Source organism: Fibrobacter sp. UWH9, assembly GCF_900129715.1.
GTDB lineage: Bacteria > Fibrobacterota > Fibrobacteria > Fibrobacterales > Fibrobacteraceae > Fibrobacter.
Genome location: NZ_FQWP01000002.1, coordinates 115,343 through 173,013 on the forward strand (window position 1 = coordinate 115,343; position 57,671 = coordinate 173,013).

A 57,671-nucleotide genomic window follows, 5' to 3' on the forward strand; every position below is an offset into this window, starting at 1 on the left:
CATAGCATCGCCGTAAAAAAAATTGCGAAAAGGCCATTTCTCTTTTTCATATTGTTCTCCCTAAATTTTTTCCGTCAACGGGAAAAATTGCAAATTCAAACGATAGACCTGATCGATATTCTCGCATTCACTGGCGATCGCCATAATCCGTCTGCGAAATTCATCAACCTCCTTATTGATGCGTTCGAATGTTTTGGCATCTACCCCCATAGTTATACCAGAAATATTCCTTTCTCGAGGATCCACATTTTCAATAGCTTCCCTCGCAAAATCAATCATCTCGCGATTCAGGGAACGTAACGCCAAGGGAATCGCTTCCGTAGAACCCGAAATGACACGATCCGTCTGACGGTATTCATTGACACCCGTTTCCTGAAGTAAATTCGCCTTCGTCAACAGACCGAGCGAATCCCTGACCTGCTGAGCCGTAAAAGTGTGCTTTATCTTTCGCGCCATTTCCAGAGGCAAGGCACCGGGCATCAGAGGAGCCAATTCGCGAACGATGGTGTTGACCGCAGATTCATAATAGGCAAAGGTGTCAGAGTCTATGACACGCGCCTTCTGTTCCTTGGCAATCTTAGTCATCTCTTCGAAACAAGCCTTTTTCTTGGCGTCTATTTTTGCATTTCCAAACTCAACCATCTTTTCAAAGTAGGTCAACTCAAAACCAGCCAGTCCCATAGCGGCAGCCACCTTGGGCACACCCACCCGACTCAGAGAAGTTTTACCATCACACACCAACTTCAAATAAGAAGGTGACGAAAAATCAGCCATCCTGGAAAACTCGCGCCAAGTAAAAGCGGACTTTCGCTTCCGTTCCTCGTAAAAATCCTGCATGTAGCAGCGATAATCTTGATACTCAGTAATCGGTTTCATATTTCCTCTCTTGCATGTTCAATATAACTAGGTTTTTTCAAAAAGTCAACAGAAAATGATACAAAATATTAGTTTTTCTTTAATTTTACCCAATTTTATCAATCATTTAAAAATTTTATTCCGTATATGAAACAAATCTTACCTTATATGATACAGAAGAAAAAGAAACCCCGTACCATTCGGTACGAGGTCCTTGTTTTTATTATGGCTTTAACTTATTGCGACGTTTGCCGCGAAAGTCCAGGCGGTTTTCCTGATCTTACATGTTGCTGAAGATCTGGAAGCCACCATAAGATTCCTGTCCGTGTTCTGCAAGATCGAGACCGCGGAGTTCTTCCTTTTCGCTAACGCGGAGGCCCATAGTCTTCTTGATCACGATGAAGATCAGGCAAGCAGAGAGGAAGCAGGGGATTGCGTAGGCAACGACACCGAGAAGCTGGGTGGAGAAGTTGAAGCGGCCGGTGTAATCGAAGATACCAACTGCGAGGGTACCCCAGATACCGTTGACCAGGTGAACGGAGAGAGCACCAACCGGGTCGTCCAAGCGGAGCTTTTCGAAGAAGTACACAGCCAGGACTACGATCACACCACCGATTGCACCAATGATCCAGGCACTGAGCGGGGAAACGGTATCAGCAGGAGCGGTGATTGCAACCAGACCAGCCAAGCATCCGTTGAGAGCCATGGTGGCATCGGGCTTCTTTGCGATAATCCAGGAAGTTGCAGTTGCGGTAATGATGCCAGCCACAGCAGCCAAGTTAGTAGTCACAAGAATCAGAGAGGTATCGAAGGGGTTGCCGGAGAGAGCGGAACCGCCGTTGAATCCCCACCAGCCGAACCACAGGATAAACACACCGATAGTTGCCAGCGGAACGTTGTGAGCGGGAATTGCATGAGCCTTGCCGTTCACATACTTGCCGATACGGGGTCCGAGAATGATTACGCCAGCGAGAGCGCCCCAGCCACCAACGGAGTGAACCAGTTCAGAACCAGCCAGGTCGTGGAAGCCTTCTGCACCGAATGCAGCGAAGTTGGAGAGCCAGCCACCACCCCAAACCCAGGAACCAACTACCGGGTAGACGAATGCTACGTAGAAGAAGGTGAACACCAGGAAGGAGGAAAGCTTGATACGTTCAGCAACGGCACCGGAAACGATGGTTGCAGCGGTAGCGGCAAACATAGCCTGGAACAGCCAGTCAGTGAACAGGGAGAAGTGACCGTTATAAGCGGCAGTGAAGTTGGCGGGATTCATCCAGTCACCAATGCCGAAGCCTGCAAAGCCAAGCCAACCGTTAAATTCACCCGGATACATCAAGCCAAAGCCCAGCAATGCGTACACGGAAATACCGATAGCGGGAACAGCCACGTTCTTAAAGCAGATGTTGGAAGCGCTCTTTGCACGGCAAAGACCGGATTCAACGCAAGCAAAGCCAAGGCCCATGATGAACACCAGCATTGCGGAAATCATGATCCAGATATTTTCGGTCATGAAAATTGCTTCACCTACAGAGGGAGCAGCCTCTGCAGCGGGAGCGGCAGCGGCTTCCACGGCGGCAGCCACAGGAGCAGCAGCTTCGGCAACAGATTCAACAACAGCAGCGGCGGCGCTAGAAACGGTATCAGCTACAGCAGCGGCGGTATCGACGATAGTAGAAAGTGTATCAGCCATTTTTATACCTCCTTATTAGCCAATAGCTTCCGGGCCAGTTTCACCGGTACGGATACGGATACATTGTTCAAGGTTCGTCACAAAAATTTTGCCATCGCCGATGTTACCAGAACGGGCGCCAGCAATGATTGCATCGATGCAGGGCTGAACGAATTCATCGTTTACGGCGATACGAATACAAATCTTCTTAAGCAGGTTCACTTCGGTTTCAACGCCACGATACACCTGAGTGTGTCCCTTCTGCTGACCGCAGCCCAGAACATTGGTGACTGACATCTTGAAAATTTCAGCCTCGTATAGAGACTGCTTTACGCTATTTAGCCTTTCGGGTTGAATGTAAGCTGTAACGAGCTTCATGATTTCATCCTTGTGTTGAGTTTATTTTTGTTTCCGCCACCCATACGCAAAGACCATGCCAACTCAGATTTTCAGTTGGCAAAAAATAGACGAAACCGTCTCAATCCCTTATTCTATAAGGGTTTGAACGCATCTTCCTTTTTTTATCTGTTAGATTTTACCGCCCCGACGTTCCCCCCAAAAGGCTTACACTTTATGAATTACCCAAATAAAATTATTTACACAATTTGTAATTCAAACAAAAATTTCCTATTAAAGAGCCTCCTAAGGCAACCTTCAACCCCCTCAATCCTATTTATCATATTTTTGTAATTTTCATTTTCTGTAAACCAACAGAGACAACCACCGCAAATAAAAAACTCCCCCATGCGGAGGAGTTTCGCAAAACAAAGATGTTCGAATCGACTATTTCTTCTTCGAGTTTTTCTTGCCGGCAGCCTTCTTCTTGTCCTTCATTTCTACGCGGCGGCTTCCGGAGCGGAGGCGTTCCCAAGGGGCAAAGGACATAATGGGGAACTGCAGAACGAAGAACCACAAATTGAAAACGAAGAAGTAAAGGGCTGCGCCCCAGTAATTCAAATTAGAAGTCTTGGCGGCATCGGCGGCATTTGCAGCAGCATCGGACGCCTGGGCGGCATCCACAGCGTTAGCGGCAGGCATGTCAAAAGCCACGGCGCACACAGCTAGCAAGGAAGCCGCAAGCACCGGGACAAACATCTGCTTCGCAGCCTTTACCAAAGCACCCGCAGCAGGCACACCGGCAGACAGATGCTTGCCCGCCACAGCAGACAAGGACATCGCACCGGCAAATCCAAGAGCAGAAAGCACAGCCCACACAAGCCAGGTGGGTTCCAGGCTAGCTGGCAGAACGGCACAAAGTCCGCTCCAGAAAATCCAGGCCAAGACAAAGGGGAAAAGTCCACAGGCAAAGGGGACCTTCACCACAACAAGAGCCACCAGCGAAACAATCGCCAAAGCGCCAAACATCATGACAGGCATGTTTTCGTTACCGCCCAAGATGTAGAGAGCGCCAAATGCCAAGCCAAAAGAAACGGCAGACGCAACCGCACCGCGAACGCTCCCAAAAATAGCGAACAGTACAACGGCGGCAATGGCAGCCACGCTCAGATACTGAGCATTAGCCCAGACCCCTGCAACACCTTCCACCTCGGCCATCCACATTCCCAGCGCTTCAGACGCTCCCAAGGGCAAGGAGGCAATGCCCTGCCAGCTGGAGGCCATAAAGCTGATGGAAGCAACAACGATAGCCACAATGGAAATCAGGCGTATACGCAGCATGATCTCCAAAAAAGACTGAATCTTACCCGGTTTTTCTCTCAAATCCATAATTACCTCGAAATCAATAGTTTCTGTTTTTTAGTCCAAGTTTTCTTTTTCACACCTTCCGACGCAGGAACTTCGCAACGTACCACATAGTGATACAGCCCATTAGCAAGAAGGCGGTTACGATCATCGCGGCCATCCCAGCGGGTCACACCCGATACGGCATCCTTCAAGACCTTCACCAGACGGCCATTCTGATTGTAGATGAAAATGTTTACTCTGGAATCAGCGAAATTCTTAAAGTAGAAAGTCGTTCCCTTTTTACCCATGGGGTTCGGAGCATTGAAAACATCGGCCAGGCCCGTCTCCATCTCGTCAGTAATTTCGACCACCAACGTTTTCGTAGCAGCATTTCCAACAACATCCAGGGCCCTCACTTTAAACAAGTAGGATCCCGCAGGATATTGTTCCGTACTAAAGTTCATACGGACCTTAGCATATTTGGAATTCTGTTCAAGATAAGGGCTTGGATGGAACGGATCCTGAACACCTTCGACTTCAAAGGAAATTCCCTCATCAGCCTGTTCCCTAAAATCGAGGGCCGTAGAATCTTCCACTTCAACTTGCAAGCATGCAGGAGCCTGAAGCTTTACGTTTTGTCCGTCAACAAAGTAGGTTGCCATTGCCCCCGATATACAAGACTGAATCTTGATTGTGGGGGGAACAGTATCCTTCAAGGAATCTGCATAGTTGGATATTCCTGCGATTCTCAAATGTCCAATTAGGGAGCGGCCAACAGCAGCGGATTTCTTTGAATACGCCCACGTTGTAAATTCCGCCAGGGAATCACCAAAGGACATTTTACGCGGGGTGACAAATTCTGTAGAGAACCGTCCATTCTTCACAGCCACTTCTTCAGAATAAATCAGAGGACCATTCAAGAACACTTCCAATTCTTCGTTCATCGAATTTTGCAAATCAACCGTTTTGTACGAACGGCCTTCTTTCAAGTTCAACACGATATATCCATCATCAAGACCATCTACAGTTCCAGACAAAGTCAATTTATCAAGCGCCTTAATCTGTTCCAGAGGTTTATCTAGTTTCACTTTATATTCAGAAATCGGCAGACCAATGACCGGTTCGCCTAACAATACATAGCGTCCTTCATTATAACGCTGGTTTCCAGATAAAGTGGAATAACGTTTGGAACCTACGTAAGCATCACCAATGCGACGGACGGAATCAGAGGTCAAGGCAAAGCTCATGAAATTCAATCCGAAGGTTTTATTCTCCGAGGCAAAAGTTTCTCTAGTCGCACCAATGGAAACAATAGAACCTGCGCCATTAGCCATTAACATTTCTTCTGAAAGTGACGGAACAGTTCCTTCATCAAAACGGCCAACCGTACAGGAGAACGAAGCCAATATGGTATATCGTCCCTTATTAGAAAGTTTCTTAACATAGCTGGGCTTCATCAAACCTTCTACAGCCCAGTCCGTCTTCGAACCATGTCCATAGTACGTGGTAATCAGGGCTCCCTGGTTCAAAATACTGATAAAGTTTTCGGCAGCGAGTTTTTTCTGTCCAGAAGCATCCCGTTCATAATCCACCAGGTAAATTTTCTTCATATCCCAGCGAATATTCTTTTCTTCAGAACGATCACTGATTGTTTTAGCCGTATTTTCCTGAAAAGTGGTATGAGGGATATTATCGACACCGCCATTATTCCAGGCATCATCTGCAGCCAACAAAATGACAGAACGCCAACTAGAATTGTCAAACGTTTTCAGCATTTCATGATCTTTCGCCTTGCGAACATAGTTGGCAAACGCAGACGGAGACTGGGCAGGAATTCGCCCAACGGCAACATCCAGCTCATAAGGTCCAAAGCGAATCACTTCACCCGAATCCAGTACGCCATAAAAATCCTCGGACACATAGTCTTCATCCTGGTAGGTCGGGAAATGATTTGGCGTCAGTCGGCTGTTCATGCCGCGGTAATCGAAAGTTCCCGAGCCGACCAAAAGGACATAACGGAAATCGGGGCATACAGAGTAAACGTAAGACAGGTAGTTTCTAATTGCAACCGGAGAAAGGCGCCCTGCCGTGTACGTTCTGTAAATGTCTTCAAGATTTACTACAGAGGTGGCAATAGAACTTACAGCAGAACCGCCGGCCCTAAACTCAGCCAAGGCAACAGCTTCATTAATAAAGTCAGGAGGAGCAATGATCAAATACTCCAACTTTGAATTAGGGCGAGTCAAATCCTTAAGGACACCGCTATTGGGTCTAGAAAAACCAGCAACCCTCAAGTCCTCTCTAAACGCATCCGAACGAACGGCAAGATAGCGAACATCATCCTCGCTGGCCACGCTATCCTTGGCAACACCGTTGGATGAACGCAAATAGCCGACAGGCTGAAGATTCTTAAACTTCATGACCTGCGTACCAGACGGAACCGGAACGTTGATCACACCCGAAACATTTCCCGGCAAAAGCCATTCCGCAGAATCGACAACAGGCTTCCACTGGTAGGCAAAACTGTATCCGTTAAAACGATCATACTGTGTGCCGCCCGGGAGCATATCCAGGGCAATGGAATTGCCAGTCTTCTTAAGTTCGACGCCATCGATCCTAAAGTTACCCCCCGGCATCAAAGTCGTCGCCTCACGGCGGACTCTAGTTCCGTTCACCTCTACGGCAAAAAAGATGGAATCCATTCTTTCTGCATAACTACGGCTAGACATATAGATGTCTTTTTTCTGGTCATTTGCTTTTTCTGCAGAAGAATGACTTACAGAACGGCGGGGCATGTACGTTACGGCAACATACTGCCTGCCGCCTTCCACAAGGCCAGGCAACGTATACGTTTCATCCGTTTTTAACTCCGCAGCAGAAATCCGCGTGGAATCAAACCTCGAGTGCCAATGCCAGAACCATTCCTTACCTGAAGCGGATTCCCAGTTCAGGTCCTTTCCGTAATAAGTATCCCTAAGCAAGGCATCTTCTTCGGCATGTACATAGCGCATCCACTCCACATCTCGGCCCTTTCCCGCAGGGGATTCAACCAAGTCCGAGAGTCGCTTGCCCTTACCCGTATATTTCTTTCCAAGAAGGAATCCCTGGTCAAAGGAATAGGGAGAATAGGAATGGAAGTAGTCCATCTCGCCGTTTTTAAACGACGGATTTTCGCGGTCACAACGTTTCCAGAAGCCGTTTCCGTATCCAACAAATACAATGGAGTCTCCCTCGCCAAAAGTTCCGTCAGCCTTGGAACTAGAAGGAGAATGGTCTCTAACCTCAATGGGGATTTCAAAAATTTGATTGGGATTGCGTTCCGCCGCACCAGGACCAATTGCCGCAAGGGTATCCTGAGACGAACCATATAGGCAAATCTTATCTACAGGTATGCCCACGAGATCGTCTTCTCGTTGAGCGGAAACCATTGCCGCACGAACACTTCTATACTCTACAGCATACAGGCCATCTTCAGAGAACGAGCCAAGCTTTTTATCGCCTACAAAGAACTGTGCCAGAAATTCAACGTCGGAGTAATCGCTAGAGGCGGACTTGCGAAGGCTTTTCTGCAAAGCCTTCTGGTTCGCGCCAAAGCGCGAAGCCCCGTTCACGTTCAGTGCACGGGCAAGTCCTCTCAGACCAGGCTTCACACCTGCAGCCCGTCCGTTAAACTTGACGTTCAGTCTAAAGTTCTTGCGAAGTGCAACAGAGTTTCCTCTTTTCACGTAAAGAGGCACCCGGATATCCGTAAGCCAGAGGCCATCTCGCTGAACCGCTTCAGACATCTGAATCGGACCAAAGCCAAACGACACCGGCTCCATTCTTTCCGGATCAGCACAGACAGGCTTGCCCAATTCAAGCAGACGCTCATCAGATATGAAAACCTGAGGCAATTCCTTCGTCGGCAAGGCAATGCTATACGTTCTAAACGGAACACCGTTTCCATCGAAATAAGTGGCATTTTCCGGTCGGAAAAAACCACCCTTGGAACCATCGCAATCCAGCACAGCCGTATTTGCGACTTCATCATCCATCACAAAGCGATTTTGGGAATCCTCCACCACTTTCGAGGCAAATGCAGGCACCGCCAACAGCGCCGCAAGAACAAAATTTGATATTGAAAACTTCACGTTTTCAAAATAGAAAAATGCACCTAGGGATTAGTCACCAGCAATTCGGAATAGCCGTTTCCATTGGTCCTAAATTCAACCACTTCGCCTCGAGCCGTCTTGGCCTTAAAAAGCGTAAAGAAAGGAGGCATCACACCGCTACTGAGAATGGCATCCAGTTCCTCTGACGGCATTTTATAGTTAGCATTCCATTCCTGCATATACCAATGCCAGGGCTGCCAATTGAACACGCCTCGAACAGACTGGACAAAAGCACGAAGCATCAGGGAATATTCATACTTGAAGTAATCCTCATAATCCCTAAGCATCGCCTTTTTCTCCACAAAAGTCTTGGTCGAATAAGTCGGATCCAAGGTTAGCGGAGAATCTACGCGGTTTTCATAAGTAAAGCGGAATCCATTGCTCATGGTCTTGATTTTCAAGTTAGGCTTATCTATATGAATAAATTCATTTTCAGAAACTTGTTTATAATCTCTAAACACCACGGAGTTAGAAAGTACAGGATTGATTGTCAATTTTTCGGGCTTTGCATCCAGCTTTTTCAGTTCATAAAACATCAGCACTTCACCAGCACCTTTCTGCAGGAGTACAGCCAGCAAGGGAAGTTGACGTTCCGTAAGTACCCAAACCATTTCCGGCTTATTTTCAGCCTTGAGCATAGGATTCAGCACTTCCATCAGGGACGGATCCTTTACGCCGTTCACATCCCATTCCATCCACGTGCCCGTACCGCCAACAGAATCCAGCGTCGCAAACAGACGGTCGCCACTAAAGGGTCGGCGGGAATCTACGGCACCAAGAATTTTTGCGGAACCCGAAGTATAGCCGGTCTTAGTTGATTTTTGGGAGGCCGGGGCGGATACGCACAAGGATACCGCTAACAGACAGAGGCCAAGCACACGAACAAAGCTTTTACACATTATAAAACCAACGAAAAAGCGTTAGAATCCAATAGGATTGAACAGGGATTCATCCAGTCGGCTATACTGCAGATGGTATTCCCTATCCAGCCAGTACAGGGCCAATTTCTTGTCAGTCCAGTTCTTCTTCACGGCGGTAGCTTCAACGCCCTTGGTAATCAGGGGAACCGTTTCCACCAGGTCTAACTTCCAGTCGTTATCATCCCATTCAAACAGCATAATGGGAACCTCGGGGCTATTGGCAAGACCAATGCTGCCGCGGTCATTTTTCACCTTCATGGGTCCAAGTTTCAGGCTGGTAAAGCGCTGGAACATCCCCGCCTTAGAAAGGTAGAGCCACAGCATGCGATCTTCGGAAACTTCCCACAGGTGTTCACGTTCGTATAGACGGTAAAGGAGAATGGAATAAATTTCGTAAAACTGGCAGGTATCCAGTTCCGCCTCGGTGTAGGACATGGCATGACGTTCCAGTTCATCCAACCAGTTTTCCGAAGGGTCGGTCAGCATTTCCAGCAAGGTGTCTGCAGGAGTATCGACGCGAATGGCGGCAAGGAACTTCTGGAACATGGCTTCCAGGGCGGCCTGCTTATCAATTTCGCGATTCTGAGCCTTTGCATCCTTAACGGCAGCAGATTCGTTTAACGAGCTAGAGGAACCAGCACAGCCAGCAAAAAACATGAGAATTCCGGCAACAGCGGCCAAAACTATTTTATTTTTCAGTACATGCATCGCGACACCTACCTAAAAATGACCTTGGATGAACTCCTTCGAGCCTGCACCCTCAAGGGGTATCAAGGCAGCGGTCCCGGCGGCCAGCACCGCAACAAGACCAACACAGGAGTCCTTTTAACTCTTCGTGAATTCAATTTAGAAATCAAATCCTGCGAAGGTAGGAGCGCTCACGAAAATAAGATCCATGCATTGCACCGTATGCAGATGGCCCTAGCCCTGCAAGTTCGAGAAACACCAGCAAACCCGGAAATTCCTTTTCCCGGCAGCAACGGTCACATCCAGACCTCCAATGCGTTATTTCCCCTTTTCGTAGCTCATGTATTTGATATTATGGCCGCCAAGGGGGGTGATACCAAGACCGCAGCAGCCGCATTCAACCTCAGTCCCAGCGCCCTGGTTAAAATTCTTCGGCAAGATAAAGCCTGCGCCACAAAACTCCAAGGGAACAGGCAACAAAACGGCCAAAAGCCCCTTAAGCTTTAAGATTTCGCAGACTTCCGAAAGTAAAAATCTTTTTACAGTGTCAAAGGCGATTTTCTGGATCAAAAACTCGTGTTAAGAAGTGGACCACTTCAAAACAGGAGGTTTTATGAGTCCGATTCTTAACCGCATCTCGACCAAGTGTTTCTTGGCCGCCATCTTGTTCTGCGCCGCATTTTTCTGGAACTGCGGGACAGACTCCACCAACAACCAGCTTTCGTCTGTTGACGTCGAAAAGACCAGCGTTTCCCTGAGGTTTTCCTATACCGAAACCCCTCTGGTAGACAGTCTTGTTCTTGACTGCCTCGGCCCGGACACGCTCCATTTGATTCATGCCCCAGGAAATCCCGACTTCAGCCTGGACCTGTTTCCCAGCGACCACTGGAGTTTCAAGGCAAAGATTTATGCCAACGGAGACCTGCAGCAGATGGGAGAACTGGAAGCCAAGCTTTCTGCAGGCGCTGCCGTAAACCTGAGCATCCAGATGCACGCCATCGTAGGCTTTGTCTACATCGAGGTTCCGTTGGGTCTGAACAACAGTGCGGGAGTTACCCGGGGAACCATGACCCTTACATCCGACAAGGACAGTTATACCATCCCCATGACCCAGACGGCAACCGCCGGTATTTTCAAGAGCGGAATGTTGAAACTGGGGGCCAACTACGATGTGGAAATCACACTGTTCGGCGAAGATGGAAAGGGCATCTACAAGCTGAAAGACAAGTTCCTTTTGACGGAAGACAGCCCCGTTCCAAATCTGACATTAAATTCGCTCAGGAGCCAGGTTTCGCTGATGGTGAACTTCGCACCAGAAAAGAACGTGGAATTGACACTCCCCCTGCCAGCAGGATACCGCAAGCCCAGGGCCAACGAACTCCTGATTACCGAAGTGATGGCCGCCCCCGACAATAAGGACACTACCCAATACGAATTTGTAGAAATCTACAACGGCAGCCTGGACACCCTGATTCTTGACGACTGCGCCATCGGGCTCACCAGCTCCAGTTCCACCAAGTTCATCCCCCTCACCGTCAGCGAGATTCCGCCTAACGAGATCCTCGTTCTGGGAACCCCCAACAGCCAAAATACACCCGCCCTCCACATCGGGACCGACGGCTGGAACGACATGGGAAATTCCAAAGGGTTCGTCATCCTCAAGTGCGACGACATTACGCTGGATTCGCTTTACTACGCCTCGGAACCAGACTCGCTACACCCTAATGTAGTACCCGCAGTTCCCTCGGGCAAAAATGGCGCCTCCTCCCAACTGAACCTGGAGCAGTGGAAAAACCGTCAGGATTCAACCGCCTGGAAGCTGGCCACACCCACACCGGGAATCCTCTAACGAAAAAAACGGCCGCTCCAGAAAGCGGTCGTTTTAAAATTTGCAGCCGATTAGACGAATTAAGCTCTAATCTGAGTGTTAGCGCGTTCCACGTCAAACAGTCTGCGGAGCAGTTCTGTACGGGCAGGTTCACGTTCTTCAGCAAGAGTCAGGGGAGCCATGTTGATAGCTACCAGGATAGAGCCCGGATAGTTATTTGCATTCTTGATGAATTCGCTGCTAGAAACGCCATCGGTATAGAAGTCAACCACAAAGGTATCCCAGTCGTCGTTTTCAAGCTGTTCCTGGGCTTCGGCCTCAGTCTTGACAGCCTTAATCGTAGCGCCAACCAGAAGATCGGTCAGCACTTCGAGGCAGGCCTCACGGCGAGCATCGTCTTCTTCCCACACCAAAATGCAACGGTCGCTGTAGTCACGGACAACCGGGGCAGAGGATTCTTCTTCGGACTCGAACTTTTCGAGGGCGGCCTCGTCCATTTCGTCGTCATCAAAATTATCAAGATCTTTATTCTTTGCCATAGTAGCCCAAATATAGTAAAAAAGCCATGAGTTACGAGCTATGAGGCCTGTAAGGGTGTTTTTTGCGCAATGCTCACAGTTCCACACTCAAAGCTAACTTGCCATGATTGTGCTATTTTTCTAAATTTGCGCCCAAAAATAAACCTTTCTATATATAAGAAGGCCCTATGGATCAATCTAAAATCAGAAACGTCGCCATCATCGCCCACGTTGACCATGGTAAAACTACCCTGGTGGACCAGCTCCTCAAGCAGTGCGGAACCTTCCACGAAGGTGAAGAAGTCAACGAACGCGTGATGGACTCCGACAACCTGGAACGCGAACGCGGCATTACCATCCTTTCCAAGAACACCAACGTGATGTACAAGGGCTACCGCGTGAACATCGTGGATACCCCGGGGCATGCCGACTTCGGTGGCCAGGTGGAACGCGTTCTTGGTACCGTTGACGGTGTGATTTTGGTGGTGGACGCTTTCGAAGGTCCTATGGCCCAGACCCGTTTCGTAACCCAGAAGGCTCTCCAGATGGGCCTTATTCCTATCGTCGTCGTGAACAAGATCGACCGTGACGGTTGCAATCCCCATGGCGCTCTGGACAAGGTTTTCGACCTGTTCTGCGAACTTGACGCAACTGAAGAACAGCTGGACTTCGACAAGGTGTTCGGTTCCGGCCGTCGCGGTATCTGCAAGGCAGAAATGGAAGATCCGGATGGCGATTTCTCCATCCTCATGGACAAGATTATCGAACGCATTCCGGCTCCCAAGGGCGATCCGAATGCCGAACCCCTCATGCAGATTACCTCTCTGGAATACTCCGGCTTCCTCGGTCGCTTGGCAGTGGGCCGCGTCCAGAACGGTCTGTTCAAGCCGGGTCTGACTGTTGCACAGTCCACTGTCGACGGCAAGTTCAAGAACGTCCGTCTCCAGAAGGTTCTCCGCTACGACGGTCTTTCTCCCCAGCCGGTTGAAGAAGCCGGTCCGGGCGACATTGTTCTTCTGGCAGGTTTCGACAACTTCGACATCGGCGATACCCTGTCCGATCCGAAGAATCCTGTGGAACTGCCCCGTATCCACATTGACCCGCCCACCATCTCCATGATGTTCACCGTGAACACCTCCCCCTTGGCAGGTAAGTACGGTGGTAAGTTCATGACTGGTAACCAGCTCCAGGAACGTCTGGAACGCGCACACATGGCTGACCCCGCCCTCCTGGTGGAAAAGGCTGACGGTGCTTCCAACTTCAAGGTTTCTGGCCGCGGCATTCTCCATCTGACCATTCTGGTGGAAAATATGCGTCGTGAACTCTATGAATTCACCATCGGTTCTCCCCAGGTGATTTTCAAGAACGACGAAAACGGCAAGCTCCTGGAACCGGTCGAAGAATTCAAGGTCGAAGTACCTAACGAATTTAGCGGCGCCTGCATTCAGGAAATCCAGCAGCGTAAGGGCGAAATGACCAACATGACCACCGATGAAAACGATCGCGTCACCTTGGAATTCAACGTTCCTTCTCGCGGCCTTATCGGTATCCGTCCCAGACTCCTGTCCCTCTCCAAGGGTTACGCCATCAGCCAGTCCATCTTCAAGGGCTACGAACCGTACAAGGGAGAAATCCCGGCTCGTATCAACGGCGTGCTCATTGCTAAGGAACCGGGTGAAGCCGCTAGCTACGCTCTTTCTAACCTGGAAGACCGCGGCTACCTCATCATCGGACCGGGCGCTGAAGTTTATCCGGGTATGATCGTTGGCGAACACAACCGTGATGTGGATATCACCGTGAACGTCACCAAGGGTAAGCACCTGACCAATATGCGTTCCAAGTCTGCTGATGATATGATCCAGCTGACTCCGTATCGCCGTCTGACTCTGGAAGAATGCGTTACCTTCATTAACGAAGACGAATGCATCGAAGTCACTCCGGAAGTTCTGCGCCTCCGCAAGACCGAGCTGGATCCCATCAAGAGAAAGCAGCTCTCCAAGAAGCCCGCAGAAGAAGAATAATCGTTGTTTGCGGTACCAATGGCGCCGCGACACTTCTCGGATTAGAAAAGACCAGCTTTTAAAGTTGGTCTTTTCTTATTTCTACAAAAAGCCTGCGGAAAAATTTCCACAGGCTTTCTTCATAATTCAGAACTAAAATGGACTTGTAGATTTTTTAATAGAGGGCTTTTCGCAAGCCATATTCATTAATTTGATGGTTTAAATATACTCTCTTTTCGTATCGATTGTTGAAGTTTATGCAATAAGTTTCTGCAATCGGTAAGCTACTGGAGTCAAATAGCCCAGACTGCTGTGCAGGCGTTTGCGATTGTAGAACAGTTCGATGTACTTGAACAGGTCCTCCCTGACCTCATCAATATCGGCATAGGATCTATGGTGGACTTGTTCCTTCTTCAAGCTCGCAAAAAAACTTTCCATCGCCGCGTTATCGTACGGACAGCCCGGAGCACTCATGGACGGCACTATGCCAAGACTATCAAGCATGTTGCGATATCCTCGGCTACTGTACTGCGAGCCTCGATCCGAATGGAAAACTAGGTTCTCATGCGTGCCGCGGTTAACCACGGCCAGATATACCCACCCGAGATTCGTGCGGATATACGTGATATCGCCACACCAAAACTGGTTAAGACCGAAAGGCGCAAAATTACGTTGCAAACGATTTTCCGCAAACATCCCGTCGCTCTTGCCCGGTTTGTAAGGCTTAAACTTCTTGATGGCAACAGAGTATAGGCCGTTTTCTCGCATTATGCGCCGGAGTTTGTACTCATTGATTTGAACGACTCTTTCATTCAAGACCTTTAGAAGTTTCGTACAACCATAGACTCGATGGTGTTCCTTGAACACATCGCGTACAGTTTGTACAAGGTCGGCTTCCCGTTGCCTCCGTTGATTTCTCTTGGTTTCCTGCTTTGACCACTCATGGCTACGCCAAAGTTGACTTATCGGCTCGGAAATGACAAAACAAGTTTTGTCGCTTCTCTCGCCTCATTGTCAATGGTAATAGGAACACTGGGGTATTCCTAGCGCTTTGCACATCTTCTTCACCGAATGCTCCTGACGTAACTTGTAGACAGCCTCGCATTTCAGTCGTGTGGTCGCATAAGAGCGAGCCAAGCGAGTGTCGCAAAATTATGCTTGCATAATGTTCCCCAAAGAGGATAACTCAGCTACGAAACTAAAGTTTCAAGTTTCGTATATATGACCGAGTGCAGCCGCTGACGCCGTAGGCGTCAAAGATGTGCAGGGATTTCCAGAAATCCAATCGCCTCAATCATGTCGATTTGCAAGCTAGCTTGCAATCGCCGCGATATTCGGCTCATAGATTTTTTTAGGATTTCTACGGTTTCCCGTTCCTCGGCAAGTTCCTTTTCTCTTTGTTTTAGTTTCCGTTCCAGTTCACGGTTCTTTGTCGCAAGTTCTTCAATGGAGACTTTCTTGAGTCGGTATTCTTCTTCGTATGAAGGCAAATTATTCTTCTTTCTGTAATCCTGGACCCATCTGCATACGGTATTGGCCGTGACGCCGATTTCCTTCGCAAGTTTCGTCGCAGACTTTTCACCTTTCAGGACGAGTTTTATGGTCTGCAACTTCATTTCTTCATTGTAATGGACTCTAGACATTGTTTTTTCCTCTGGTTGAGAATGAAATGACTATGTCATTTTGATTCTGCACCTCGGTCATAAAAACATGTAAACATGTTTTTGCGACGCTCGGTTTGGCAATCATTTAACAATGAATATGACAGCATGATTTACCCTCTTATTAAATCACGCCATAGTCCAATGAGGAGCGGGCGATCCGGGGTAACGCCAACAGCCTTGGCAACGTATTCGCGGAGCATGTTTTCGTCGTAGATGACTTCCATGCCGCGGCCGCCAAGCACGAAGCTGAGGCGGATCATCACCGGGTAGCCACCGATCTGCTTGACGCAAGCGAGGGCTTCGTCGATGTTGGTAGCCATGCCGCTTTCCGGCATCGGGATTTCCAGTTGGTCCATCATCTTGCGGAACAGGTCGCGGTCTTCAGCGATGTCGATGGAATCGATGCTGGTACCGAGAATCTTCACGCCTTCGTCGCTGAGAGCGCGGGCGATGTTCAGCGGAGTCTGGCCACCGAACTGCACGATAACGCCAGCGGGCTGTTCCTTCTTGTAAATCTGGAGAACGTCGCCTACCATTTGGGCGTTCCCCGCGCTCCGCACGGGTCGGGCTATATTTTATGGGTCGCACGGTTCACTCCGTTCCCGCCCAACCTCATAAAAACGAGCCCACAGTCTCGGCCCCAAGGGGTCACTATCCCTAACGCGAATGCTTTCAATGCAAAAAAGGCTCCATATGGAGCCCCACTTTTATTCTATATCGAACATTTTGGGTGGCAACACCTTTCGTCGTTCGGCTTCAAGAATATCCAACACAACTTTAGTTGTATTTCCATCTGCAAGAGAGGTATTTGTCTCAACCTTCTTGAGCGTTCCAGGGAGCTTGCATGTATTATCGCAATATTCAAAAGAGGTTTCAGCATTAGCACCATTAACTTGAAGCACCATCTTCATCACCCGCTTTTTTGTGGCGGAGTAATAAAGAGTTGGTTTTGAGGCATCCTTAGGGACAATCTTCCAAAGCGAACCGGCCTTAACAGGATTCTTGTAATCTTCTGGAGACCCCATCTTTTTATTTATGTCAGCAGGATTCTGTTGCTTAATATTTTGGGCAGGCAGAGTCTTTCCTGATTTTAAATCAACAACTTTCATTCGCGTTCCATTTTGAATCGTCTTCATCTGAATATGACTTGAATTAATTGTCGTTACAGATTTATCGCTACCCGCATTAATCACAGACATGTCAACAGACAGCGACTTTTGATTTGGCAATATGACCGTAGTTCTAATCTGCATTTCACACGTGTCCGGGAAAGCGGATTTCGCCTGATTTTCAAATACGGTACTCAAGTCCAAGGCGAAAGATTGAGTAACCACCATCACAATTCCAAGCCCAATAATTTTAATTGTTTTTTTCATAAAATTCCTTTTTTAGTCCTTTACACAACGAACAGATACTCTGGCTTCTTTCCCAACACTTTCAAAATCATGGTATTCATAGCAAAAATAATTGGCGATAATGGCAAAATAGTTATCAGCCACACCACCTAAAATTTCTCGTTCATCACTTGTCCAAAAAGCGGCACAACGGCCTTCCTTGACGTATTTTTGATAGTCATTACGCCAGCCCGAAGGCAACAAGGAAAAACCTAATGTATCAGAGCCATTTTTCGTTATTTCAGACATCCGGTAATTTGCATAGTCCCGCGAATACCCCCCATTGTAATCATTCTCTGGGCTAGTATTAATCCACCCATCTTTTGATTTCAGATAATACCATTTTATATAACCAATTTCTTCCAAAAAAGCCAAATCATCGGCACGCATCCACGCAAGTGCAAATAGTATTAAAGAATTCCATTCATCTTTTGTCGGCAAGTGCCACCCCTGCGGACATACACCCTGATATTTTTTCCCTTCCGTCCATTGACGAACATTAACTGCGGTCGTATCCAAAGCCATGGCCGATTCCCATCTGTAGAGACGCCCATATTTTTCGCAATAAGCGGGTTCATCATTGTAGCAAAAACTGCTATCGACAGCATAGTTCAAATTTTCCGCCATCCATTCAAGGCCATTTATAACCGTGGTCCTATATGTCTTGCCATCGCGTTCATCGAAAACAGTACCGAATTTAGGCGTATAATCTGGGAACTTCGATCCCGTTGCAGATGGTTCGTCATCGCCACAGGAACAAACCAATGTCACAGCAGCAACTGGGATGAGTAATTTAACCTTATCCATACATTCCTCACAGAAGGGTCAACAATTTTGTCGATTTTAAGGCTCCATTAATACGAAGCGCAAGATAGGTATTTCTCATGTTGATTCCAGACCAATCCACACGAATGTACTGTTGTCCCGGGGCAAGAGTTCCCGTATAGACATGACGAACAGGAATGCCGCCGGCATTGATCAAATCCAGAGATACATAGGTATATGCATTCATCGTTACCACGAGTCCATCCTCTGTACGAGTGATCGGAATAGAATCATCCGGAGCGGTATAGCCAAAATCTATGGCATACGATGAATCAGGACTTCCAGACCCATTGGGTGTTTCAACTAGGACCAATTGTCCCGTAGGCCAGCTAGGTTCTTTTCCATAAATCACATTGCCGAGCGAATCAACCACATTGAAGCCTACCGCTTCTGCAACAGAGGTGGTCATTCCGACATGCCCCGGGTCATCATTCGCGTTCCAACCCATTTGCCAATCTGGAAGATGCAATGTAAAAGCACCCTCTCGATTCCAGGACATTCCCGAGCCAAGAATATTTTCACAATGGAGATTTACCATCCACCGTCCATTACCGAGATTGGACTTTTCTGCGGTCACACCTTGCGGAAGACCGTCTCCATAGATTTCCATGACTGGAGTAAATCCAGCTTCGACATAGAAATAGTAACGGACATCATATCCGGCAATAGGCATGTTACCTGTATTTTCAACCTTCAGATAAATTTCGCTCGCTTGCGGATCTCCCGTCGTCCTAGCACGGACATCCCTTGCAAGTACACGGGCCGATGTGACATCCTCAATTTCATCTTCCATTTCAGCGCAGGAGCCGCCAATCAGGTTATTGTCTTTGTCAAGGACGATTATACCCTTGTTTTCAACAAAGTCTCTAGCCGCATTAAGCACGAAAGATGGGTCATCCGCAGAATACCAGCCATTCCATTCAATATTGTTCAGTCCAAAAAGGGGACCTTCGCCAAAGAACGGTGAGCCATTTGCCTGAATTACGGAATCAGCAAAACGCCACTCCACATACCCTGTCCGATTGCTTTCGGCATGGACCGAGAGTGTCGAACTATCCTGAGGGAAGAAGGCCGATGCATGAACCAGAGCAGGAACTTCGCCACGGAAGTAATAGCGAACAGAATAACCATTGATAGCCTCGCCTGATGTATTCACGATACGGACTCGCGGACGCAACATGGAAGAATCGGCAAAGCCTTCGTAGCGAACAAACGTCTTTACCTTGCTAGATTGTACAGGTTGCAGGCCATTATCACCAGCCATATTCCACGCAATATCCGATGCGGAAATATCATCCGTAGCCAAGGCCAAGCCAGCAATATCGACTCCAGCAGGCACAATCAATTCGAAGTTTTGTCTTCCAGAGGCAAGTTCAAGAGCCATATTTGATACCGTATAAGCTCTCCATACCTGAGCAAGCGGCATCACACCCTTCTGCTTTGAACCGGCACCGAATTGAACTTCGGCATTTTCCAAACTTGCAGAACGCGCATAGAGCACCAGATTGTACTTTCCGGCCTGTTCGACATTAATCGTCATATTCAATTTCGCATCCTTAGCCGTCGAACGATAGAAATTATTGCCGACGACCGAGCAAGTAAATTGACGGTCAAAGCCATTCACAACATCCATGTCATTTACATTAACAATAATCAGTTGCGATTCCTCGCCCTCATCCGTAACAGGTTTCGATAATTCCAGCACCTGTTCAGTACTCAAGGCCGAAAGATACATGCGAATGTCCGCAATATGGCCAACAAAGCCCTCCATCGTCGAACTTTCGCCTACCGAGAACTTTCCGTTGAACACTCGATTCATAGAAATTCCAGCCGGTTTTGTCATAACCATGTTCCCGTTCACGTAGAAATTGACATTGGAAGAATCAACCGTGACAACCACATGGCTCCAAGCCTTTTCTTGAGGCAACACATTTTCAGCAAGCCAAATATGGTTCTGTTCGACAAGGCGCATATCTTTACCCCTAATCTGAATTTCCATATTACGGCTAACACTGGAGAAGCCCATTACACGGAGCCAGTCATCTTCCTGCGGATAGCCAAGATTTATGCGGGCCTCAAACGTGTAAGAATCAGATACACCCAGATTCACATTGCTGTTGGCAACAGCCTTATCTCCGTCTCGATAGAAATAAAGGCCGACATCGTTAAGCCAAGGCATAAACATGGACAGGTTCAAATCATGGGCCGTCCCAATCATCTCGCGAACAATTTTTCCCATACCTTCCCTTGCAGGATACCACAAGGCGAGAGATTGCGGATACGGATAAAGTTTAGACGATTCATAGGTTATTTCTTCATAGTTATGACCATAATCTTCCACATGCATTGTAATGGCAAGATTACATCCGATGCAACTTGCCAACTCCTTACGGCTAAGACGAACCTTGGCAGAGACATTACCATTGGAATCAGGCATCATCGAAACATCCTTCAATGGTATCGAACTAAATACAGAACGAATATCCACCTTGGCAATTCCCGATTCGGAATCTTCAAGTTTCGCCGAAACCACAAAGATTCGATCAAGTACATCGGAGGAATCAACAACATTCCATGAAGAGACCTTGGGACGGGCAGAATCCGTATAGACCTTCGGACCCATCACCTGCATTTCATTACCAAGGACAGACATGCCCAAGTAGGTCGACTCGTACACACCATTCTTTATCTTGCCAACAGAAGAACCTCCTATTTTCCTAGAACCATCGTAAACAATCGTGTCCGGGATTTCGGCACGAATTTCCGTAATAAGCCTATCGTTTAAATACAACGAGACGATTCCGTCACCCGGCTGATTGCAACTAGCACCATAAGCCATGAAACCATTGTCAAGACCAAGCCATACAGAATCAGACGGGGTAGAACATGCAAAGTTCGCCGGAACAGTCAATGCACGGGCAGCGGCAGGTGCCAAAGGCAACTCCGAAGTATCGTTCTTGGCAATGACAAACACGTAGTTCGTATCCGTCATCGTTCCACGCCTAGGCAACTGCACATGGGCAATTTCATTGGCATCTAGGCTATAAGGCAACAGTTTTGCCGGAGTCACATCATTACTATCGTTCCACAGGGAATCGTTATCAACATACAGATTAAAATTTTTCAAGCCGATTACTCGAACATCACGATCCGATGTGCCTGCTATTGCCGGCAAGATTTCTAGACTGAAATCGGGGATTTCCGCCAATCTAGAATCCATGGCTGCAAAAACCGAGAACGTCTTTGTTACGCCGGAAATCAAAATATATTCCCATAGGTCGTCATTACCCGGATAGCACTTTGAATCATTCCATATTTCACATTCCGCGGTATCAAAGCCATTGGCAACCGCTGCATGCCCGTCTGCACCAAGATATCCATACAGTACCTTGTCAAGCGGGATAAACTTTTTATTCGTAAAATCGACCTTGTAGAGTTTCAAGGTACTCGGCGTAACATTCATATCCCGCATCTCCGCCTTGGAAATCTTGATTTCAATGCGAGGCAACGTATCGCCAAACACCTTCGGAGGCAAAACTTCCACAATCGACCCTGTTATTGGCACGTTGTTAAACACCTCGAAATGGTAGTCTTCGGCAGCAACCGTACGAACCGTAAAATCGTCACTCGAATCAAGCGTACCTTGCGGGAACGTAACAGAAACTTCGTCAAACAGCGATGTGACCGTACCCTGCTCAGTATCCTTTACTTGCTTTCCGATTACCAGATTGTAGTGACTGCAACTATAGTCGCCACCCTCATTATCGCCACCCCAGGTCAAAAGGAACTGTGTATTCCCTTGAAGCCTATTCACATTGAACCAGGCAAGTCTGCGTTCGCCGGACGTCTTGACTTCTATGGCAGAATCTACAACCGGATAATACACGGAATCCTTCAAATATAGAAGATGATATTTCGTCCCCGGTATCAAATTCGCACGTATTTCCACAAGTTCCTTGGGGCGTTTCACATCAATTTCATTTTTGTATTGGATATTGACACTAGATGGAGTTGTTGCATTCCCGACAGCATCAAGATGTGAATGGACAGAATCATCCAAATGAACCAGTCTTGAAGATACGACTTCAACATCCTTAATCCACGGATTACGAGTCCATTCTTTTTCCGCAGCCGTGCCATAATACAAATTATTATCGGATTCTCTTCTATAGTTCACTCCGCTTTGATACCGATAAAGATGATTTATCGTGAGTTCCTTGGCACTTGTCCGTTCCGGCAACTGGGAAGTAAAATCCAAAGAACGTCGATACCTGACATCCTGTTTCCAGTCGGATGCGGCAATATAAAGCGTATCGTTGGAAATTTTGTACTTCTCATTCGGGACACCTTTGAGCAATGTCGTATAAGTCGGAACAACATCACCGCTTATCGAAATCGGCAAAGCAATATAAGCACTAAACTTTTTCGAACTTGCATCATAAGAGTCTGGGCTAATAGACAGCGATCTAACAAGCGAATCACCATTTACAACCTTTGCGGAATCAAGATGCAATGAAGAAAGCGAACCTGGATCAAAATCAACGTCAGAATTAGAATACAAAATCAAATTATCAGGATTAGTCTTAAAATTGGAGAGATTTTTGAAATAACTGGTAGTATCACCGTTCAAAGTGAACTGTTTCAACCAATCAACATCGCTGTAGTCATTATAATAATGATGAATCCTGGAACCCAGCAGATAATATGTTTTCCCATTACCCGGGTTATTTACGCCTTTACCACCTGCAGGATAATCTAAACGTACGGATTTATCCGCATTTTCGGCAAATACGGCCCCAAAAGACTTGTTCATGCTGACATAGAAATCAATATCGCCAGGCATAAAGTAGTCTGTTTTCAACGAATCACCATTATTGGTTATGTTCTGTGCATAACCTGGAGCAAATATATGCGCAATAAAATGGCGACTATTATAATTTATCGTGTCATTTGGGTCGTTGTAGAATTTTAGAGTGAATCGGGATACCTGTTCAAACCCGACACCTTCATCCGCAAAAAGGAATGTATTTCCACCACCAGAAAGTTCACTAGCTTTAAAATATGGTAAATGCTGCGTTTCAAAAGGAGTCAACAAACCATAACTATGCTTAAGATTCCATTGAGAACCATCAAATAGGTTTTTCGCTCTCGATAAATTCATCGTTAGAGAATTTTTTTCGAGCGTATGGAAATATCCATCTTTTTCACCATAGAGGCTTATATTCTTAGAGTCAAAACGAATGGTACGGTTCACAAGATTATCATAGCCGAAAGGAGCATTCCAATACTCGGGAGGAATGGTTAGTTTGATACTAAACTTCAATTTTCTATAGCGAGTGTTATCACAATGATCTGGATTAATTTTTTGTTCATTTGTATAAAAATTGGATGCTGAATTTCCTACAAGTTCTACAGCAAACAGCTCCCTATTGGGGTCGTACTGATTTGAAACAGAATCTTGCGTATATATACACTGATGGACTCCATTTTCATTTACCTCTTCATCTGCCGCGCAAGAGCCCCGTTCTTTTCGAGGGAATGGCAAATACCCACCTTGTCCCGGAGCCGGAATAACTACATCATTAACATCAATTTTAGACAAGTCCCATAAAGAGTTTGTCTTCAACAGAGTATATGCGAGCAATGATCCATCCCATTGTCCATTATTATAAAAAGAATCCCATTCTCTCCATGATGTAACAAACATATCAAACTTCGTTTTCTTGCCAAATTCCGCCAAGTCTGGCCCACCTAAATAGCCATATTTTTTTGCAGCATCAATATCAATATCTATAGATGTTGACAAGGACTGCTCATCAAAATGTATCGGTCTAACATCGGCAAGAGGTTCATTCCTTGTATCTGTGGTATCACACCTTCCATCAGTACAAGACTGGATCCACCTATCTACCCATATGACTGCAACCAAATCCAAACTTTGTCTCTGTCTCTTAATACCTAGACTGAATCGTTCCGGCGTAAAGCCAAGCGGATATTGCGTTCCACTAAATTTTGTAACGAGATTCGCCTCGCGAATATTCTTGGGCAAGTATTTTCCACTCAATTCAGCATCAACAAAGTAATCCGCGATGGGTTCATACCTGTTGACAACTCGTCCCAAACTGGAATCAGTAACGGCCTCGGAAACATAAATGCTCACGGAATCGGTATGCGACCTGTCACCCGGAGTTTTGTCAATCATGCTATTTGTAGTAATTACCGACAATAGCGCTATCGCAGAATCACCCTTAGGTTTATTTCCTCCCGTCGTATCAATGGTTCCAGCAGGGAAAGCCTTGATTACAACCTTATAAGTCCCAGCATCTACAGGATTATTATCCGAATCACGCTTCCCGTTCCATGTTACAGAATACGCCTTGCCGTTAGAATGCGCTGCAACGAATTTATTTGTCTCCAGCACTGAGATTGGATTATCGGCGGAGTCACGAATTTCAATGTTCACATAAGCATCTTTATAAAGAATGCCATAAGGAATGCTCATGGAACCCAATTTATACGAAGTCGGGTCCTTCACGATTAAAGGATAAACAGGCAGACTGTTGCTTAGCACGACCTTAACATCTTGAGAGGTCAGATCAATTTCCTTCGTCTGTACATCGACGAACGCATTTTCACCATCAAGTCCAGTCACCTCGGCATAAACCTTCACCTTTCCATCGGCCGGGAAGAACCGGGAATCCAGGCGGCCATCCCATGTAAACGACAACCCAAAGGCTTCCGGATGAACATTCCAGCCCGTCTGCAGCACATTCATCGTATCGACACCAATGTTCTGACCGGCAAGCGTAAAGCCGGCCATTTCACTAGACCCGAAATACACAGGTACGTTATGCCCAGCCAGTGTATCGATATGGCTGCCAACTATACGGAATGCACCTTCCGACTTCATCACGACATGTCCAGAATCACCCGAGAGAATCATGACATTGTCGGTTGTCGTAGGCGGCATCAACATCGGATAACCGCTCAAGTATTCCGAAGTAATTTCGGGGAAATTGTTCATTTGAGATTCAACACGACACCCCTTGTCAAGATTCATGATGACATTGCCCTTCAGGGCCATGCAGGTTTCGCCAAAAGACGAAGACAAGAACGAGACTTGCAATTCAGACGTGTTGGGCAAACCGGACCATCTCAAATGATACAAGCTGTCATCTTGATAGAACCACACCCCTGCAGGGGACTTTGTGGAATCATAAACCAATCCAGCAGTCAAATCATAAGGCGAACCATAATACGGGTTTGCCCAGGCTCGTTCAACCGACCTGTCAAAAACACCGACGCCCTTCGAGTCTTCTGCATAGATACGCAGCATATATACTCCAGACGGATTCCCCGTCAGACGGAGCGACATGTTTACTGAATCCACCCCGACGACCATGGAGGTTTTCGATACATCGAATGCGACTACCGGTTTCACGCTGTCCGCCGCGAGTTTACCCAAAGTTATAAGGACCGAATCCGTACGCCAGGAACAACTATCGCACGTCTTGACCCCAAGTTCAATATAATACTGCTTATCATAGATGGTATCTCGATAGAAATAACCCAACACTCCTTCGTTACTCTGCGCAATTTTCGATATATTCGCGCTATCCTTCGAACGGTTGGCTGCAACAGTCATGATTTTGTCTGTTTCCCATTCCGTCGAATTTGCTTCCCTATACCTTAGACGATAAACAGCGGAATTTTCGTCATCGTCAAAATCGGGCGGAGCAATGCCCACAATCGGGATAATCGGCATCTTTAAATCACCAGATTCCGTAGGAGAAACAATATTCGGATGACGTTTTCCCACAAAGAACAGACTGGTGCGAACACCGACATTTCCCGCCAGATCCACACAGGCTGCTTCAAGATAGCGTTTCCCGTCATTTGTTCCAATCAAGCCCTTATCAAGATAGAACCTGAATGTTTCCGTATGCAATACGGAGCCAGTAATTTCACGCCACTGATTTTCATTGCCGCCACCAATAATTCTATAGCTACACTTCATACCGGTACGGTTGACAGCCACATCCTTACTTTCGGAAACTTTGATGGAGGCTTCGAACGGTTTTGTAGATGCAGTATCATAGACGGGAATCGTACTTATAAGGCCTTCAATTTGCGGGGCTGTTCGGTCAATCAGCATCTTTTCAGGATACGACTTAATCGGAGTTGATGTATTCTTCGCCTCGTCACGAGTAACGGCAAGAACGCGATACTCGCCATCTTCCAACAGAAGCCCCGTATTTTCGGTCCAGCTACCATCAACCTGGTCTTTGTCAAGCCACACAGAATCACCGGCACGGTCAACAGCATTGCTGTCAGGAATATGCTTAAACAACCAGTTTATAAAGACGGACGTTTCACTACGGCCGTTCAATGCTTCACGAACGGAATACGATATGTTCAGGAGGCTATCCTTAGACACATACACACACTGATTGTCCTGGCGGGCTAGTTTCGGCAAGGAAGCGTATCTAGACACCTTCTGAGAATCCATCGGGGCTGCAACCAAATCAAATTTGGGCAAAGCTGGCGCAGTTTTATCTACCCTAAATTCTACCGTATCATAACCGACATTCAACTTGTGGTTATTAATGACCGAATTCCAGTCCGTTTCACTAGCGGTCTGCTTGACAACCTTTTCGAACAGCGCGTTCACCGCTCCGTAGGCAGTCAAGTTCGGCAAAGCATAATCTATCGCAGCCGCACTTAAACGATACTCACCATCCGTCAGAGATTTCTTGTTTACTCCATCCCAGGTTACAGCAAAGTCCTTCGAGACGACATCGTAAAGGAACGGCAATTTTGCATCAGACACCTTGTTGTAGGTTCCTCCTTTCTTCTGTTCAAGAGTCCATTGCATAATACGGATATCGGCGGCATCCCTGTTTTTCGTTGTCAAGGAATCATTACCATCGACCTTTACACGGGCTATAAAGACGGAACTGTCCGGATTCACGCAATAGCTATCTGTCGTCAATGTGAACTTCGGAGCCGTAGTATCCACGACAAACGGAACCAAATATATATCGCCGCTATCAGACGAATTGTCCGTAGAATTAAAACTTGTCGCATTGAAAACCCAAAGATAATCACCTTCTGCCGGACTATCAACCTTTTGACTTGACGAGAATCTCAGTCCTTCAGCAGTAGGAGAACTCGTCATCGCATGCCATGACGCAATCGAATCCGAGGAATCGCACTTCGCTGTCACGCAACGGAAAATAGAATCTTTAGCGCTGACGATGCTAAAGCCCTGATAATCCAGGGCACTTGCAGAACCCACAAAGCCGTCGATTTTATTCACCACGACATTCGGCAGCGGCCAACTAGATTCCAAAAGGTCTTCAGTAGCCTTAAACAGATAATAGAACCTCTGCGTATTGGAAAGACCAATCTTGTTCACGACAGACACGATTACCGTATTCTGGTTATCCTTCTGTATTACAGAAAGATCATCATTATAGGAGGCATTGAAGTAGTCTCTTGCATTGAAATCAAAATGACCATCTTTTTTCACAGGATGCGGAACAGTCATCAGAGGAGTAGTCGGCCAACTTTGACCAGCAATTCTCTTATAGACTTTGCAGGCATCATTTGCTGTCGGATCCTTTTCCACGTCACATTCCCAGACAAGTTCCTGCTGGAAGTTGAAATTCATATAGATTTCACGCAGACGGTGTGGCATCAAGTCGTCAACAACAAAGGAATATTTTTCAATGTAGTTCGTCACAGTAATTGGTGGAATTTCGTAACGTTCTACGTGACGAATGGGAACCTCATCCGAAGAAACTTTCCCATTAGCATCAATACCACTCACTCGTTCCCATCGGTCAATCTTGACGCCCATTTTATTCCAATCGGCATCTGTCTTAAATTCAATCGGATTTTTCTGATATTCGTTATACCTTTTCTTTTGGAAGGAACCATCAACTTTAAGCGTATCACCAGAAACAAGAACGGAATCTCGCTTTCCGTACAAACCAATTTCGCAATCAGTATTATTACTAGTCCGAGATTTTTCGTAATAGCAATTCGGATCTATGGCCTGCAAAGTAGGATCTGCAACGAAAAGACCTAAATTGACATAAGGTTTTTCATAAAGAAAATCTTCCATCAAGTATGGAGTATGCGAAGACGAACCATCAACAGCCAAACTAAACTTATTTTCTGCGCCATGCCATTTTTTCTGGAAATGTGAATTTACGGGAACCTGATGCGAATACTTCAAATCTGCAATCGCCGCAATTGTAACATAACCCAAACCAACAATAGTCATGTTTATTCCCGTTCCACAAAGTAAAGCTCCTTTAGCTAATTTCAATGCAGGTTGATTCCAAAAAAGAGTTTCTTCCAGAACTGCCGCTGTTACACCAGCAATGGCGAGAATCGCGATAGCTTCATCAATAACGGTGCCGACCCTTGAAAAAGGAACACTAAGTTCATCAAGAAAGTAAGAAAACCAATCTTTAGCAGCGTCTATCGACAATTCAACATCAGCATCTGTAGAAAAATCATTAAAATCAGCATATAAAGCAATATTGCCATTATATGCTGATTTTTTCACATCCGTTCTTGAATCTTTAAAAACAGCAGTTTCGTTTCCACTTCCAGACCAGCTAGGAATCAATGCTGTACCTTGCTCTTGTAAAGTTACACCAGCAAGAAAACCATACGCCATAGACGCAACCGTATTATAGGTTCGTTCAGAAATACTGCCTCCATCACTTAAATGCGTCCACGCATTACTTATTGAAGCGCTTATTGAACTAGGAACAAATTGTGAAAGTCCTGTTTTATTGAAAAAATTTTGATTAGGATCACTAAACGTTAACCCATTTTCGCCATACAGTAATCTGAACATTGGCAAGTTATCTTTATAAGGTTGTCCTTTCAAGAAAGAAACGCCGTCGTCGCGACCTGAATTAGGATCAATATATGCAGTCAAAGAATCTTCTTTATAATAATCAAAGCCATCACCTAACACAGCAAGAATACCCTTACCAAGCAAAGGCGCTACAGAATTACTCCATACAGGAATAACAACCCCTAACAAAGCTATGCTAGAAGAGACTGATTCAAATCCCATTAAAAAAGCTGTTATCGCAAAAGCCTCCATAGTCGCAGCCTGCGTTATGGCCTTTCCCAATCTATCACCAAAATCAACCTCTTTCAATTCAAGCAACAAATTTAATGCACCTGTTCCCTCATGCGGGCTATCAAGAGTTATCACTTTATCAACATCATCATTATAAACATTTCCTTGCACATATTCACGAGACGCAACACCACCCATGCTGTGGGAAATAAGGATATTTCTTGATGGAATTTTACGATAACTATCTAAAGAATCATGACGAAATCCATGTAGCGCACTTTGGCCACCAGCATCAACTTCTTGAGCTTCCTCCAATAAGGAACGACGATTAGAACAACGATTCGGTCCAACCCAAGTTCTTTTTCCAATTTCACTTCCATTATTTCTCGGGGAATTCGCAGGATTCGTAAACGATCGATGAAGATAGACCTTTTCACCATAGTCCTTCTCAAATATATCATCGCGCAGCCAAGGACGTAGGTCTTTAATCATTCCTGCAGCCCTCGACTTTATTCCTTTGGGAATCAAATCACCAAACATCGTATCCTGTGCGGCCTGCGGATAAGGGTCACCTTTATCATTATAACCCTCATCACAATTTAGGCCACCCCATTTAGATCCGGCCCCATGAATTAAGAAAACATTGTATTCTGACAAAGCTTCCATCGGCTTTGCAAACAGGGACACAACCAAAGATAAAAATAGGATTACGTAGTTTGGACGCATTTTTACTCCTAACACAGAAAACTACGTAAAACAAAAAAAATATATATATAATTTGTAAAGAGTTTTTTCTACAAATTTACACAAAATTTACAAGTTGTTTTCACCATAGAAGACTGATACGCTATCATTCGAGAAAATTATCGGAAACGATTCACCTTGTCGGCCAAATTGTATCTCAAGCCAATTTTTCCTATCTATTCCACCATTTTCCAAAAGCCGATAAACTCTATCATCTATCTGCAATTTAGGTCCCCAGAATCGGATTTCTGACATTTGCTTCACCCATATTGAATCAAGAATTTCTTGTTTTTCATTCAATAATTTTAAGGTATCCGAATCTATGGCAAGACATATAAAAGAAGAATCCCTGTAATAGAAATCTAAACATCTCCCTTTCCACATCATACTCGATATTTCCACTTCTCTCAATAATTTCTCTTTATCATCTAGATAGAAATAAAATCTTCTAACCGCCGAGACGGAACCTTCCTCATTGGAATAAAACGTATTTATTTGCATTTTACTATCTATCGAATCAATAGAAACTTTTTCATCAGATATTTCCAAATCTTCAACAACATTTTTGTCAAAATTCCATTTTAACGCTTTGTTCACTTTAAATGGAGGAAATTTATAATCATAAAAAATCAAATTTGTTTTATCTAATTGAAACACACATGCTCCACAAGGTGTTGACGGAGCTACAAGTTCTCTTAGAACTTCTTCTCTATACATATTTACTAAGAAAAACTTTGACTCAACCAAATTCCATTCAGTATCATATCCCTGAAGATATGATGAATAGGATTCCACCAAGTTCTCATAATCCACATTCAACAAAGCTAATGAGTCACTATTCACAGCAACAAGCGAAACACGTACTCTAGAATCAACAACCTTATCATCTCTAGAACATGCACTAAATAACAGCATAGAGATCATTAACAAACAATATACCATCTTTTTCATCTTATTATAAAGATAGTTATAAGAACAAAACAATATCAAGATGCTTTAAAAAAACATTGAATAGCAATAAGCCGGGCGTTGCGGGTGCGGCGTCTGAGCACCCGCTCGAAGGGGTGATGAGCTATAAGCGCAAGCGTGTGCGAACCAGGGGAAGGCTTTCCCCTATATTCTTGCAAATTTACATGAAATTTACAATTTGTCCGATTCGTATATAAAACTATTGCCAACTCCATCCGTGATTTTTAGATTACCGGAATCAGAATGTTCAATATCATACAAATAGTGTAAGGATACATTCTCCCCATCATACAAGCCCCATATTTTTCCATTATAGATATATCGGCCTTTAAAAAACACATAATGTTCATCACCAACATGCAAAGAGTCAACAATATCCCCCTCACTATCAAGAACCATCATATAACAATCCTTTATCTGCAAACAATAGAGTCCTCTTTCGTCTTGCATCACATCACTGCACTCATAATTTACGTATTCAGCCATGGATATTTGACCATTTCCCAATTCGCATACCCCTTACGTACATAATAATTATCACTCCTTATTGAAGCACCGCCTTTGACGACATTTGTAGGAAGCGTCTCTCGCGAAACTACAGACCAATTTTCCAATACATTAGAATGATAATTCCACGCCGAGGCTTTAGTTAATTCCGACCTTCCATTTTTTTCATAATACCAATAAAATAGAAGCAGAGAATCCGAGATAACAACCCAATTCATAGGTGTTGAAAGCGGATAATCAACCTCCTTATAAATTTTTTCTTCTCGCATATCTACATAAACATATTTTCTGCCAACAACATCAGTTCTTTCGTCCATACCCGAAATGTATGACGAATAGAATTCCACTTTTTCATTAGACTCCACTAAAAGAAGCCCAGTGGTATCATCAACCAATGTTACAAACTCAACAGAATTAAACCGGTCTATCACCCGTTCTTCGTAGGAACACGCTACCAAAAAGAGCAATGCAACAAAGGATACACAGATTAACAAATTCTTCATGTTTTAAATATAGCTCTATACAACATAAAATCAAGACAAAAAGGACTGCATCGCTGCAGTCCTTTGAATGTTTGGGTTCGCAGGTCTGGATCCTTCGCGCTTACGCACTCAGGATGACGTTTACGTTACACTTCCTCAATGGAAGCATGATATTCCTGCAAGCTCTTCACTTCGCCCTTACCAGCCTTAGCAGCAGCGAAGCCCTTGACGGTGTCGAGAGCGGCGGCGAGAGTGGTGATGTAAGGAGTCTTGTATTGGACGCCTTTGGCGTCCGTACTGCGGTTCGGTCATACAAAAATAGCTTGCAAAGCGCAAGCATTTTTGTGCGACGCTCACCTTGCGTACTATTGATGGCAGCCTTACGGATGGCGCATGGGCATAGCCCAAATGCTTGGCTCAGCCATGCCAGAAAACATGTTTTTCTGTCGCGGCATTCGCCTTGTGCATTTGTCATCGGCAACAGCGTCGCGGCGAGCCCACGGGGTGTTGATGATGAGGTTCACCTGCTTGTTCAGGATAACATCCAGAACGTTGGGGCGGCCTTCGGCGATCTTGTTCACCACTTCGCACTTGACGCCTGCCTTTTCGTAGAACTTGGCGGTGCCTTCGGTTGCGTAGATCTTGAAGCCCAGCTCCTGGAAAACACCGTAAGCCGAGTGCAGCGGCCACGCTTGCGTGGACATTGCCGAGGCGAAGGTGTTTCTGTAAACGCTGACCCACTTCGATGGCCTGGTCGCAGAGGTTGGTCTTGTCGGACAAACTAATCAGCACGGCACCGGAAGACGGGAGGATAGAACCTGCAGCTTCCTGGCTCTTGTAGTAAGCCAGGGCGAAGTCTTCGGAGAGGCCCAGCACTTCACCGGTGGAACGCATTTCAGGGCCGAGAACCGGGTCAACCTTGGGGAACTTGTCAAACGGGAACACAGCTTCCTTGGCGCCGTGGTGCTTGAAAACCCTTAAGCCGAGTGTCGCGGGCAAGCTTGCTTGCACATGACCGAGGCGCATTGGGTTTCTACAACTTCTTGTCCTTCAGCTTCAGATCTTCCAGCTTTTCACCCATCATGAGGCGGGTAGCAAGGCGGGCCATCTGAGTGTTACAGACCTTGGAAACTAGAGGCACGGTACGAGATGCGCGGGGGTTGGCTTCGAGAACGAAAACCTTGTCGTCTTCGATAGCGTACTGCATGTTCATGAGACCGCAAAACATCTCAAGGTGAGTGTCGCGACAGACCGCTTGCGGGCTGGCATGACCGAACCGAAGACGTTTTTGGAAACGTGGAGGGATTCAGCAAAACACCGCAAGGCGAGTGCAGCGACTGTGCTTGCACGGGCGTTGCCGAGCCGAGGTGTTTCTAGAATCTTGCGAGTGTAATCCTTGATGGTCTTCAGGTTGGACGCCTACGGCGTCCGCTGCTGCGCTCGGTCATAAAAATAAACAAGTTTATTTTTGCGACACTCGCTTGCAAGCTATTTGCCTCGGTAATGGTCTCCGGCGGGATAATGCAGGCGGAGTCACCGGAGTGGACACCTGCAAGTTCCACGTGTTCCATCACGGACGGAATGTAAACGTGTTCGCCATCAGAGAGGGCGTCGGCTTCGCATTCCAGAGCGTTGTGGAGGAAATGGTCGATGAGGAGCGGGCGATCCGGGGTAACGCCAACAGCCTTGGCAACGTATTCGCGGAGCATGTTTTCGTCGTAGATGACTTCCATGCCGCGGCCGCCAAGCACGAAGCTGGGGCGGATCATCACCGGGTAGCCACCGATCTGCTTGACGCAAGCGAGGGCTTCGTCGATGTTGGTAGCCATGCCGCTTTCGGGCATGGGGATTTCAAGCAGGTCCATCATCTTGCGGAACAGGTCGCGGTCTTCAGCGATATCGATGGAATCGATGCTGGTACCGAGAATCTTCACGCCTTCGTCGCTGAGTGCGCGGGCGATGTTCAGCGGAGTAATCTTTTGGACGTTCCCCGCGCTCCGCACGGGTCGGGCTATATTTTATGGGTTGCCCGGTTCACTCCGCAACCACCGTGATCACATATAGCAAACTAATTATCATTTTGCAGACAAAATAAAATTATTTTTTTCGTATCTCATTTATACAAAATGTCCACTCGTCTAATTTGAGTATTTCTTTATACAAAAAGACCAGCTTTTTTCAAGCCGGCCTTTTTTCATTTGGATGCATAATTTAACGTACAAATCCCAGTCTGCCTTCCCCGCTCTGCAGATATTGATTCATATAATCCTTTGCAATCTTGCAGGCCTCGGGCAGAGGCTTACCTAGAGCCACATTGGCAAGAATGGCAGAACTCAAGACACAGCCGGTGCCGTGCTTTCCACAGCCAGGCAAGCGGGGACTTGCAAACTTGTATTCGGCACCATCCATAATCAAGGTATCTACGGAATCAGCGCCTTCTGCATGTCCGCCCTTCAAAAGCACCGCGCAATCCTTCCCCATCTGGATTTCGCCTTTTTGCTGCGCCGCTTCCAGACCGAGGAACTTGTATTCATCTGCATTAGGCGTTACCAAGTCAATCATCTTCATGACCGGCAAGAATTCTGCGGCATCACGCATAAAATGGAATCCAGCGCTGGCGCTAGCAATGGGATCCCACACAATAAAGGCGTCCGGCGACTTTTCACGAACAAACTCCACAATACGTTTCAGAATCTTGGCCTTTTCTACCAAACCTATTTTCACGTACTTAAAAGTATGCTTTCGGAAGAGCGTTTCCAATTGGGCTTCGATTCGTTCCCAGATAACCCAACCAGGCGCCACAAACTCATCTTCATTCTGTTCGGTCAGAGCCGTGCAGACAGCCTGGCCATACACCCCAAAATGAGCCATAGTCTTAATGTCAGAAATAAAACCCGCACCGGCACTACCGTCAAAACCGGCAATGGTCAAAGCATAAATCATATCGTTATTTTCAGCCATGAAATCCTCGAAAAGCATTCCTAACGACAAGTAAGATAAATAAAAAAAGCCTAACAGGCCATATTTTTAAAAAGGAGAAGAAATAAAAAATATTTATGCAGACAAGAATTTCATATTGTGTAAAGAAATGAATTATAAATCAGTCTGCCGCTAGAAATAAACTGCAATCAAGGCAGCCGTCGTCACACAGATCAGCACAACCGCAGGCACAATAGGCTTGCGCATGCTCTTGGCCCCAAGGAAGAATACCAGGCCACCCTTAGTCAACGTGTTGGCGAGACTGGCAAAGAGGAACGCCAGCACCAGTTCCCGTACAGGCAATCCAGACTTCGAATGCATATCGATTACGGAGAATGCCACCGCATCCATCTCGGCGGCACCGCCAAGGAAACTGCAGGCCAAAAGAGCACCGGCCCCCAGATAGACTCGGGCGGCATTAGCCACAAACATCACCGCGGTAAATACAACGCCAAACTTAATAGCCGGCAAAAGTTTGAAGGGATTAGAAAATCCAGCGGAATGTTCCTGGCGCTTACGGCTGGTACGCAGTTTCAGGAACAGCGCATAAGCCAAGCTGGGCACCACAGGAACCAGCAACGGCAATGCCAAGGGGCCAGCAAGGCTTCCACTCAAGGCAATGCAAATCAAATACAGACGCACATACATCACCGACCAGCTGAGAACGATTCCCAAGGTAAAGTCAGACGCATACGCTTCGTTTTCGCGACTGCGGCCTGCCAAATTCAAAGTGAGAGCCGTACTGCTGGCAATGCCCCCAAGAACTCCGGTCAGCCAGATTCCCTTACCCGGGCCCACAATCTTGATAAGCACGTAGCCTACAAAACCGATGCCAGAAATAAACACCACAAAAAGCCAGATGGTATGGGGGTTCAGAACTTGCAGTCCCGCAGGCCCATAAGCCTGATTAGGAAGGAAGGGCAACACCAGCGCAGAAATCACAGCAAACTTTACCGTGGCTAGCACATCTTCGCGGGAAAGTTTTTTCGCAAAATCATGAAGTTGCTGTTTAACCGTAAGAATCCAGAGCATCACCACCATAATGACGCAAGATTCCAACAGTTTGCCGTACCAGCACAAGGCCCCAAGCAAATACACAATTACAAGAGCCACGCTGGTGGTAATGCCCGCCGCAGGGGCAGCACCCCCTTCAGAACCTACAGACGATTCCACGTGATGGCTCAGTCCAAAAGCTATATGGGACGCCACCAGCAAAAGACCAATCACAATAAAGCCTGCGACAAAGGGTGCAGCACTTTCCATCAGGCCACACAACATGGCCACCATGGCACCGCCGAGCCCTACCAAAGTAAACGTACGAACACCCGCCGGATGACGATCCGTCGCATCGAAATAGGTATGCTCGCGCTGCAAGCCAATAATCAAGCCGATACCAATAGCAGCCACGAGTTTGTAGAATACGTTAAACTCAAGCATAATGCTAATCTATATACGGCCTTCCAAAAAAGGAAACCATGTCATATAAAAAAAAGGACTTGCCTTAAACAATCTGGGCAAATCCTTAGTCCAACTTGAAATAAGAAATCTATCGACGGATCAAATCCGACTTCATGCCGACCTTCATGGCATACATTTTCTTATCGGCAGCGGAGTACACCCCACTTGCACTCATGGGGCCGCATTCGCTGCGGTACGCCACACCGTAAGCCGCTTCCAGAGGAACTGGCAAACCGGATTTTCCCACAAGCATCTTATCCTTCATAGAGTTGATTGCAAAATCGATATCTTCCAGATGTTCTTCACGGACAATGGCAACAAATTCATCACCACCCATACGGATTGTCGCACCCACACCTTCAAAGGAGCCTCTCAAGATATTCGCAAAGACCTTGATCAGACGGTCACCCGTGCTGTGGCCATACTTGTCGTTCACATACTTCAAGCCGTTCATGTCGATGCTGACAATGGCGAAATCTCCGTCGGACCTATCCAGCACATCAAAAATCTGTTGGCACTTGGCGCGGTTATAAAGCCCGGTCAGGCTGTCGATATACACCATGGCGGCAAGCACTTCCTTTTCGGTCCTGTCGGCCACCAGTTTATACAAATAAACCAAATAGCTCAAGACCAAAAGCATCACAAAGCTCAAGGTTCCCAGGGGAATCCAGGTCACGTCCCAGCGAAAAGATTCAATAGCCAAATACTTAAAGACGTTGTATCGGATCAAGTCCGCAAAGGCCACAACACCAAAGGAAAGAACACCCCATGTCAGGAACTTTCCAGACAGGTCCGTCTTCTTGCTGTAGACCACGCCACTGAATGCCATATACAGGAAAGCAACACCCACATAAATATGGAAGGGCAACAAGGTCTGGGGGAAATGCAGAACGTTGGTAAAATGCAGAATAGAAGTAACCAGGGCATAGCAGGCGCCAAAGGCAACCAGCGTTACCAAGCCCCACCACCTCCAGGTCTTAATCTGACCACGACGCATATCCATCAGCAGGAATCCCAACGGAATCGGGGACATATACAAGCTGAAATATTCAATGGTGGTGTTAAAGGAAAAGTTAAACGAAAAGACCTGAATCAATTTTGTGTAGCAGAGAGTCCATGTTCCCAGGGATAGGGAAAGCAAACCGATCATCTGGAATCTGAAATAACCGGTACTGAAAAAACTGACTACAGCACAGATAACCACAGATAGCAGTCCGAACAGAATCAGGAAGATACCCACGAACAAGGCCAGCGCATGTGACGCAAAAAAGTCCGTATTGGCATAGCTAGATGGCAGGATATCGATGGGAGAGAAATTCGAGAAGGCTCCGTCTTCGGTAGCCTGAATGGAGATACGAATACGCTTGCCGGCAGAATTGGGACCAAGATACACATAGTGCATACCGCTTCCCACAATGCGGTTACTCTCGTAAAGTTTATCGCCATAGGCATAGATCAGTTCTTCATCTTCGAAGACCTTCACCACACTATGGTAAACCTTGAAGCGCATGACCGAGCGAGGGAACGTATTGCTGGGGAGCTTGCGCTCCAAAACAACTACTTCATCCTTATCCACCGTCTTGGGCAATATGTGTCCGGCGATTTTCGGGACATGCTTAGTTTCCCCATTTACAACAAGAGTCCAGTCATTATCCAGGGGCATGACGAGGTCAGAGACTCCGCTTTCCTTTGTAGCATTAAAGAAGAAAAAGGTCAGGATGATCATCGCAATGGTCACCGTGAACGAGATAATCTTGTTTACCTTCTTCGACATTTAATCCTACAAACCTATAAAACTAGCGTTCCCACACCTCGAACGTGGTCACGAAGTCGTTCTTTTCGTCGGCCGGGAAATCTTCAGAGCTAACCTTGCGCCAGCCCTCACCCCAGTCCGGTAAAAACACATCTCCATCCACATTTGCGTGAACTCTAGTTAGATATAACTTTTTTGTAAGAGGCATGGCGACATTATATATAGCCGCACCCCCAATAATAAAGCATTCTTCCTCTCCTGCAGCCTCTGCAGCCTTAATAGCGGACTCCAAATCGCCGCAAACGACACAGCCAGGAGCAGCAAACTCAGGATTTCGAGTCAATACATAGTTCGTACGATTCGGCAGAGGTCTCCCGATATCATCGTAGTTCTTGCGACCCAGTATGATGGAATGACCTGTTGTAATCGCCTTAAAGCGTTTCAAATCAGCAGACAGATGCCAAGGCAAATGACCATCACGGCCAATCACATTGTTTTCGGAAACAGCGACAATAGCAGAAATCAGCATAGGAAATAGTGGCTAGTGGTTAGTGATTAGTGGTTAGTGATTTGTAGGTAGCGTCAACTATTTGCTGACAACTGTTTACTAACCACTGACCACTGATTAAACAGCGATGGGAGCCTTAATGGTGGGCCACGGATCGTAATCAACCAGTTCGAAATCCTCAAACTTAAAGTCGAAGAGGTCCTTGATTTCGGGATTCAACTTCATGGTAGGCAGCTTGCGAGGTTCGCGGGAAAGCTGTTCCTTTACCTGTTCGAAATGGTTGGAATACAGATGAGTGTCACCCAGGGTGTGGATGAATTCGCCCGGTTCATAATCGCAAACCTGAGCCAGCATCAAAGTCAACAGAGCATAGCTGGCGATATTGAACGGAACCCCCAGGAAGGTGTCTGCGCTACGCTGATACAGCTGACAGGAAAGCTTGCGCTTGCCAGATGCGCCAACGCCACCTACATAGAACTGGAAGAGGCAGTGGCAAGGGGGCAAGGCCATCTTATCCACTTCGGAAACGTTCCAGGCACAAACCAAGTGGCGGCGAGAGTCGGGATTGTTCTTCAGACTGTTCACCAGGTTCTTGATCTGATCGATGTGTCCGCCCTCAGGTGTGGGCCAGCTGCGCCACTGATGACCATATACCGGTCCCAGGTCGCCATTTTCATCAGCCCATTCGTCCCAGATGGTCACCTTGTTATCGTGAAGATATTTGATGTTGGTGTCGCCCATCAAGAACCACAGCAGTTCGTGGATGATGGAACGAAGGTGGAGCTTCTTTGTAGTCAAACAGGGAAAGCCCTTGGACAAGTCGTAACGGCACTGACGACCAAAAACGGAACGGGTTCCAGTTCCAGTGCGATCGGAGCGGTCAACGCCGTTTTCCATAATGTCTTTCAGAAGATCGAGATATTGCTGCATAGAGGGTAACGCGGAAAGGTTAAAGGTTAAGAGAGGCGAGAGACGAGATATGAGTTGTTATAATCGCGCCGGGGGCGCCTTACTTTAACTCACTGTTCAAAACTCATTGCCCACAGCTCAATTCACTGTTCACTATTCACTGCCATTTGTTCGTTGCCGAAAAGTTCCAGTCGCTTGTAGGGCTTCGCACCTTCGACTTCCTTTTCTACCAGCAGGCGGTTCAGGGCATTCAAAATCAAGTCCTGCGTATGGCGGGGAACGGGCTTCTTGCCGAGGCGAGCCTTCTGCACCATCTTATGGTTAAGGTGTTCAGCATCCATTTCCACCAGGTCATGGTTAGAAGCTTCAATAGCAGTCAAAATTTCATCAAGCTTTGTCATAACATTAAAGATAACAAAAAAGCCCCCGGACTTTTTGTCCGAGGGCTTCATTCGCTAATATCGCGTTGTTCGATTACGGAACGTAGTTGCTATGGCAGCTCATACCGTCATCGTCCGGGCTTACGAAGACCATTTCGATACGGCGGTTGTTTTCACGGCCATCAGCAGTGCTGTTGTCGTCGACCGGGCAAGTCGGGCCCATACCAATTGCCTTGATACGATCCTTCTTCACGCCAGCCTTGGTCAGTTCCTTCATCACGGATTCTGCACGCTGCTGAGAAAGCTTGGTGTTGGTCTTTTCCTTACCAACGTTATCGGTATGACCCTGGATAACGATCTTCAGATCCTTATACTCGTCATTTTCGACAAGCTTCTTAGCAATGGACTTCAGAATCTTCTTGGCGTTGGATTCAAGGGTAGCCTTACCAGACTTGAAGGTCACGCCGTCCAGCTTTTCAGGAGCCTTCTTGGGGCAGCCGTGGCCATCGTCGCCAGCCACATCCGGGCAGCGGTCGATGCCGGTACATACATCCTTGAACTGATCCAGGAGCTTCTTATCGGCAACCCACTGAGAGCAGATGCCATCCTTATCGGAGTCCGGATCGTCGTCAATCGGGCAACCCTTATTCCATTCCGGACCTGCTTCATCTTCGCAGCGGTCAATACCATGGCAGACATCCTTGAACTGGTCAAGCATACCCTGCTTCTTCACCCACGGAGAGCAGAGGCTATCCTGGTCGGGGTCCGGATTTTCAGCCGGGCAGCCCTTATTCCATTCCGGACCTGCTTCCACCGGGCACTTATCGACGCCGTGGCAGATATTTGCAAAGTCCTTCTGCATACCCTTTTCAGTTACCCAAGGTGCGCAGAGGCTGTCACCGTCAGCATCCGGATTGTCCATGGGGCAACCCTGAGCAAAGGCTTCACCTGCTTCGGTGGGACACTTATCGATACCCTGGCAGATACCTTCGTACTGTTCCAGCAAGCCCTTCTCAGTTACCCAAGGATCGCAGAAGCCATCCTGGTCGGTATCCGGATTACCCAGCGGGCAACCTTCGTTGTTTGCCGGACCGAATTCGGTGGGGCACTTATCGATACCCTTACAGGTCTTTTCAATGAAGTATTCAGCCTTCAGGTTTTCATCTTCAGCAGCCTTTTCGAAGTAGTAGCCCATCTTCTTCTGAGTTACCCATTCGTCGCAAAGGCCGTCGTTATCGGAGTCCGGATCATCCCACGGGCAGCCCTTATTGGCCTTAGTACCAGCTTCGCCCGGGCACATATCGTAACCCTTACATACGTCAGCAAATTCGTTCAGAACGCCTTCGTCAGTTACCCACGGAGAGCAGAGACCGTCATTATCCGGGTCCGGCTGCTTGGTGGGGCAACCATTGAATGCAGGAGAACCGGCCTGGTTCGGGCATTCATCGATGCCGTCGCAAACATCCTTGAACTTCTTCTGCATCTTTCTCTGAGATACCCAAGGATCGCAGACACCATCTTCATCCGGGTCCGGATTACCCAGCGGGCAACCATCTTCGCCTTCACCCGGTTCGTTGGGGCACTGGTCTACGCCTTCGCAAACTTCGGAGAATTCATCCAGGAAGCCCTTTTCGGCAACCCAGGCATCGCAAACGCCATCTTCGTCAGCATCGGGATTACCCAGCGGGCAACCCTGGTTCAGACGATGACCGTAGTCATCCGGGCACTTATCTTCATCATCCACGACGCCATCGCCATCGCGGTCCTGGGCAAGCAGGAAGCCACTCCAGGTAAGACCACCGTAAACGGTGTATTCCGGATTCACGCGAGTAGGCATGTAGTTAACCTTGTTGCCATTTCCATCCTTGTTGGGGATAGAGACGACAACACCCTTTTCCCCACCCAGGTAGTAAGAAGCACCCATATGGAGATCCAGACCAACAGGCAGATGGAACACCAGGGCACCGGTCAACTGCTTGGAGTCAAATTTCTGATCTTCCACAGGCCAACCACCAACATTCGTGGTTATACCATCCAACTGGATATCCCAGTGATATTCCAGGAACAGGGACAGGAAGTCCAGGAAGTAAATTTCTGCGGCAGCATTCAAGTAAGGCAGAGACAGATATTCGCTATTAGTTGTATAGCGGTAGCCACCATTCAAGTGGAGCAGGAACGGATAGGCGTCAGTCTTTTCAAGATCCATGGTCACGGCAAGGCCGAAGTCCAGGGTGGTATTCTTGGTACCATACGGATAGGCAACACCAGTGTTCTTGTTTACGTATTCCGGATAGCGAACCCAAAGGCCCTGCTTCTTGGCATCAGCAGTACCAGCAGCGACACCAGCATAGACGGCCACGTCCATGGGCTGATCTTCGGGAAGAGGGAAGCGAGCCTTCAAGTCACCCTTCAGGTTACCGACATAACCCATCTTTTCCATGTCGCCGTTTTCGCCACGCTTGTACTGGTCATAGTACACAGGCAGGGTAACGCCCAAGTCAAAGTAATGCCAGATACCGATGGCAAAACCCACATTAGCGTTGATACCCGTAAAATCAGCAACAGGAAGTCCGTCTGCACCTGCAGGGAACATGTTGTTGCCAAATGTGGCATCACCCAAAAGGGTAAACACCAGCTTGGAATGTCCAAGAGACTGGGCAGACTGGGTGTTATTCACACCGACAAAGCCTTCCTTATTGATTGTCTGGGGATGACCTGCAAAGGCAGAAGCCGCCAAAGCGAGGGCAAGACCCATAGCTACTTTTTTCATAGCATCTCCTTATGAGTGGGGCGCCACCAAACACGGCACCCAGAAATTAACTAAGTAAAATATAGTTTCTTGACAAAAAAAACTTATAAAAGCATTAGCCAAAATGCGATTAAAAACACACAAAAGGGGGGGGCGCAGCCCCTTTGTGAACAAAGATTTACATACAGTTCGGTGTTGCGAAAATCACATCACAAAAGCACTCTACATTTCCATACCCCGTTCAAACAGTTCCGAGTGGAGCCGACAAATGCTGGTAAACCCCTTACGTCCCACTATAATATGATCCAGAACGGGAATCTGGAGAATTTTTCCCGACGCACAGAGAATCCGCGTAATGGAAATATCTTCCTGACTGGGAGACGTCGAACCCGAAGGGTGATTGTGGGCGAAAATAACAGACACTGCACGGTCTTCGATTGCACGGGCAAAAGCTTCGCGAGGATGAACCGGAGTCTGATTCACAAGCCCGGTCGTCAATTCATGAACGCGGATGACGTCGTTGGAGGAATTCAGCGTCACCAATACAAGATGTTCCTGTTCCTCATACTTCATATAGGAAAGCCTAGGCAGCAAATCTTCGGGCGAAGAAACGGAGCTCACGTTACCACTGAGGATATAGCGCCCCGACAATTCAAGGCAGGCAAGGACCTGGGATGCCTTTACACGGCCCAGCCCCTTGATCTTACGCAGACGCTGAAGCGAAGGAATCGTCGATTCAGAAGAAAGAAAATCTGCCAGACGCCTGGACAATTCAAAAACATCGCAATTCTGGCAGCCGCTACCGAGAATCAGCGCAAGCAGTTCCTCATTGCTCATAGCCGAGGGACCAAACCGTTCAATTTTCTCGCGAGGAAGAAGCGACGAATTTTCAACAGGGACCTGATAGACCAAGGCACAATCCTTTACAGAAATCGCATTATACGGAACCATAAAACTCCTTTTTTGAAAGGTTCTCTCTTATACACGAGTTTTTCAAAAAAAGATTCGCTTACATTTTGCTTTCATTTACAATTCCGCATTCAAGGAAAGGTTTTTCAGTTCCCAAAAGGCATTCAAACCTTTTATTTTCACGGTTCATCAGCCCAAAACGTTCATTTTCAGCGAACAAAAAACAACATGAGGCAACATTTACAGAAATAAAAACGTGTTTTTAATCAAACAAAAGACCAATTTCCCCAAATTTGCATTCCAAAACCATCATTTTTTCAAAATAATTTCATCAAACTCTTACCATTTACCCTATGTTTGACTATATTTTCGCCATATTATAAAAGTTATAAACCATCCGAAATAGGAAATTTTATGGCAAATAAAACCTTAAGCGGCGCAGAAGTGATCATCGAATGCCTCAAGCGTGAAGGCATCGACACAATCTTCGGCTATCCTGGTGGATCCGCAATTCCGATGTTTGACGCAATTCTTGATTCCAACATCAAGGTTGTCCTCACCCGTCACGAACAGGGCGCAACTCACATGGCTGATGGCTATGCTCGTCAGACCGGCAAGGTCGGCGTTGCCCTCGTTACTTCCGGCCCGGGTGCTACCAACACCTTTACAGGCATCTACACTGCCCTCATGGATTCCAGCCCCATCGTTGTGCTGGCCGCTCAGACCACCACTCCGAACCTGGGTAAGGACGCCTTCCAGGAATGCGATACCAGCGGTATGACTTTCGCTGCCGTCAAGCACTCCTACCTGGTCAAAGATCCCAACGATCTTCCCCGCATCATGAAGGAAGCTTTCCACATTGCACGTACTGGCCGTCCGGGCCCCGTGCTCATCGACCTCCCGAAGGATGTGACTGCCGGCGCTTGCACCGCACCGTTCACCGATCAGATGGACCTTCCCGGCTACAAGATTCCTACCTACGCTCCTGCAGAAACCGTAGAAAAGGCTGCTGAATTCCTGAAGAAGTCCAAGAAGCCCCTGCTCCTCGTTGGCCACGGCGCTATGATTTCTGGCGCAGCCCGTCAGGTTAAGGAACTGGCAGAAAAGCTCCAGGCTCCCGTAGCTTGCACCCTCCTCGGCCTCGGCACCTTCCCCACCGACCACGAACTTTCTCTCGGTATGCTGGGCATGCACGGTACTGTTTACGCAAACAAGGCTGTGCTTGACTGCGACCTGATTCTCTCCATCGGTTCCCGCTGGGACGACCGTATCACCGGTAAGCTTGAAGTGTTCTGTAAGGACGCCATCAAGATGCACATCGACATCGACCCCGCCGAAGAAGGCAAGGTTCTCCAGCCGGATGTGTTCATGTGCGGCGATGCCAAGATGGTTCTGGAACAGCTCCTGCCCCTCGTTTCTAAGCTGGACTCCGCAGAATGGGTCAAGACCTGCCAGACTTGGAAGAAGCGTTTCCCGCTGACCTACCCCAAGCAGGGTGGTCTCCGTATGCAGCACATCGTGCAGACCGTTAGCGACCTTACCCAGGGTAAGGCAATCGTCACTACCGACGTGGGTCAGCACCAGATGTGGGTTGCACAGTTCTTCAAGATCAACAACCCCCGCCAGCTCCACTCCAGTGGCGGCGCAGGCACCATGGGCTTCGGCCTGCCCTCTGCAATCGGTGCAGCATTCGGCAACACCACCGGCTGGCCCGTCTGCAGCTTCAGCGGCGATGGTGGCTTCCAGATGACCGAATTTGAACTTGCAACCGCAGCAATCCACAAGCTGCCCATCAAGATTTTCGTTCTCGACAACAAGTACCTGGGCATGGTGCGTCAGTGGCAGGAACTGTTCTACGACCACCGTTACTCCAGTGTCGACATGCAGGGCAACCCTGACTTCGTCAAGCTGGCAGAAGCCTACGGTATCCCGGGTCTCCGCATCAAGCGCGCTGCCGATGCAGAACGCATGATCCAGAAGGCTCTGGACTACAACGACGGTCCTATCGTGATCTGGTGCGAATGCGAAAAGGAAGACAACGTGTTCCCCATGATTCCGGCAGGTGCACCTTTGACCTCCATGATTACTGAACAGCCCAAGACTCAGCTGGACAAGCCGACTGGATCGACCTAATCACGGAAAGGAGATAAAAAAATGATTTCTACAGCTCATTCTATTAGCTTGTTAGTCGCAAACCGCCCGGGCGTGCTCGTTCGCATCGCTCTGGTGTTCTCCCGCCGTGGTTACAACATCGACTCCCTGGTCGTGTCCCCCACGCTGGACCCCAACTTCAGCCGCATGAACATTGTGGCTCACGGTAATCCCGAAATCTTGATGCAGATCATCAAGCAGCTGGAAAAGCTGGTTGACGTTGTGCAGGCCAAGGACCATACCAACATGAACGTGGTGGAAAAGGAGCTTGCCTTGATCAAGGTTCGTTGCGCTCCGGAACAGCGTACCGAAATCCTGCAGCTCTGCGATCACTTCAAGGCTGTTACCGTTGACATGACCGAAAACTCCATGATCATCCAGATTACCGGCAACACCGATAAGATCGATGCCATGAAGAGCCTGTGCCAGAAGTTCGAAATCGTCGAATACATCCGCACCGGTAAGGTCATCATGCTCCGCGGTGAAGACAAGACTTAGTTTTATTACGCTTTGTTGACCAATTAAGAAAGCCCTCGGTTCACATCACCGAGGGTTTTCCTTATTTCATTCTTAAGACTTTTTTAGCCAGGAGTATTTGTCAGCCAACTCAATCACGGACCTAAACAGATAACAAACTGGTGGAATCTTCAAAAGTTTGCGAAGAACGGGAATGTATTTTTTGCACTTCTGGCGAAGTTCCTCCCCCGTCATCTTCGATGCGGTAAGCGAAGCAGCAGCGTGATCCCAGCCTGCGCGAGCCCGGTCAGAATCTTCTTCTAGAATCGCCAACATCTCATCAAGATTTTGCCCAAGAGTATTGAGTATTTCTTCTTGTCTATCAGGAGATTTTCCTTTATTCATAAAGTCTCGAACCACCTAAAGGCGTCACTTTGCCAGAACTTTTTCGATTTCAGCAATGTACAAGGTGTGCATTGAATCGTTTGCGTACCAGCGATCAAGAATGCTCTTGTCGATGAAGCTTTGTTCATCAAACTTCTGGGCGAAAAGTTTCTTGCAGACCAAAACCTTCAATCATCTTGATCGGATTCTTTTGAAGTTCTTCTGCGGTAATTACATTGTAATTCATATTAAAATCCTATAACAGCTTCTGAAATTTCGTTAGCTTCGTCAGAACCATCGTCTGCGTATTCCGGGTTAAATTCTCCCCAGCCATCACTGGTGCCACAACCTACGCCTACATCAAGGCTGGCCCACTTAAAGGCTCCGAAGACTTTCTCGAAGCGTTCCATCAGTTCAGCAAAGAATTCCTCGGGCAGTTCATCTTCCACAAAAATGGATCCGTCCATGGCCATCAGGGCGCTTTCAGGCAATTCCTCAAAACGGCATTCATACTCGTCCATCATGACGTCGTCTACAGAATACCATTCGCCGCAGTCTTCACTTGGGAGCTCTGCATCAGGGAAACTTTCCATAATTTCGTCATAAACACCAGAAAGCTGGTCCGTTTCGCCTACAAAGCGCATCAAAATTCTACAACTCATATCTTCTCCAAGAAATTTTTCTGCTAATAAGACAAATATAATCGAATTGCATTGTGATAAAAATAACACTCAAAAAAAATTTAACCACTTTGAGTTGCCAAAATTTCACGGAGATTACTATCTTAACAATCAAGAACTCTTTGTTCTCCTCCTAACCCCCCAAAAAAACACCCAGCCGCAAGGTTGGGTGTTTTTGTTTTCGTTTTACTTTTTCTTAACGATGCGGAAAATCCCCTGACGGTTAAATTCCGGTGAATCCTTGGGGAAGGGATTCTTGGTTTCAAGACGTAGGACATAAATACCGTCTTCTTCAAGATCCACTTCAGAACCGGATTTTGCCGGAATGCCATCACCAAACAAGGCATCTGCCACAAAAAGCAACTTGCTCTGGGCATCTTCTTCGGAAGCTGAGACACAAAGATCCGGCAAGCCAAAGCAGGCCAAGCCCAGGGTATAGAGAAGGTCTCCATTTTCTACGAAATTAATCCACGGGTCCATGGGATATTCTCCATCCCCCACTTCTTCGCGGAACCCCTCGACACTCCAGGCGGCACCGGATTGCTGCATGTAAACGCCCAGGGCGCCTGCAGAAAACATCTTGAGAATTGCCATGTTCACCTGATTCACTTCGTCAACATTCTTAGCTTCTCCCAGCAGGAACAGCAAGGATTTGTGAGCTTCGATAGCGGAAGCGGCATCGGCAGAAATATCCTGGTGTTCCCTGAAGATTCCAGCAAGTCCATCAACATGTTCCTTGCGAACCACATTAAACATGACCGTACAGCCAGGGATAATGGCAGACTTGGCATCGGCGGCCAAGGTTACATTTTCGTTGATAACCACCGGAGCGGAAGCTTCGCAGGTCATGGGAAAGGCTAATACAAACTGAGGCATAAATTCTCTTTTTATAAAGTTAGACTTTTTTATTACGGTACCAATTTTTTTATCAAACTCTTTTTCTAAAGGATTGCAGAACGGCCTGTTTCAAAAGTTCATTTTTTGGGGTATCAGGGAGCCGAACGTCATCCGAAGATTGAGAGATCATTTGCAACAAACTACGGTCGTCAAAGTTCTTTTCATCAATAGTCAACGCAGACCTGGCTTCCGCTAAATCACGGGCAAGAACAACTTGTTCGTATTGTCCGGGAGTCGGAACAAAAATGCACTTCGCCTTGAGAACGGCCATATCCATAATGGTCGAATATCCTCCACGGGAAACAACCCAATCTGCAGATTGAATGGTTTCGGCAAAGGCTTCATCTTCCAGGTGGGTAAAGAAATCCACATTCCCTTCGTTCCAGTTCTTTACACCCAGAGCGGGACGTCCCATGATAATAGCGTGGCGTCCTTCAATTTTTGAAAAAGCCTCTTTCAGCATATTTTCAAAACGGCTTCGGGCCGGTTCCACGCCAGAAACCACGGCAACAAACTTGTACTTCGGCGCCGCCTGTTCTTTTTGTCGAGTCTCCTGCCCCGCAAATCTAGACAGGGCCCCCACAAACTTTATAGGACGGGGCGCAAGGGAAACGTGAGACATTCTTCCGGCAAAGCCCGGATATTCCGGCAAGTCAGGAACCCAGACTTCGTCAAAATGGCGCATGACGGCAGCATGCCACAAGATTCCCGTAGGTTCAAAAGCCGATAGCATCGGAGGGAACGCAATACGGCGCTGATGCGTCATGTAGATCGACTTCGCCTTCCTGCTGTAAAAACCAAATCGGTTATCAGAAACAAGGACGTCGAAGCCATGGGACTCCACCATTTTTTCGGCATACATCCGTTCAAAACGAATCACCTTATTTAGATGGGCTCCATTTTTCAAAAGCCACAGCCCCATGTTATAGCCATGTTTCGGATATACAATATTGTAGCTGGGAGCCAGATGCTGACGCAGGTTCGGAAAGATCCGACGCAGCAATCCCGCGTTGGACTTTACCACAGCCAGTTCGACCTTGGCGCCCTGACGCAGGAATTCACGAATAACGGGCACGCACCGAGTGGCATGCCCAAGGCCCCAATCCAAAGGAGCCACTAGGACTTTCACTTAGCCTTCTCCAGCCAGATGTTGGCCCAGTCACCGTGGTCGCAATCCTTGTTTCCGCCCATGTCGATTCCCAGCACAATCGTTTTTACGCCAGCGACGTCCACATCGATAGACTGCTTTTCTGTCGGGTACAGACGCTTGCTGCGGAACAATTCACGCCCGTCGCCTGTAATGATGAAGCTGGCACCATCACCGCAAGCACTTTCATCATCTAGACCAATAACGGAGTGCAGCACGCTATATGATGCAGGCAGCTTGAACACGATGCTGGAATTTGCATGGGAACCGATACCGTAGCGGAAGACTTCTTCATCTAGCGTTAGACGATGATGTTCTACGGATTCATTAATCTGGGGAGAGCCCCAATCCTGAGAATAACTATCAATCTTGAGGGATGAAAGAAGCAGAACATTAGGATCTTCGATAAAGAAGTCCTTAAGCACGCGCATGGTGTCGTTATCGGGCATCAGACATTCAAGGCTAGCGCGGTTCATACCGGCCCTGATTTTTGCAGAATCAAGCTGCAGCGTATCAGAATTCAGGGAGACCACGAGATCTTCCTGCAGTTCGCCGTTCAAGCTATACTGGCAGGTAATGGACTCGGGGAACATCTTGCTGACCACGAAGCTGTTGTTTTCCATTTCGGAGACAAACATATTCTGCTGGTAAGCGGACACGCCCTTCTTGGCAATGATCTTGTAAATCGCCAGAGGATAGCCAAACAGTTTAGGTTCCAGCAGGACGCGTTCATTCTTATAGTCGTTAAGGATGCCGTCAATCTGGGTCGTAGTCTTGAAGCCAACCACTCGGCTCTTGCGGTTCAATTCACCATAGCCGTCCTGGCCTCGGACCAGATAGATATTGCCATTGGAAACCTGGGACCACTTGGCGAATGTTTCGGTATCCCAACCCATGAAGGTTCGTTCGCTAAAGGCGCTGTGACCAGAAGCCAGCATCTGCCAGGGACGAGAATAGATGAAAATTGACTTTTCGGGATACGAGGCCAAAGCCGTATTCAGGTAATCTTCTTCGCCCAGCAATTTGTTCTTGTAGTAAAGCATATTGCTGCGATAGCTGTTTCCGTGATAGACCATCAGCCCCACAGACATAAGGCAAGCGATCAAGGCGACAATCTTGCCTGCGGCATCGAGACGCATTTTAGTTGCAAACTGAAGAGCATCGAAAAGGCCCAAAGCCATGATCAGGGCAAACAGCGGCAAGGCGACAAGTACGTATCGCTGGTTGATGTCGATGGTAAAAGTTCCAGACACGTTAAACATGATTACGAAAATCTGGAGACAGAACGTTAGACCGAGTAGCAATCCCTTACGGTAACGCTTAAAGGCAACTGCACGAACCAGAAGCCACACCGTTGCCACCAACAGGATAATGGTAAAACTGGTATAGAAGGGGTTCACCATAATGCCGCCGAAGGAGGGGTCTTCCTTCAGGTTCAGCATGACTTCAATATTAGTCTTCAGATTGAACCACAAGTTTTCAAAGGAATGAGCGGCGTGCTCCCCACCCTGGAAATCATAACCTCGATAAGCGGCCATGGTATTTACAGAGGGCCAGCTGACAGTAATTACCGCCAGAACAAAGAGGGGCAGACGATGTACCTTTTCCAGGAAATACTTATGATAATAAAGGGCAAAGGGAATAAACGCAAAAACGGTTTCCTGACGGGTCTGGGCAAAGAAGCCCAATAAGGGAACAGTCAGCATGAAATGTTTCCAGTTCACCTTGTTGGCGGGAACAAAGGCGTACCAGGCCATAAGTACCGAGAGCAGGAAAATATAAAGCACTTCGGTAGAAGCGGAACGGGCCTGCAACAAGTATATAGGCATACCACCCAGGAATGCTGTTGCCGCCAGGGCCGTCCAGCCATTCTTAAACCATTTTGATAATGCCAGGAAGAAGAACAGCAGGCTTAGCAAATAGAACGGATAATTGACCAACAAGGCCGTATCGCGATTCGGTTCTGCAAAGTTAAACACCAGGGAATAGACAAATCCTAGAGCCTTGCCCTTGAAGTTATTTACTTCATTCTTGCAATCCAGAACGTCGCCATTCCAGATACCTTCGTTGCAAATTCCCCCTGTATGCTGGAAATACATCTGCAGGCCCATAGACTCCCAGCTAGTTTCATCACTGAGGACCCGGTGGGTATTTCCGATGTTTCCAAACATGAAAACAGAAAAAATCAAGGTCACCAGGACAAAGCCGCACATAGGCTTTCCTGAGGGCAGGAACGACTTCAAATGCTTAGAGGTCGAAGGGATGTTTATAACGACACCGACCAACAGCAAAATGAAGGTCAACAAGATGGAATAATAACCCCAGTCAATATCCCAACGTCTAGCGAAAGGAACTGTCAGGTTGTTAAAAATCAAGAAGGCTACAACCATAACCGCAAGCGTTGCTGCAGCAATGGATGCTTCCTTCTTCCCAAGGTTAAGGGAGGCGAACCATTTTTTCATGGACCCAAATCTAGAAAAGATTGGATCTTATCTAATCACGAACTTGCGGATGACTTCGGCAATTCCGCCATGATTGTTGTCTGCTTCGGTAATGTAGTCTGCCTTGGACTTGGCAATTTCGGATCCGTTGACCATGGCAACGCCAAGACCGGCGGCCTCGATCATGGGACAGTCATTTTCTTCGTCACCGCAGGCAATCGTATCGGACAGAGGGACTTTATAGAAATCCGCCATGAATCGAACAGCGTCACCCTTGTTGGATTTCAGGTTTGAAAATTCCAGCATTTCAGGTTTGCTAAAAACGTCAAACAGGTTGCCGGCAGTGGTTTTACGCATTTCGGTTCGGAATTCTTCGAGGCTTCCGTGTCCGAAGGGGGTAATGACGTTCACCTTGATGGGAGACGGCTTTATGACCACGTTGATAGGGACTGCGGGGGCAACCGGAGCCGTTTCACTTTCTAGAGAGGCGAAGTACTCCACAACGTTGTCTACAACGAGGTAGTCCATCATCATCGTTTCGCAGTACTTTTTCAGTTGGTCCGTCTCATATTCTGAAATAACCAGGTCACCGGCATAGGTATGGGCGTGCATACCACAGGAATGGGCGGCATCCATAATGGACTTGACGGATTCTACGGGAATACGTCGGGTAAGGATCGGCTGCTCGGTGGCACAATCGTAAATAAGTCCGCCATTAAAGCTGACCAGGAAAAAGCCAGGTTTGAAGAATCCATACTTCTTGGCCAATTTTTTAGCACTTGTCAGTGGACGTCCAGTCGTAATAAGGAACTTGTTTCCCTGATCCAACATATGCTGAATGGCAGCCATATCCTCGTCAAGGATAAGCTTCTCGTCGGTCAGCAAAGTACCGTCTAGGTCAGAGAAAAGGATTTTCATACAGGCCCCTTAAAGCTGGTCCAGGAAGCTTTCGGCATCCATTTCATCCAGTTCCTTCTGGAGGGCCGCCAGGGATTCGTCGGTAATGGGAGCCTTAGGTTCCGGTTCCCTTTCTTCGGCGATAGCATTGGAAGCATCCACCATCTGACGGAGTGCATCGGCAACTCCAGCCAGGGAGCCATCACGGCTAACGGCGGCCTCTATGGCGCGACTTAACTTTTTGCGCAGGTTTGCAAATTCATCGCGATCCAGTTCGCCCACTTCCCCGTGACAGTACATCAGGGGTGTTTTGCATTGGGCACAGCAAAAGACCATCATATTAGCCTTTTCGCCCTGAAGTTCAACATCAAAAGAGGCGCCACAGTGAGGGCAATCAATATGCAATTTTTCCATAGAATACAATTTAGAAAAATAACAGAACGAACAAATGTTTTTAAATTTGACCTACCTATTTGATGTGTGTATGAGGACCCGTATTTTTTCTTTTTTTGTAAAACAGTTTTTTGTTAACTGATAACTGAATTATGCTTTGCCAGTGGCTTTATCACTTAACCAGCATTGATCTTTTCGACGGCCGTCTGTTCCGCGCAGGTGTTGCCGCCATGCTTTCCATCATCATGGTCATGGTTTTCATGCCCATTTACATCCGCAAGTTGCAGGCGCTGGATGCCACCAGCGACTTCGACAAGGACGGAAAGAGCAAATCTCCCCCCATTATGGGCGGTCTCCTTCTTGTAGTCGTGGTAGAAATTGTCTCCCTCCTCGTTTGCAAGATGAACGGCTACACCATTTCGACTCTGGCCGTGCTGGCCGCCTTCTCTGCGGTTGGCGCCATCGACGATATCGCCAAGGTACGAGCCAAACGACTGATCAAGCTGGGCAAGCTCACTGCAGCCGACTATATGGACAAGGCTGACGGCATTTCCAGTTCCCTGCGTCTGTTCCTGTATTTCCTGTTTAGTCTGGTGGTGGCAATTTTCTGCTATAAGTTCATTCCCGAACTTAAGGGCGACCTGACCATCCCCTTCTGCCCCATCAACGTTTTCCAGATTCACCTGCCCAACTGGATTTTCGTGGGCTTCATGACTTTCGTCATTGCGGCTTCCGCCAACGGAACCAACTTTACCGATGGTCTAGACAGCCTTGTTTCTGTGCCTATTCTTTCTAGCATGGTTTTTGTCGGTCTGGTGGCCTACGTCAGCGGTAACTTCATTTTCAGTAACTACCTGCACGTTCCCTACCTGCCGGGTTGCGATGAACTGTTCCCCCTGGCCATGTCCATTGCAGGCTCTCTGCTGGCATACTTATGGTTTAACAGCCCTCCGGCAGAAATCTACATGGGCGATGCCGGTTCCGTGGGCTTCGGTGCAGCTATCGGCATTATGTTCATTCTCGTGCAGGCAGGTCTCTTCCTTCCCATCGTCTGCATCATCATCATTGCTGAAGCCTGCTCCGTGCTTCTCCAGATTACCTGGTTCAAGATTACCAAGAAGGCCTTTGGTGAAGGTCGACGCATTTTCCTTTGCGCCCCTCTGCACCATCATTTCCAGAAGAAGTGGGACGGACGTTTCCCCAGCAAGCCCCTGATGAATTCCAAGATCGTGTGGAGAATGCACTTGATCAGCATCTTCGCCTTGATTGTCAGCATGGTGATTTTCTTTGGTATTAGGTAACTTGATAATGGCAGATATTATTGAAGTTTTGAAGGCAGCCGGTCAGGACGACCTGCTGAAGCATTTGGAAACCCTGAGCGGCGATGCCCGCAAGAATCTTGAACGCGATATCGCAAGCCAGGACTGGAACGAACTGAAGGCCCTGCACGCAGAAAAATCCGCCGCTAACTTAAGCGACAATGTTTCTGCAGACCTGCAGCCTATGCCTTTCAAGATTGCAGCAGATGACTTACGCTACGACTTCTGGAAGGAAACGGGCGAAATTCTTCTGGGCAAGGGTCAAGTAGCCGCATTCCTGGTAGCCGGTGGACAAGGTTCCCGCCTTGGCTTTGAAGGTCCCAAGGGCATGTTCGACATCGGCCTCCCCAGCCACAAGAGTCTGTTCCAGCTGCAGGCAGAACGTCTGCAGAACTTGGCAGCCCAGGTAGGCCATCCCATTCCCTGGTGCATTATGACTAGCCCTCTCAACCACGAGGCCACAGTCAACTTCTTTACCGAAAATAATTTCTTTGGCATGGACCGCCAGAACATCCGTTTCTTTGAACAGGGCACCATTTGCGCCTTGACTCCCGACGGAAAGGCTGTGCTGGATGGCGAAGATCATCTGGCCCTGGTTCCCGATGGAAACGGAGGTTGCTTCCGCGCCCTGGCCCAGAGCGGTTCTTTGGCATGGCTCATTGAGCGTGGAGTTCGTTACGTGTTCCTCTACAGTGTCGACAACGCCCTCTGCCGCATTTGCGACCCTGCCTTTATTGGCGCTCTCGCCAGCGAAGGCCGCAGCATGAGTGCCTCCAAGGTCGTTCCCAAGGCCGGCCCCAACGAAAAGGTTGGCATTTTTGCCTTCCAGAACAAGAAGCCCGGCGTCGTGGAATACAGCGACCTTCCCGAAGAATATCGCGACATGAAGAACCCCGACGGAAGCTTGACTTTCGATGGCGGAAATATTGCCGTTCACCTTTTCAAGTTGGAAGGTCTTCGTAAGCTGCAGACCAGCAAGCTCCCCTGGCACACTGCCCGCAAGACCGTTTGCGGCATTGAACAGTGCTGGAAGTTTGAACAGTTCCTGTTTGACGCATTCCCCCAGCTGGGAACCATGATGCCCTTCGGTGTTATCCGCGAAGAGGAATTCAGCCCGGTTAAGAATGCCGAAGGAAACGACAGTCCCAAGACCGCTCGTATCATGATCGGTAAGCTCCACAAGGAATGGCTGAAGAAGGCTCACTGCGAAGTGAAGGCCGACAAACTTTACGAAATCTCCCCCGCCCTTAGCTATGCCGGCGAAGGACTTTCCCGCCGAGTTTTCGAACGCGAACTGGGTAAGAGCATCCTGGAGTTTGACGAAGAATAAGCCCCGCAAAAGTGAAGCTGACCTTTTACAAAACAGCCTTGAATATTTTGCTGCGAATGCCGAACTGGTTTTTCGCAGCTCTTTTTATTGTGGCATTTCCCATATACAAGGCTCTTCACCAGAAGCGGGCTTACGGGAGAACGGTCGCGCATTTGCAGAAAGCAAGAGCCTTTAGGGGTTTTACAGCAAAGTGTACCGCAGACGATGTTTTCCGGGGAATCTACTGGAACGCCATCGATTCTTACCGCGGGCTAGCACGACTTAAGCGAACCACAGACAGGATCGTCTACGAAAACGAAAACGTCATGATGGAAGCCTTGACCCGCAGTAAAAGTTCTGACGGAACGCCCCTGCCCCTTGCCGCAATCAGCATTCATCAGGGAGCCTTTGAATTATTGCATCGCAGCCTTTGCCGTTACAGCGACAACGTCCACCTGATTACGGATTCCGTCGGTGACGAAGCAACGCGACAACTTCTGAAGGAACTGCGCAGTGATGAACATCTGACAGAGTATCACCCCGACGAACTGTCCCAACTGTTGCGGAACCTATTTGCGCCGCCAGCAAAGTTGAACAAGAAAGGAAATGCCATTCTCGCCATGGTGGTGGATCAAGGGCGCCATACCAAAGGCTGTACGGAAACGCTATTCAGAATGCCAAGTACGCTCTACCTGCGACTACCCGAAAAAGTAAACCAGATGGGTGCGGGTATCGTCACCTTCCGCACCTTCACCCGCGCAGCAAGTAACTGCGAAGGGTTCCGCGAAAAAGGGTGTCGCGGCAATCAACACCGCGGCAAGAACGAAATCGTCATCCGTTTTGAAACGTACTATCCTCCGAAATTTGATCAGCGGAATAATTCCACGGATCAAATAAAAATTAGCGGTACCAGCCTAACGTCCAGTATCGCCAAAGAAATTGAAAATTGGATTTCTGAAAATCCGTCGGAATGGAGCTGGAACTACCACGGAAATTTTCGCGTGTAATTCACAGCATTCTTAATAAGTCAAGCCGAAGCCGTAAGGGAACAGGCCCTTCTTTCCGTCGCCATCGTTAATGGGAATTTGCTTGGCGTCTTTGGGCCAAGTGTGAGGCAACTTGCCCGTAGGCTTTACATCACCGAAGAGAACGTCGGCAACGCCAGCACCTTCGCTACCCGGAAGCCAAGCCATCACGAAACCATCAGCGGCATCGATCAACTTGGTAATAGGCAACGGACGGCCAGCCACCAGAACGAGAATCACCTTCTTGCCAGCAGCCTTCCAAGCCTTGATTTCCTTGAGGTTCACGTCAGTACTTTCAAAGTGCGTGGTGTGGGAACGTTCCGTTGTAAACAACTTATTATTAAAATCCTTTTCACGGAAATCGCCGAACCATTCAGCATAAGGGGATTCACCAATCACATAAAGAACCGTATTGGCACTGTCAGCAGATTCTACACGAGCGCCCTTAGCCACCTGATCTACGCCAGTCAAAATGGAAGTTGCACCAGGAACTTCGCCACGGGTTCCCTGCCAGCCCAAAGTCCAGGCACCACTCTGAAGACCCGTATGGTCAGCATGAGATCCGGTCACAAAAATCTTGCCATCCTTAGCCAAGGGCAGAATGCCTTCGTTCTTCAGAACAACAAGACTCTTCTGCACGGCTTCGCGGGCAATGGCGCGATGTTCTGCGCTACCGATATTTTCGACAACGCCCACATACTTTGCAGGACCATTGGGATTTTCCAGGCGGCCTGCGCGAATCTTCACGCGAAGAATTCTACGGACAGCATCCTTAATACGATCTTCGGAAACCTTCTTATTCTTCACCAATTCCGTCAGAGTGCTTACGAACGATTCCGCAGAAGACGGAACCATGGCCAGGTCAATGCCTGCGTTAACGGCACGGCGAATAGCCTCTTCGCTGGAAATATTGGTAATCTT

At 47.6% G+C, this 57,671-nt stretch carries 43 protein-coding genes and 2 pseudogenes (2 of these 45 running past the window's edge); 8 read left to right on the forward strand and 37 right to left on the reverse strand.

Annotated elements, in window-relative coordinates; translation table 11 throughout:
* The 8 genes from BUB94_RS02275 to BUB94_RS02310 form a co-directional block, all read right to left on the reverse strand.
* Window positions 1-50, reverse strand: the beginning of a protein-coding gene (locus BUB94_RS02275) for a hypothetical protein (RefSeq protein WP_073233898.1). It extends 637 nt beyond the left edge of the window; only the first 50 of its 687 coding nucleotides appear in the window; its start codon is at window positions 48-50; its stop codon lies off the left edge, out of view.
* A gap of 10 nt (window positions 51-60) precedes the next feature.
* Window positions 61-876 (reverse strand): TIGR02147 family protein, encoded by an 816-nt coding sequence (locus BUB94_RS02280; RefSeq protein ID WP_073233901.1) that lies wholly within the window; start codon window positions 874-876, stop codon window positions 61-63.
* A 259-nt stretch (window positions 877-1,135) separates the two neighbouring features.
* Complete coding sequence (locus BUB94_RS02285; RefSeq protein ID WP_249269445.1) at window positions 1,136-2,545, reverse strand: ammonium transporter; 1,410 nt, start codon at window positions 2,543-2,545, stop codon at window positions 1,136-1,138.
* 15 nt (window positions 2,546-2,560) lie between these two features.
* Entirely contained in the window at window positions 2,561-2,902 is a 342-nt protein-coding gene (locus BUB94_RS02290; RefSeq protein WP_073156489.1) for a P-II family nitrogen regulator, read from the reverse strand.
* A gap of 405 nt (window positions 2,903-3,307) precedes the next feature.
* Window positions 3,308-4,249, reverse strand: a complete 942-nt coding sequence (locus BUB94_RS02295; RefSeq protein WP_073233904.1) for a hypothetical protein — start codon at window positions 4,247-4,249, stop codon at window positions 3,308-3,310.
* Between the two features lie 2 nt (window positions 4,250-4,251).
* Entirely contained in the window at window positions 4,252-8,337 is a 4,086-nt protein-coding gene (locus tag BUB94_RS02300) for a C25 family cysteine peptidase (RefSeq protein WP_073233907.1), read from the reverse strand.
* 23 nt (window positions 8,338-8,360) lie between these two features.
* A complete protein-coding gene (locus BUB94_RS02305; RefSeq protein ID WP_139260104.1) occupies window positions 8,361-9,257 on the reverse strand; it encodes a hypothetical protein in 897 nt (298 codons plus the stop codon).
* Window positions 9,258-9,278: 21 nt separating this feature from the next.
* Entirely contained in the window at window positions 9,279-9,986 is a 708-nt protein-coding gene (locus tag BUB94_RS02310; protein WP_073233913.1) for a hypothetical protein, read from the reverse strand.
* Here BUB94_RS02310 and BUB94_RS02315 point away from each other — a divergent pair.
* Both BUB94_RS02315 and BUB94_RS02320 read left to right on the forward strand, forming a co-directional pair.
* The gene (locus BUB94_RS02315) at window positions 9,981-10,472 is read left to right on the forward strand and encodes a peptide chain release factor family protein (RefSeq protein ID WP_073156475.1); all 492 of its coding nucleotides are present in this window, start codon (window positions 9,981-9,983) and stop codon (window positions 10,470-10,472) included. The genes BUB94_RS02310 and BUB94_RS02315 overlap by 6 nt on opposite strands.
* A gap of 106 nt (window positions 10,473-10,578) precedes the next feature.
* Entirely contained in the window at window positions 10,579-11,814 is a 1,236-nt protein-coding gene (locus BUB94_RS02320; RefSeq protein ID WP_073233916.1) for a lamin tail domain-containing protein, read from the forward strand.
* 59 nt (window positions 11,815-11,873) lie between these two features.
* Here BUB94_RS02320 and BUB94_RS02325 read toward each other — a convergent pair whose 3' ends face one another.
* Window positions 11,874-12,332 carry a hypothetical protein gene (locus tag BUB94_RS02325; RefSeq protein WP_073156469.1) on the reverse strand — a complete coding sequence of 153 codons (459 nt, stop codon included), beginning with the start codon at window positions 12,330-12,332 and terminating at the stop codon, window positions 11,874-11,876.
* Between the two features lie 167 nt (window positions 12,333-12,499).
* On the opposite strand from BUB94_RS02325, the gene typA reads away from it, so the two are divergent.
* The gene (gene typA, locus BUB94_RS02330) at window positions 12,500-14,332 is read left to right on the forward strand and encodes a translational GTPase TypA (protein WP_073156465.1); all 1,833 of its coding nucleotides are present in this window, start codon (window positions 12,500-12,502) and stop codon (window positions 14,330-14,332) included.
* 234 nt (window positions 14,333-14,566) lie between these two features.
* On the opposite strand, the gene BUB94_RS02335 is transcribed toward typA, so the two are convergent.
* The 19 genes and pseudogenes from BUB94_RS02335 to radC all read right to left on the reverse strand — a co-directional run bounded on the left by BUB94_RS02335 (window position 14,567) and on the right by radC (window position 43,693).
* Complete coding sequence (locus BUB94_RS02335) at window positions 14,567-15,289, reverse strand: IS3 family transposase (RefSeq protein WP_371585313.1); 723 nt, start codon at window positions 15,287-15,289, stop codon at window positions 14,567-14,569.
* A 275-nt stretch (window positions 15,290-15,564) separates the two neighbouring features.
* Entirely contained in the window at window positions 15,565-15,954 is a 390-nt protein-coding gene (locus BUB94_RS02340) for a helix-turn-helix domain-containing protein (protein ID WP_073233922.1), read from the reverse strand.
* A gap of 161 nt (window positions 15,955-16,115) precedes the next feature.
* Window positions 16,116-16,508, reverse strand: a pseudogene (locus tag BUB94_RS02345) (carbamoyl phosphate synthase large subunit); the annotation flags it as partial.
* A 174-nt stretch (window positions 16,509-16,682) separates the two neighbouring features.
* Window positions 16,683-17,351 carry a hypothetical protein gene (locus tag BUB94_RS02350; protein ID WP_073233928.1) on the reverse strand — a complete coding sequence of 223 codons (669 nt, stop codon included), beginning with the start codon at window positions 17,349-17,351 and terminating at the stop codon, window positions 16,683-16,685.
* A 12-nt stretch (window positions 17,352-17,363) separates the two neighbouring features.
* The gene (locus BUB94_RS02355) at window positions 17,364-18,176 is read right to left on the reverse strand and encodes an FISUMP domain-containing protein (protein ID WP_073233931.1); all 813 of its coding nucleotides are present in this window, start codon (window positions 18,174-18,176) and stop codon (window positions 17,364-17,366) included.
* A gap of 7 nt (window positions 18,177-18,183) precedes the next feature.
* Window positions 18,184-30,030: a LamG-like jellyroll fold domain-containing protein gene (locus BUB94_RS02360; protein WP_139260106.1), complete on the reverse strand. Its 11,847-nt coding sequence runs from the start codon at window positions 30,028-30,030 to the stop codon at window positions 18,184-18,186.
* Between the two features lie 87 nt (window positions 30,031-30,117).
* Entirely contained in the window at window positions 30,118-30,999 is an 882-nt protein-coding gene (locus BUB94_RS02365; RefSeq protein ID WP_139260107.1) for a hypothetical protein, read from the reverse strand.
* Between the two features lie 189 nt (window positions 31,000-31,188).
* On the reverse strand, window positions 31,189-31,503 hold the full coding sequence (locus BUB94_RS02370) for a hypothetical protein (protein ID WP_073233939.1): 315 nt from the start codon (window positions 31,501-31,503) through the stop codon (window positions 31,189-31,191).
* Complete coding sequence (locus BUB94_RS02375; RefSeq protein ID WP_073233942.1) at window positions 31,488-32,027, reverse strand: hypothetical protein; 540 nt, start codon at window positions 32,025-32,027, stop codon at window positions 31,488-31,490. Before BUB94_RS02375 ends, BUB94_RS02370 begins: the two co-directional genes overlap by 16 nt.
* A 359-nt stretch (window positions 32,028-32,386) precedes the next feature.
* Window positions 32,387-32,710 carry a hypothetical protein gene (locus BUB94_RS17140; protein WP_073233945.1) on the reverse strand — a complete coding sequence of 108 codons (324 nt, stop codon included), beginning with the start codon at window positions 32,708-32,710 and terminating at the stop codon, window positions 32,387-32,389.
* A gap of 368 nt (window positions 32,711-33,078) precedes the next feature.
* Window positions 33,079-33,979: pseudogene (locus BUB94_RS17435) on the reverse strand (hypothetical protein); the annotation flags it as partial.
* A gap of 238 nt (window positions 33,980-34,217) precedes the next feature.
* Window positions 34,218-34,967: a hydroxymethylpyrimidine/phosphomethylpyrimidine kinase gene (locus tag BUB94_RS02395; RefSeq protein WP_254793639.1), complete on the reverse strand. Its 750-nt coding sequence runs from the start codon at window positions 34,965-34,967 to the stop codon at window positions 34,218-34,220.
* Between the two features lie 150 nt (window positions 34,968-35,117).
* Window positions 35,118-36,422, reverse strand: coding sequence for an MgtC/SapB family protein (locus tag BUB94_RS02400; protein ID WP_073233951.1), 1,305 nt, complete (start codon window positions 36,420-36,422; stop codon window positions 35,118-35,120).
* Between the two features lie 109 nt (window positions 36,423-36,531).
* The gene (locus BUB94_RS02405; protein ID WP_073233954.1) at window positions 36,532-38,217 is read right to left on the reverse strand and encodes a GGDEF domain-containing protein; all 1,686 of its coding nucleotides are present in this window, start codon (window positions 38,215-38,217) and stop codon (window positions 36,532-36,534) included.
* 22 nt (window positions 38,218-38,239) lie between these two features.
* Window positions 38,240-38,725, reverse strand: coding sequence for a dihydrofolate reductase (locus BUB94_RS02410; RefSeq protein ID WP_073233957.1), 486 nt, complete (start codon window positions 38,723-38,725; stop codon window positions 38,240-38,242).
* Between the two features lie 96 nt (window positions 38,726-38,821).
* Window positions 38,822-39,634: a thymidylate synthase gene (locus BUB94_RS02415; RefSeq protein ID WP_073156421.1), complete on the reverse strand. Its 813-nt coding sequence runs from the start codon at window positions 39,632-39,634 to the stop codon at window positions 38,822-38,824.
* A 122-nt stretch (window positions 39,635-39,756) separates the two neighbouring features.
* Window positions 39,757-40,014, reverse strand: a complete 258-nt coding sequence (locus BUB94_RS02420; RefSeq protein WP_073156782.1) for a hypothetical protein — start codon at window positions 40,012-40,014, stop codon at window positions 39,757-39,759.
* 73 nt (window positions 40,015-40,087) lie between these two features.
* Window positions 40,088-42,763: an OmpA family protein gene (locus BUB94_RS02425; RefSeq protein WP_083538040.1), complete on the reverse strand. Its 2,676-nt coding sequence runs from the start codon at window positions 42,761-42,763 to the stop codon at window positions 40,088-40,090.
* 201 nt (window positions 42,764-42,964) lie between these two features.
* Entirely contained in the window at window positions 42,965-43,693 is a 729-nt protein-coding gene (radC, locus tag BUB94_RS02430) for a RadC family protein (RefSeq protein ID WP_083538042.1), read from the reverse strand.
* 372 nt (window positions 43,694-44,065) lie between these two features.
* Between radC and ilvB the strand changes: the two genes are divergently transcribed.
* Together ilvB and ilvN are read left to right on the forward strand one after the other, a co-directional pair.
* On the forward strand, window positions 44,066-45,784 hold the full coding sequence (ilvB, locus tag BUB94_RS02435) for a biosynthetic-type acetolactate synthase large subunit (protein ID WP_073156416.1): 1,719 nt from the start codon (window positions 44,066-44,068) through the stop codon (window positions 45,782-45,784).
* A 21-nt stretch (window positions 45,785-45,805) separates the two neighbouring features.
* Entirely contained in the window at window positions 45,806-46,300 is a 495-nt protein-coding gene (gene ilvN, locus BUB94_RS02440) for an acetolactate synthase small subunit (RefSeq protein WP_073156413.1), read from the forward strand.
* Window positions 46,301-46,372: 72 nt separating this feature from the next.
* Here the strand turns inward: ilvN and BUB94_RS02445 are convergent, their stop codons facing one another.
* The 8 genes from BUB94_RS02445 to BUB94_RS02470 all read right to left on the reverse strand — a co-directional run bounded on the left by BUB94_RS02445 (window position 46,373) and on the right by BUB94_RS02470 (window position 53,118).
* Window positions 46,373-46,663, reverse strand: coding sequence for a hypothetical protein (locus BUB94_RS02445; protein ID WP_073156410.1), 291 nt, complete (start codon window positions 46,661-46,663; stop codon window positions 46,373-46,375).
* Window positions 46,664-46,687: 24 nt separating this feature from the next.
* Window positions 46,688-46,825: a hypothetical protein gene (locus BUB94_RS16655; RefSeq protein ID WP_175549672.1), complete on the reverse strand. Its 138-nt coding sequence runs from the start codon at window positions 46,823-46,825 to the stop codon at window positions 46,688-46,690.
* Between the two features lie 65 nt (window positions 46,826-46,890).
* Window positions 46,891-47,304, reverse strand: coding sequence for a hypothetical protein (locus BUB94_RS02450; RefSeq protein ID WP_073156407.1), 414 nt, complete (start codon window positions 47,302-47,304; stop codon window positions 46,891-46,893).
* A gap of 204 nt (window positions 47,305-47,508) precedes the next feature.
* Window positions 47,509-48,198, reverse strand: coding sequence for a hypothetical protein (locus BUB94_RS02455; protein ID WP_073233966.1), 690 nt, complete (start codon window positions 48,196-48,198; stop codon window positions 47,509-47,511).
* Between the two features lie 52 nt (window positions 48,199-48,250).
* Window positions 48,251-49,348 (reverse strand): glycosyltransferase, encoded by a 1,098-nt coding sequence (locus tag BUB94_RS02460; protein WP_073233969.1) that lies wholly within the window; start codon window positions 49,346-49,348, stop codon window positions 48,251-48,253.
* A complete protein-coding gene (locus tag BUB94_RS02465) occupies window positions 49,345-51,828 on the reverse strand; it encodes an NPCBM/NEW2 domain-containing protein (RefSeq protein ID WP_139260108.1) in 2,484 nt (827 codons plus the stop codon). The genes BUB94_RS02460 and BUB94_RS02465 overlap by 4 nt, the downstream gene beginning before the upstream one ends.
* A 27-nt stretch (window positions 51,829-51,855) precedes the next feature.
* Window positions 51,856-52,725, reverse strand: a complete 870-nt coding sequence (locus tag BUB94_RS16335) for a Cof-type HAD-IIB family hydrolase (RefSeq protein ID WP_073156395.1) — start codon at window positions 52,723-52,725, stop codon at window positions 51,856-51,858.
* Between the two features lie 9 nt (window positions 52,726-52,734).
* Window positions 52,735-53,118, reverse strand: a complete 384-nt coding sequence (locus BUB94_RS02470; protein ID WP_073233972.1) for a hypothetical protein — start codon at window positions 53,116-53,118, stop codon at window positions 52,735-52,737.
* A 131-nt stretch (window positions 53,119-53,249) separates the two neighbouring features.
* On the opposite strand from BUB94_RS02470, the gene BUB94_RS02475 reads away from it, so the two are divergent.
* The 3 genes from BUB94_RS02475 (at window position 53,250) to BUB94_RS02485 (ending at window position 56,732) form a co-directional block, all read left to right on the forward strand.
* The gene (locus BUB94_RS02475; protein WP_073156392.1) at window positions 53,250-54,398 is read left to right on the forward strand and encodes an MraY family glycosyltransferase; all 1,149 of its coding nucleotides are present in this window, start codon (window positions 53,250-53,252) and stop codon (window positions 54,396-54,398) included.
* Between the two features lie 7 nt (window positions 54,399-54,405).
* Entirely contained in the window at window positions 54,406-55,746 is a 1,341-nt protein-coding gene (locus tag BUB94_RS02480; RefSeq protein WP_073156389.1) for a UTP--glucose-1-phosphate uridylyltransferase, read from the forward strand.
* Between the two features lie 152 nt (window positions 55,747-55,898).
* Window positions 55,899-56,732, forward strand: a complete 834-nt coding sequence (locus tag BUB94_RS02485; RefSeq protein WP_254793640.1) for a lauroyl acyltransferase — start codon at window positions 55,899-55,901, stop codon at window positions 56,730-56,732.
* A 12-nt stretch (window positions 56,733-56,744) separates the two neighbouring features.
* On the opposite strand, the gene BUB94_RS02490 is transcribed toward BUB94_RS02485, so the two are convergent.
* Window positions 56,745-57,671, reverse strand: the end of a protein-coding gene (locus BUB94_RS02490; protein WP_073233974.1) for a glycoside hydrolase family 3 N-terminal domain-containing protein. 1,113 nt of this gene lie beyond the right edge of the window; 927 of the gene's 2,040 nt are visible here — the last part of the coding sequence; its start codon lies off the right edge, out of view; it ends in the stop codon at window positions 56,745-56,747.

Bases quoted from the DNA above. Each gene is read 5' to 3' on its own strand.
- BUB94_RS02280 (WP_073233901.1), bottom strand. From the start codon at position 876: ATGAAACCGATTACTGAGTATCAAGATTATCGCTGCTACATGCAGGAT.
- BUB94_RS02285 (WP_249269445.1), bottom strand. From the start codon at position 2,545: ATGGCTGATACACTTTCTACTATCGTCGATACCGCCGCTGCTGTAGCT.
- BUB94_RS02290 (WP_073156489.1), bottom strand. From the start codon at position 2,902: ATGAAGCTCGTTACAGCTTACATTCAACCCGAAAGGCTAAATAGCGTA.
- BUB94_RS02295 (WP_073233904.1), bottom strand. From the start codon at position 4,249: ATGGATTTGAGAGAAAAACCGGGTAAGATTCAGTCTTTTTTGGAGATC.
- BUB94_RS02305 (WP_139260104.1), bottom strand. From the start codon at position 9,257: ATGTGTAAAAGCTTTGTTCGTGTGCTTGGCCTCTGTCTGTTAGCGGTA.
- BUB94_RS02315 (WP_073156475.1), top strand. From the start codon at position 9,981: ATGCATCGCGACACCTACCTAAAAATGACCTTGGATGAACTCCTTCGA.
- BUB94_RS02310 (WP_073233913.1), bottom strand. From the start codon at position 9,986: ATGCATGTACTGAAAAATAAAATAGTTTTGGCCGCTGTTGCCGGAATT.
- BUB94_RS02320 (WP_073233916.1), top strand. From the start codon at position 10,579: ATGAGTCCGATTCTTAACCGCATCTCGACCAAGTGTTTCTTGGCCGCC.
- BUB94_RS02325 (WP_073156469.1), bottom strand. From the start codon at position 12,332: ATGGCAAAGAATAAAGATCTTGATAATTTTGATGACGACGAAATGGAC.
- typA (WP_073156465.1), top strand. From the start codon at position 12,500: ATGGATCAATCTAAAATCAGAAACGTCGCCATCATCGCCCACGTTGAC.
- BUB94_RS02340 (WP_073233922.1), bottom strand. From the start codon at position 15,954: ATGTCTAGAGTCCATTACAATGAAGAAATGAAGTTGCAGACCATAAAA.
- BUB94_RS02350 (WP_073233928.1), bottom strand. From the start codon at position 17,351: ATGAAAAAAACAATTAAAATTATTGGGCTTGGAATTGTGATGGTGGTT.
- BUB94_RS02355 (WP_073233931.1), bottom strand. From the start codon at position 18,176: ATGGATAAGGTTAAATTACTCATCCCAGTTGCTGCTGTGACATTGGTT.
- BUB94_RS02360 (WP_139260106.1), bottom strand. From the start codon at position 30,030: ATGCGTCCAAACTACGTAATCCTATTTTTATCTTTGGTTGTGTCCCTG.
- BUB94_RS02365 (WP_139260107.1), bottom strand. From the start codon at position 30,999: ATGAAAAAGATGGTATATTGTTTGTTAATGATCTCTATGCTGTTATTT.
- BUB94_RS02370 (WP_073233939.1), bottom strand. From the start codon at position 31,503: ATGGCTGAATACGTAAATTATGAGTGCAGTGATGTGATGCAAGACGAA.
- BUB94_RS02375 (WP_073233942.1), bottom strand. From the start codon at position 32,027: ATGAAGAATTTGTTAATCTGTGTATCCTTTGTTGCATTGCTCTTTTTG.
- BUB94_RS17140 (WP_073233945.1), bottom strand. From the start codon at position 32,710: ATGTCCACGCAAGCGTGGCCGCTGCACTCGGCTTACGGTGTTTTCCAG.
- BUB94_RS02395 (WP_254793639.1), bottom strand. From the start codon at position 34,967: ATGGCTGAAAATAACGATATGATTTATGCTTTGACCATTGCCGGTTTT.
- BUB94_RS02400 (WP_073233951.1), bottom strand. From the start codon at position 36,422: ATGCTTGAGTTTAACGTATTCTACAAACTCGTGGCTGCTATTGGTATC.
- BUB94_RS02405 (WP_073233954.1), bottom strand. From the start codon at position 38,217: ATGTCGAAGAAGGTAAACAAGATTATCTCGTTCACGGTGACCATTGCG.
- BUB94_RS02410 (WP_073233957.1), bottom strand. From the start codon at position 38,725: ATGCTGATTTCTGCTATTGTCGCTGTTTCCGAAAACAATGTGATTGGC.
- BUB94_RS02415 (WP_073156421.1), bottom strand. From the start codon at position 39,634: ATGCAGCAATATCTCGATCTTCTGAAAGACATTATGGAAAACGGCGTT.
- BUB94_RS02420 (WP_073156782.1), bottom strand. From the start codon at position 40,014: ATGACAAAGCTTGATGAAATTTTGACTGCTATTGAAGCTTCTAACCAT.
- BUB94_RS02425 (WP_083538040.1), bottom strand. From the start codon at position 42,763: ATGAAAAAAGTAGCTATGGGTCTTGCCCTCGCTTTGGCGGCTTCTGCC.
- radC (WP_083538042.1), bottom strand. From the start codon at position 43,693: ATGGTTCCGTATAATGCGATTTCTGTAAAGGATTGTGCCTTGGTCTAT.
- ilvB (WP_073156416.1), top strand. From the start codon at position 44,066: ATGGCAAATAAAACCTTAAGCGGCGCAGAAGTGATCATCGAATGCCTC.
- ilvN (WP_073156413.1), top strand. From the start codon at position 45,806: ATGATTTCTACAGCTCATTCTATTAGCTTGTTAGTCGCAAACCGCCCG.
- BUB94_RS02445 (WP_073156410.1), bottom strand. From the start codon at position 46,663: ATGAATAAAGGAAAATCTCCTGATAGACAAGAAGAAATACTCAATACT.
- BUB94_RS02450 (WP_073156407.1), bottom strand. From the start codon at position 47,304: ATGAGTTGTAGAATTTTGATGCGCTTTGTAGGCGAAACGGACCAGCTT.
- BUB94_RS02455 (WP_073233966.1), bottom strand. From the start codon at position 48,198: ATGCCTCAGTTTGTATTAGCCTTTCCCATGACCTGCGAAGCTTCCGCT.
- BUB94_RS02465 (WP_139260108.1), bottom strand. From the start codon at position 51,828: ATGAAAAAATGGTTCGCCTCCCTTAACCTTGGGAAGAAGGAAGCATCC.
- BUB94_RS16335 (WP_073156395.1), bottom strand. From the start codon at position 52,725: ATGAAAATCCTTTTCTCTGACCTAGACGGTACTTTGCTGACCGACGAG.
- BUB94_RS02470 (WP_073233972.1), bottom strand. From the start codon at position 53,118: ATGGAAAAATTGCATATTGATTGCCCTCACTGTGGCGCCTCTTTTGAT.
- BUB94_RS02475 (WP_073156392.1), top strand. From the start codon at position 53,250: ATGCTTTGCCAGTGGCTTTATCACTTAACCAGCATTGATCTTTTCGAC.
- BUB94_RS02480 (WP_073156389.1), top strand. From the start codon at position 54,406: ATGGCAGATATTATTGAAGTTTTGAAGGCAGCCGGTCAGGACGACCTG.